The organism is Photobacterium sp. WH24 (genome assembly GCF_019204055.1).
GTDB lineage: Bacteria > Pseudomonadota > Gammaproteobacteria > Enterobacterales > Vibrionaceae > Photobacterium > Photobacterium arenosum.
The window spans coordinates 113021-169779 of sequence record NZ_JAGSOZ010000006.1 but is presented as its reverse complement, the minus strand read 5'-3'; the positions used below and the strand labels follow the sequence as shown (position 1 = coordinate 169779).

Below are 56759 nucleotides of genomic sequence, written 5' to 3'. Positions count from 1 at the left end.
GACTGGCGGCTTTCGTGTCTAGCTCCAGCAGTGTCAGGTGCTCCGCACCACGCGATAAGGCTTCAAGACCAAGGCTGCCGCTGCCGGCAAAGAGATCCAGACATCGTGAGCCGTGGATATCCGGGGCAAGCCAGTTAAAAACGGTTTCTTTGACACGGTCGGTTGTCGGGCGTAACCCGGCAACATCGTGGACCGGCAGTTTACGTCCTCGCCAGCGGCCACTGATGATACGTACAAAGCCTGCCTGGCTGGGCGGGTTAGCTTTGTGTCCGGAATGCGTCTTACGTCTAGTCATACATTTCTTCGACCGTAGAGAAAGTGGTAGTATACATGGGCCTGATTATCTTTGTGTTTGTTCGTTGTTACCCTGACGATTGGTTATGTTCGCCAGGCCTACTAAGCTGGCAAGCCCAAAGATAAACAGGCCCTTTATTTTCAGGCCGTAAATTGTACCAATCAATGTCTAGGATTTGCCAATGGCAGAAAAAAAGAAGCGCGGATTATTTTCATGGCTGGGGTTTGGTGAAGAAGAACAAACCGAGCAAAAAGAACAACATAAACCGCAAGAAGAGACCATAGAGTCGGAACAGACTCAGGAGGCACAAACGCAGCCTGCTTCTGCAGAGGAGTCGGTTCCACCTCATCAGGATATGGCGGATGCGGAAGCCCCGCTGACGCACCGCGACGCTGAGCCTGAATTGCCTGAGCAGAGTGTGCATCTGGATGTCGAGGCAGATACACATATCCGGCCGGCAGAAGAAGATGCACAGCCACCAAGCCTGCAAGCCGCGGCTGAACCGGCCCTTGTTTCTGAGGAGCCGGCGGTGCAGGAAAAACCGCAGCGCGAGGGTTTCTTTGCCCGGCTGATGAAAGGGCTGAAGAAAACCCGCAATAATCTAGGGGCTGGCTTCTTCGGTTTATTCCGGGGCAAGCAGATTGATGATGATCTGTTTGAAGAGCTGGAAGAGCAGCTGCTGGTGGCAGATGTCGGTATGGACACCACGCTCAAGATTATCGAAAACCTGACCGAAAAAGCCGACCGCAAACAGCTCAAAGACGGCGAGGCCCTGTACGGTCTGCTGAAAGACGAGCTGAGTGAGATGCTGGCAAAAGTTGAGCAGCCACTGGTGATTGATACCAGCCGCAAGCCTTATGTGATTTTAATGGTGGGTGTGAATGGCGTAGGTAAAACCACCACTATCGGTAAGCTGGCCAAGCAATTCCAGCAGCAGGGGCTGTCAGTCATGCTGGCCGCTGGGGATACCTTCCGTGCCGCGGCGGTAGAGCAGCTGCAAGTGTGGGGCGATCGTAATAACGTGCCTGTGGTCGCCCAGCATACCGGTGCCGACAGTGCTTCAGTGATCTACGATGCGATTGAGTCAGCCAAAGCACGCAATGTCGATGTGGTGATTGCCGATACTGCCGGCCGTCTGCAGAACAAAGGCAATCTGATGGAAGAGCTGCGTAAGATTGTCCGGGTGATGCAGAAAATTGATCCGCTGGCGCCGCACGAAATTATGCTGACCGTTGATGCCGGTACTGGCCAGAATGCGATCAGTCAGGCCAAACTGTTCAGTGAAGTGGCACCAGTATCTGGTATTACACTGACCAAACTGGATGGCACGGCTAAGGGTGGTGTAATTTTTGCCATCGCAGATCAATTCAATATCCCTATCCGTTACATTGGTATTGGTGAAGGTATTGAAGATTTGCGTCCTTTTGCCGCCCAGGAATTTATTGAGGCTCTGTTCAGCGACGAGGATTAACTGTGATTCGGTTTCAGCAGGTCAGTAAAGCATATCGGGGCGGTCGCCAGGCCCTGCAAAAAGTGGATTTCCATCTGGGAAAAGGTGAGATGGCTTTTCTCACCGGCCATTCCGGTGCCGGTAAAAGCACGCTGTTGAAACTGATCGCCGCGGTTGAACGGCCGAGTGATGGCCGGATTTTCTTCAATGATCATGATATTACCCGGATAGACAGCCATCAGATTCCTTTTCTTCGCCGTCACATCGGGATGATTTTTCAGGATCACAGACTGCTGATGGACCGGACTGTGTTTGACAATGTGGCGCTGCCACTGCAAATCGCCCAGTCTCCGGCCGGTGATGTGAAGCGACGGGTTTCCGCCGCGCTGGATAAAGTCGGCCTGCTGGATAAAGCACAATGCCTGCCGATTCAGCTGTCCGGCGGGGAACAGCAGCGGGTCGGGATTGCCCGGGCCGTGGTCAATAAGCCGCTGGTGGTACTGGCGGATGAACCGACCGGGAATTTGGATGCCGATCTGTCCCAGCAGATGATGGGACTGTTTGCCGAATTTAACCGGGTTGGGGTGAGTGTACTGATGGCCACCCACGACACCTCTTTATTAAGCCGTCACAGTTACAGACGGCTTGATTTACACCAGGGCAGTTTGCGCGAGGTGGCGTATGGCGCGTAAAGCTCAAAGCTGGCTCTCTGTCCAGCGTCAGGTGGGTAAGCAGGCACTCACTGATCTATGGCGCCGTCCGGTGGGCAATGTCCTGACGCTGGCAGTGCTGGCCTTTGCCCTGACCTTACCGGCCTGTTTTTATCTGGCGGCAAAGAATATTGCGATTGTCAGCCAGGCCTGGCAGAACCCGACTCAGCTGACTGTTTATATGGCGCCGGGTGCCGGCGATGCAGACGCCCGCACCCTGAGAGAGAGCCTGGCGGGCTGGACGGAAATCAGTTCGGCGGATTATGTCTCTCCTCAGCAGGGATTGGATGAATTCCGTGAGCACGCAGGCTTTGCCAAGGCCCTGAGCCTGCTGGATGAAAATCCCTTACCGGCGGTGCTGATTATCAAACCGTCGGTGCAATGGCAGTCGGGCAGCCAGGCGGAAATACTGGCCCGCAAGCTCAGTGAGCAGGCTGGTGTGGATGATGTCCGGCTGGACAGCGACTGGCTGCAGCGTCTTGAAGCCATCAAGCAACTCAGTCTCACGCTGACCATGATCATGGCTGGCCTGATGCTGCTGGCCGTGTTCCTGATAGTGGGTAATACGCTGCGTCTTCAGCTGCAAAATCAGAAAGAGGCGGTGCAGGTTATGAAACTGGTTGGGGCGACCAACACGTATATTCTGCGGCCATTTCTGTACACAGGCGCCTGGTATGGCTTATTGGCCTCGGTGGCTGCGTTAGTGCTCACTACGCTGGTAAGCTTTATACTGGAAAGTGCAGTTGATAAGCTGGCCGCTTTGTATGGCAGTGATTTCCACCTAACCGGTCTGGCCTGGGATGAATGCCTGCTACTCATTCTCTTATCGGCTCTGCTGGGCATACTGGCAGCTCGTCTTTCAGCCGGCAGACACTTAAAAGAAATTGAACCAATGTGATGAATCAGACTCTACGTATTGGTTACGCATGCTTGCATTTTGTGCAGCATTGAAGGCATTATTGTCGGTCTGGCAGTGTAATGCTGCTTGATTTAGGTGAAAGTCCAGGGTATTTGGCCCTGGCAAAGCATCCACAGGGGTTACTTGAATGACAAAAGAGATGACTTCATTAGCTTTAGTTTCTGCTGATAGCCTGGAAGGCTATATCCGGTCTGTAAACAGCCATCCGATGCTGACAGCCGAGCAGGAGCGGGAGTTAGCTGAGCGTCTGCATTATGACGGTGATATTGAGGCTGCCCGCAGTCTGGTATTGTCGCACCTGCGCTTTGTAGTCCATGTTGCCCGCGGCTATACAGGTTATGGCCTGCCAATGGCTGATCTGGTTCAGGAAGGCAATATTGGTCTGATGAAGGCGGTAAAACGCTTCAACCCGGAAGTGGGTGTCAGGCTGGTGTCTTTCGCTGTCCATTGGATCAAGGCTGAAATTCATGAGTATGTGCTGCGTAACTGGCGGATCGTGAAAGTCGCGACCACCAAGGCTCAGCGTAAACTGTTCTTCAACCTGCGTAAGGCGAAAAAGCGCCTTGGCTGGTTTAACAATGAAGAAGTCGAAATGGTGGCCGAGCAACTGGGTGTAGAAACCAGTGAAGTGCGTGAGATGGAGTCCCGTCTTGCCGCGCAGGATGCCACCTTTGATATGCCGGCTGATGATGACGAACGTGAAAACAGCTACACAGCACCTGTGTATTTTCTGGAAGACAAATCATCTGACGTGGCGCTCAGCTATGAAGAAAATAACTGGGAAGATCACGCCAACAATCGTCTGTCACTGGCACTGGCGAATCTGGATGACCGCAGTCAGCATATCGTGCGTTCACGCTGGCTGGAGGACGATAAGTCCACATTGCAGGATCTGGCTGATCATTATGGTGTCTCAGCCGAGCGAATCCGCCAGCTGGAGAAAAACGCGATGCGCAAGTTGAAAGATGCCGTCGGTGACGCTCTGTAACGATCCGCATGGTGCAGGATCCTTGGGATGAGGATCCCTGCGGGTCGCTGGATTTTCTATCCACAAACTTATTGAATGAAGAAACCGGCTTTGAGCCGGTTTTTTTGTGCCTGAACACCTATGGAATGGCGGTTTGCTGAGTGGCTGCTGGCATAGCCGACTGAGGCTGAAAATGTTATCCACAGGCTTTGATCGGATCTTTACTATATCTAGTGGATCCTTTTGGGCAGAAACACATTATCAACGCTATTCACAGTTTTTTCCACAGCTGGCGAAACTATGATCAGCAGGCTACTGGCTGGCCCAGCCAGCCAGACTAACTCTCGATCCTGTAAGGATATTCGGCAAAGCCCGCACGCAAAAGGCAGCCAGTTTTTTTTCAAAGCTGTGAGTAACTGAGTATACTGGCTGGCATTGAATGAGTAGGGGATACCGTGCTGAATGCGCCAGGATCCCTTGGGTCCACCATTGCTGGTTTTCGCGTCGATAGCATGTCGCGTAAGATCGTGTGATGAGGGGGATTAGCGCAACCAGATGCTGGCACCCCGGTTGATAATTACAGAATGAGGTCATCATGGAGCAGTTTGAACATATTTCGGTTGAGCAAGCGTACGCATTATTACAACAGTCCGACACTAAGGCGGTACTGGTCGATATTCGCGATCCTCAATCCCACGCTTTATCTCATCCGGCGTCTGCTTTTCACCTGACCAATGACTCTATGGTCAGTTTTATGGATGACGTTGACTTCGAGCAGCCGGTGATCGTGATGTGCTACCATGGGATCAGCTCTCAGGGGGCTGCCCAGTATCTGATTAATCAGGGGTATGAAACCGTGTACAGCATGGACGGCGGCTTTGAAGCGTGGCGCCGTCAGGCTTATCCGTGTGTTGAGCAGTAATTCAGCCAGATGATCATCCTGCGCTTGTCAGCGACGCCTGCGGCGCACAAATTTCAACAGGGAGTCTGAGATGCAGCGCATCGCCGTGCTCAATAACCCCCGAATGGCACAGGCCTTTATAGATTATATGGCCTCCCGTGGTATTGAACTTACCCTGGCCGCTGAACCCGGCGGCCAGTTTGCCATTTGGTTGTCTGACCCAGCGCACCAGGTAGAAACCGAAGCTGAGTGGCAGCAGTTTATCCGCCATCCTGACGATCAGAAATACCAGGCTGCCTCCTGGCAGGTGGCTAACCGCCGTCAGCAACCGTCGTTTCGCTATGACAGTCCCAGTATGATTGACATGGTGAAATCGGGTGCCGGTCCTGTCTGTCTGCTGGTGATGGTGCTGGCGGTCGGCATATACGGCGGCTGGTTGCTGGGCTGGCAGGTGCCGCTTTTTTACTGGCTGCATTTTCCTACCATGCAGGGAGACAGCTGGGAAGTCTGGCGCTATGTGTCTCACAGCCTGATCCATTTCTCCGCACTGCATGTGATATTCAACTGTCTGTGGTGGTGGGTGCTGGGCGGACGGCTTGAGCGGCACAGCGGCAGCGGCAAGTTACTGGAAGTCTTCATCGTTTCCGCGCTGGTCTCCGGCCTTGCACAGTTCTGGTTCCACGGCCCTAACTTCGGCGGGTTATCCGGGGTGGTTTACGCGCTGATGGGCTACCTGTGGTGGCTGGGCTGGCTGGCACCATCGCGGGGCCTCACTATTCCCAATGGCTATGTCGTCTTTATGCTGGTCTGGCTGGTTTTAGGTTTCGTCGGCGTGATGGGATTTGAAGTGGCTAATATGGCGCATCTGTTCGGGCTGATCTCAGGGTGTCTGCTGGCCTTTGTTGATGCGCATCTGCGACAGCCGGCGGATTCGGCACATTAAGGTTTCAGCCAGGAGTGGGATCACTTACCTAGTAACCAGACCGATTGCCCAGTAAGATGAGCACGCCCGGAAAGCGGGCCACTACGGTCATTGGAACTTCGTCAATCAGGAGCAGTAACAGCAGTGAAGCAAAGCAAACGTCATCAGGAGATCATAGATCTCGTGAAAACTCAGGGCTATGTCAGTACCGATGACCTGGTTGCCCGTTTTAACGTCAGCCCGCAAACAATCCGCAGGGATCTCAATGAGCTGGCCGAAGAGAATAAAATCCGGCGCCATCACGGCGGGGCGACTGTGCCGTCCAGCTCGGTCAACACCTCCTACACAACCCGTAAAGTGATGCAACTGGCCGAGAAAGATCGTATCGCGCAGGCGATGGTCAAGCATATCCCCGACGGCGCCACGCTGTTCATTGATATAGGAACCACGCCGGAAGCGGTTGCACGCGCCTTGCTGGACCACTCAGATTTGCGGATCGTGACCAATAACCTGAACGTGGCCGGTATTCTGACCGGGAAAGATGATTTCCGGGTGATTCTGGCCGGTGGTGAAGTGCGTAATCGTGACGGCGGCATAGTGGGCGAAGCGACCCTGGATTTCATCTCTCAGTTCCGTCTGGATTTTGGCATCATAGGGATCAGCGGCATTGATCTCGATGGCTCCCTGCTGGATTTCGATTATCACGAAGTACGGGTAAAACAAGCCATTATAGAAAACAGCCGCTGTGTCATGCTGGGTGTCGATCACACGAAATTCGGCCGCAATGCCATGGTGAATCTGGGTGATATCAGCCAGATTGATATGCTGTTCACCAATAAAACACCACCAGAGCCGCTGGCCAAGCGGATGGCAGAGCTGGATACCCATCTCGAAATCATAATCGACTGACAGATCTGGTTATGAGCGTTTTCGCTCATAACGGTCGCGGCGAGCATTAATCTGCCTGCACATTCTCGGAAAGCTGCCTGATAAGGCAGCTTTTTTTGTGCGTATGATCATATCAGTGTCATTTTTCGAGCATAAAAAGGATGATATTCGCTTTCCAATTGGCTATATTGAGCGATATCGAACATTTATACAAAGTGAACACTTTCGAATGCATGTCCTAATATAAGCAGAGAGGAAATGCATTCGGTAAGAGCGCAGCGCAGTTAAGGCACAGGTGAAAGGCATGACAGCAGCAAATGAGATTCTGGATATTATCGTCGTAGGGGGTGGCATTAACGGCGCGGGTATTGCCGCAGATGCCGCAGGTCGCGGATTGAAAGTGGCATTGTTTGAAGCCGATGATTTTGCATCTGCGACGTCGTCTGCCAGTTCAAAGCTGATCCACGGGGGTCTGCGCTATCTTGAGCATTACGAGTTTCGTCTGGTTGGCGAAGCCCTGGCAGAGCGAGAAGTTCTGCTGCGCAAGATCCCGCATATTGCCCGGCCAATGCGTTTTCGCCTGCCGCACCGGCCGCACCTGCGTCCTGCCTGGATGATTCGGGCTGGCTTGTTTTTGTATGATCACTTAGGAAAACGCACCACGCTGCCAGCCAGTGAAGGATTACGCTTTGGCGCGGATTCCGCCCTGGTGCCTGAAATTACCCGCGGCTTTGAATATTCAGACTGCTGGGTCGATGATGCCCGTCTGGTTATCTTGAATGCGATGGAAACTGCGGCCCGTGGCGGTGAAGTCCGTAACCGCTGTCGTGTTGAAAAGGCCGAGCGTGACGGCGAGCTGTGGCAAGTGACTGTGCTCGATAGTCAGACCGGCGAGCGTTTCATCCGTCGCTCGCATGCACTGGTGAACGCGGCCGGCCCTTGGGTGAAAACCTTTTATGACACCAGCCTGGATACCCCGTCGCCACGCAATATTCGCCTGATCAAAGGTTCGCACATAGTGGTACCGCGCGTGCACGATGAGCCTCAGGCCTACATTCTGCAAAACGAAGATAATCGAATCGTATTTGTGATTCCGTATCTGGACAGATTCTCCATTGTTGGTACCACAGATGTGGAATATCACGGTGACCCGCGTAAGGTGGCGATTGATGACGACGAAATCCGCTACCTGCTCAACGTGTACAACGATCACTTTAAGCACAAGCTGCAGCGTCAGGATGTGGTCTGGACTTACTCCGGTGTCCGTCCGCTGTGTGATGATGAATCAGACTCACCGCAAGCCGTGACCCGTGATTACACCCTGGAACTGGAACAGGAAGGCTCTCAGCCGCCCTTGCTGTCTGTGTTTGGCGGTAAGCTGACCACCTATCGCAAGCTGGCGGAATCGGCACTGCGCAAGCTGGCACCTTTCTTCCCGGACATGGGACCGGCCTGGACGGCGCAAGCCTGCCTGCCCGGCGGCGAGGCGGATTTTGACCGTGAGCGTCTCAGTGCTGATCTACGCCACCGTTTTAGCTGGATGAGCACATTTACCGCAGATCGCATGGCAACGAATTACGGGATAATGAGCTGGCGGATACTGGAAGGTGTCAGCAGCGAAGCGGAAATGGGGCAGCATTTTGGCGAAGGTTTTTACGCCAGAGAACTCGATTACCTGATGAGCCGTGAGTTCGTTGTCAGCGCAGACGATGCTCTGTGGCGGCGCAGCAAACTGGGGCTGTATCTGAGTAGTGAGCAGCAACAGGCGGTGGCAGAGTATATTGCTTCGCAACATGCCAAGGCGCATGCTGCAGCCTGATACACTGTAATGAAATACGGGAAAAAGACCAAAGCGCCCACCGGGCGCTTTTTTTGTAACCTCTAAACCACAGGTTATGGCGGTGTTGAGTGTTTTGCTGGGGTTACTGGTACAGATATTTGGTGAACAGCAGCTCAGTTAATAGCTTTTGGTTGGTCTCTGCTATCAGCAGGTCATTCACTTTGTCCAGGCATTGCTGGCGTATGGCTTCGCGACCGGCCAGAGACTTGATTTTCACTTCCGGCTGTTCGCCAATGATTTGGATAATGGCGTCACGGATAAGCGGCGCATGGTGTTCAACCAGAGGGATATAGTCCGGGTCGGAGACCATGAGATCGATCTGCAGGCGCAGATAACCCAGCTTTTTACTTTGGGTGATATAGTTAGTGGTGATATCCGGCGTCAGGGTGAAATAACTGTATTCAGGGGTCTTTGCCGGCGCAGATTGTGCCAGCGCAGGCTGAGTCAGGGTAATCAGCACCATCGCCAATGTCAGGAGTAGAGATTTCATCTTGCTATCCATCTGTATCAGGGAAAAATCTGTTACCCAAGTGCCTACTTTGGCGAGGAATGATATTCCTGTCCGTGACGGCTTGCTACAATAGGGCATCATTCAGTGTTATCAATTGGCCACATTCTATCACCCTTTCTAGGAATTGAATTGGGAAGATGTCGAAATTCAAGCAGATATATCAGTCCGCTCTGGACAATGCCGACTGGCAACTGACAGAAAACATACACCTCAATCAGCCGCAACTGCAAAGCTGGTTGCAGGAAAATGGCTCGTTGTCACGCCGTTTTGCCCGTTATTGTCATCAGTTCAGTGTGCTTCTGCTGGCGCAGGAGCCGATCAAAGCCAGCAGCTTACAGCCTGATGAGAAGGCGATGCTGGGGCCAGTGGATTGCCTGGAGCGTATCGTACTCTTACATGGCGACGGTGTGCCCTGGGTGTTTGGCCGTACGCTGATCCCTGTGCCGACCATGACGGGTGAAGAGCAGGACATTGCCCGGCTGGGAGAGTCGCCCCTGGGTTACCGGGTGTTTACCGATCAGAGTGCGCGCCGTGACGCCCTGCAGCTGGCCCGCCTTACTGTTAATGACGATGTATTGTGGGCGCGTCGCTCTCGCCTGTGGGTAAAGGAAAAGCCGATGCTGGTGGCTGAGCTGTTTCTGGCACCCGCTCCGGTTTATCAGGATAACAGCGCTATTCAGCGGCACATTACCGGCGGTATCGGGCAGCGAGAAAGCCGCCCATTACGCACAAAAGTAGGAGAGTGAAGGTTTGGAGATGACCAAGGCAAGGGCATTCTGGCAGTTAGCGCGTATGGATCGCCCGATTGGCAGTTTGTTATTGATGTGGCCAACCTTGTGGGCCTTGTTTCTGGCCGCGGATGGCATGCCGGATTTCAAGGTGCTGGCGGTGTTCGTGCTCGGGGTTTTTTCGATGCGGGCGGCGGGCTGTGTCATCAATGATTACGCAGACCGGCATTTTGACGGCCATGTGAAGCGTACCGCGCAGCGTCCTCTGCCTTCCGGTTTGATCAGCGAGCGCGAAGCGCTGGGCTTTTTTGCCTTGTTGGCGTTAGTGTCATTTGCGTTAGTACTGACCATGAATACTCTGACTATCCAGCTGTCTGTAGTTGGTCTGCTGCTGGCGGCGGCTTATCCGTTTATGAAGCGCTATACCCATCTGCCGCAGCTGGTGCTGGGCATGGCCTTCGGCTGGGCCATTCCAATGGCGTATGCCGCGCAGTCTGGCGCTTTACCGCCTGTGGCCTGGATGCTGTTTGTCGCCAATATACTCTGGACCATTGCCTATGATACCCAGTACGCCATGGTCGACAGGGATGATGATTTAAAAATCGGCATCAAATCCACCGCCATTCTGTTTGGCCGCAATGACAAGCGCATTATCGGCCTGCTGCAGCTGGGCACATTAGGGCTACTGATTGTGGTGGGTATGCAGATGGGGTTATCTCAGCTGTACTACTGGAGTCTGCTGGGTGCGGCGGCGCTGTTTGTTTATCAGCAGATGCTGATTCGCGGCAGGGAGCGCGAACCCTGTTTTAAGGCTTTTCTCAACAATAACTATGTGGGGATGCTGGTGTGGCTGGGTATGGCCGCTGGCTTAATGCTCTGAGGTGATGATTCCGCTCCGGTTGTAAAAACGCCCGCATCTAGCGGGCGTTTGCTGTTTTAAGCGGGTGGACTATTTATCCGCTGAATCCGGCCCCGGCTCTTTTTTCTCTTCCCGGTTCATGACTGCCTGAATGGTCAGCTTCACTTCCGGAGAAACCAAATCGGCCAGTAAATCGGCCAGGGTGGCCACCGGACGTGAGACCGCATGGTTGTCCTGATTCAGATAGCCTTCCTGACGCAGGGTTTTGACCATCGCAGAGAAGACGCCCTTATCGAAGAATTCAGGCGCATTAATACCGTGAAGACGGCTTAGGCGCTGTGCCATCATCTGGCTTTGCTGTTCCAGATCGCTCTTCATCAGCTGAGGTTCACTGCGCAGCAGCGTCAGGGCAATGGCGTAGCGCTGCAAGGTTTCGGTAATGGTATTGCCCAGTAACTGAAGCGGGCCGATACGGACACTGTTAAGCGACAACTCATTGCCGTCACTCAGGATCAGCCGCTGCCGGATCAGCTCATCAATCAGGGCATCAAGCGCTTCCGGTAAGTCCGCCCAGTCAAACCGCAGGTACAGCTCGGCCTTCAAAAACGGATACAGCAGGCTGATCTGACGATGCATTTCGGCCCGGCTCAGGCGCTGGTGTGAAACGACTATGTGGGCTATCAGCGAAGGCAGCGCAAACAGGTGGATGATGTTATTGCGGTAATAGGTCATCAGCAGTGACTGCTGCCGATCCAGCGACACTATCTCTCCCAGGCTGTCACGCTCAACCATGAACTTATCCATGCTGATGGCATTCTCAACCAGCTCAGCCGCTGTGTCTGACGGCTGAGTACAGTCCGACGAATACGGCGTGTTATGGAGCAGCTGAAGGTAACAGTCAATCTGTTGCTCCAGCTCTTCACGGCTCAGTGCGCGCTGGCGAGAGGCCAGCAATGCCAGCGCACAGAGAGTCAGGCCGTTGGTTGCTGCTGCATCGTTGATGTGGGTCATCATCTTATCGGCCAGGTTGTTGACCACAGGGTTGAGCCACTGCGGGCGGGCAGGTTCAATCGGGTCGATATGCTGACGCCAGTCTGGCACCTGCTCGTTCAGGTACTGATTCAGCGGGATAGGCTCACCGAAGTTGACGTAACCCTGTCCGAAATTGCGCAATTTACGCAGGGTGCGCAATACCTGACCCAAGCTTTCTTTTTCTTTTCGCTTGCCACGCAGCTCTTTGGCGTAAGTGGCCACTTCCATCACGTGCTCGTAACCAATATACACAGGCACCAGAGTGACCGGGCGGTTGAGGCCGCGCAGCATGGCCTGAATAGTCATCGACAGCATGCCGGTTTTCGGTGCCAGCAAGCGACCGGTACGGGAGCGGCCGCCTTCACTGAAATATTCCACCGAGTAACCTTTGGCAAACAGCTCACCGAGATATTCGCGAAATACTGTTGAATAGAGGCGGTTGCCTTTAAAGCTGCGGCGGATAAAGAACGCGCCGCCGCGGCGGAAAATCGGCCCGGCCGGGAAAAAGTTCAGGTTAATACCTGCCGCAATGTGTGGTGGTACCATGCCTTCCTGATAGAGCACGTAAGACAGCAGCAGGTAATCCATATGACTGCGGTGACAGGGGACATAGACAATTTCATGGCCGTCCTGCGCTAATTGGCGGACCCGCTGGGCATTGCTGACATTGATCCCTTTATAAAGACGGTTCCACAACCAGCTCAGGAAACGGTCACCGTGACGAACCAGGCTGTAGGAAAAATCGGCCGCAATTTCTTCCATCATATCAATGGCTTCTTTGCGCACTTTTTCTAAAGGCACATCGCGGCTTTCCGCTTCCTCGCGGACCACTTTTTCTATCGCTTTGGAGGCCAGCAGGCGGTTAAACAGTGCCTGACGCTGCGGCAGACGAGGGCCGGCAGCCGCCAGCTTCTGGCGGGAGAAATGGATCTTAGCCACCCGGGCCAGCTTATTGGCAATGGCGTTATCTGTCCCGTGCTTGTCGGCCATAAAGCGTAACGACATGGTCGGGCTGAGGCGGACCATACAATCCCGGCCCTGCGCCAGTACGGCGAAGCATTTTTCCGGACCATTTAAGGCTTTCAGTATCGGTTTTTGCTCACCTTCAGTGCCGGGTTTGCGGCCCCACAGTATCGAAGCGGGCAGCAGTTGAACATCCAGTTGTGGATCGGCTTTATGGGCCGCCAGCAAATCGGTAAACAGGGTTAAGGATTTGGCCGGTAGCTGGCCGTCACTGCCGAAAATACTCGGGCTGTTGGCGACGAAGACATAGCGGGGGAACATCTGGCCATTGATGACAACAGGCTCCAGCGGATCGGGCAGCCCGACGGCCTGGGTCGCTGCACTCAGGGTCAGCAGATCGGTCTGCGAGCTGAAAGGCAAGGTGTAGATAATAGGGCGGTCGAGATCCAGTTCCAGTTCAGAAACAGGATCGGACGGGATTGTACGGGTCTTAACCAGTAAAGAAAGCGGCAAATTCAGAAGACTTTGCGAAAATTTCTGCCAACTTGACATGTTTATAACTAGCCTCGAAATCTTAATGCGTGGCAAGGATAGCAGAAAACGCGCCGGGTATTGCTGCGAAAAATACGATACAGGATAGCAAAGAGTAAAATTTTGTTCGCTGGCGTTGTGGCAGGGTCAGCCAAGCCAGCATTTCATTGAATATAGTCTTTTCAAAACAATGAACACTGGATATACTCACAGTGAACTGTATAAAAAGACAGGGTATGTCATGAAGCCGTTAACGCCACGCCAACAAGAAGTCTTTGATTTGATCAAAGCAAAAATTGAAGTCGCCGGCATGCCGCCGACTCGGGCGGAAATTGCCCGTGAACTGGGGTTCCGATCTGCCAACGCGGCAGAGGAACATTTAAAAGCGCTGGCCCGTAAGCAGGTGATTGAAATCGTACCGGGTGCATCACGCGGTATTCGCCTGCTGGTGAATGACGAGGATGCACAGGAACGTGGTCTGCCGCTCATCGGGCGTGTTGCCGCCGGTGAGCCGATTCTGGCTCAGGAACATGTTGAAACCCATTACGATGTTGACCCGTCAATGTTTAAGCCGCAGGCTGATTTCCTGCTGCGTGTCAATGGCATGAGCATGAAAGACATAGGGATTATGGATGGCGATTTGCTGGCGGTGCATAAAACCCAGGATGTCCGTAACGGCCAGGTGGTTGTTGCCCGTGTTGATGATGATGTGACGGTTAAGCGTCTTGAAAAGAAAGGGTCTCAGGTGTATTTGCATGCCGAAAACGAGGCGTTTGCACCGATTGTGGTGGATCTGACCCAGCAGCACCTGACCATTGAAGGCATTGCCGTGGGTGTTATCCGTAACGGCGACTGGGGCTGAGGTCTGATTGCGTGTAAAGAACCGACGATTTCTTTGCAATAGTTAATGATAGTCATTATCATCAAGGTATCACCTTGTAGACGATGACGACAATGACTAAATCTGCCCGCTATCATATTCCGGCTGCACTCTTGCAGCCGCTCTGGCTGCGTAGTCGCGAGAGTCTGGCTGACGGTGGTTTGATTTATGACCCCTTAGCCGCAGCGGCTTGCCGGCAGTGTCATCTGGCCCCCGATTGCCTGGCCGGTAATGTTGATCAACACCAGTTGCTGCACGCGACCTTGACCCTGTTGGTGGATCAGCGGGTACAGCATTTTCTGCGCCGTTTTCCTAATGGCCATGTCATCAATGTCGGAGCAGGGCTGGATACCCGCTTCTACCGGCTGGATAATGGCCGGTGCCGCTGGCTGGAGCTGGACTGCAATGAGAACCTGCTGTGGCGGCAAAAGTTGTTTCACGCCAGTGAGCGGTATCGGATGCGGCCGGGCTCTGTAACGGATCTGAACTGGTTATCTCAGCTGCCAACCGCTTTTTCTTCACCTGTTATGTTGGTTTGTGATCAGGCGTTGTTGCAGATTTCTGCGCAGGAAGTGGCGAAATTTGTCCAGCGGATTGGTTGTCATTTCAATCAACTGGAATTGTGCCTCGTGCTGGCCGGCGATCGCTGTGACAGCGGTCTGGGCCATAAATTAGGGACACAGGATTATGCTCATGGTTTTGAAGATCCTGTCCGCCAGTTGCTGCAATGGCTGCCCTGGGCAGAGCAAGTATCCAGCCACTCGCCACTCACTGTGCCTTGTCCGCGCTGGCGCCCCTGGCAGCGTTGGCTGTCGCACTTACCTTCGTTCGGTCACAGATTGACACCTGTGGTGTCGCACCTTCGTTTTTAAGCCCGACCTTTTCTCATTCTGCCCGCTTATGTCTACCAGCGCCCATTTCTTGTGGGCGTTGACTATTTCTTACTCAAAATTTTGTTCATTCTGGCAAATCTGTCCTAAGTTAAATGTAAACAAGCTGTTATAGCTATTTTGCGCTGATTAGAGGGAATCCTGGCTGAGACAGGTGTTTGCTGTCTCCGGCGCGGGACGTTCGCTGACACTTGACTGTCAGGGTGACTGAGGGAGGGAGCCACGGAATGATGCGGCCATTGTTTTATGGATTGTTGGGCTTGTTGAGTTTGCCTGCATGGGCAGAAACCCAGTCGATGCCGCTGAATATGACCCAGGGGGTTACCGGGGTCAGTCAGCAGGTCTATTCACTGCACATGACGATTTTTTATATCTGTGTCGCGATTGGTATCGTGGTATTCGGCGTGATGTTCTGGGCCATTATTCATCACAGAAAGTCGCGGGGTGCTGTGGCGGCTTCCTTTCATGAAAGTACCCGGGTTGAACTGCTCTGGACCCTGATTCCTTTTGTCATTCTGATCGTAATGGCCATTCCGGCGACCAAAACCCTGCTGGCGATGGAAGATACCTCGCAATCGGATATCACTATTCAGATAACCGGTTCACAGTGGAAGTGGCATTATCGCTATTTCGGCGAAGATGTTGAGTTTTACTCCAACTTAGCCACCTCTCAGGCGCAAATTAACAATGAACGGCAAAAGCGCGATAACTACCTGCTGGAAGTGGATCATCCGCTGGTGGTGCCTGTCGGGCAGAAAATCCGCTTTCTGATGACCTCACAGGATGTGATTCATTCCTGGTGGGTGCCCGCGTTTGCCGTCAAGAAAGACGCCAATCCTGGTTTCATTAACGAAGCCTGGACCAAGATTGATAAGCCGGGTATCTACCGCGGGCAATGTGCTGAGCTGTGCGGCAAGGATCACGGTTTTATGCCGATTGTGGTAATAGCCAAGCCGCAGGCCGATTTTGAGGAATGGCTGCAAGTCACCAAAACCGCCCAGCGGGAGGCGAAAGCTGAAGAGCTGCGTCTGCTGGATATGCAAATGCCCATGGATGAGCTGATGGCGATGGGCGAGACAGTCTATAACACCCGCTGTGCTGTGTGTCACCAGGCCAATGGTCAGGGTTTGCCGGGCGCGTTTCCGGCACTGGCCGGAACAGGGATTTCGGTTGATCCGGCTAAAAAACTGGAACACATCAGCATTGTGGTCCACGGACGTAACGGTACGGCAATGCAGGCGTTCGGCCCGCAACTGAGCCTGAAGGAGCTGGCATCTGTGATTACCTATGAGCGTAATGCCTGGGGTAACAATACCGGCGATATGGTTCAGGCAGCAGAAGTACAGGCAATTCTTAAGGGCGAACAGCTTTAGGGAGTAACAGGGCATGACGGACATGATGCGTGAACAGGCAGTGGAAGAGGCCAGTCATACGGAGCATGATACACATCATCATCAAAGTGGTATCAAGCGCTGGCTGTTTACTACTAACCATAAGGATATCGGGAGCCTGTACCTGATTTTCAGCTTCACTATGTTCCTGGTCGGTGGGGCGATGGCGATGGTGATCCGGGCAGAATTGTTCCAGCCTGGCTTGCAACTGGTGGATCCTAACTTTTTTAATCAGATGACCACAGTGCACGGTCTGATCATGGTCTTTGGTGCCGTGATGCCTGCGTTTACCGGGCTGGCTAACTGGATGGTGCCACTGATGATAGGGGCGCCGGACATGGCGCTGCCGCGGATGAATAACTGGAGCTTCTGGATTCTGCCGTTTGCCTTCGCCATGCTGCTGGGGTCGCTGTTTATGGAAGGCGGCGGCCCGAACTTTGGCTGGACGTTCTATGCGCCGCTCTCGACGACTTACAGTCCGCAGAGTACTGGCCTGTTTGTCTTCTCTATTCATATCATGGGTATCAGTTCCATCATGGGGGCTATCAACGTCATAGTCACTATCATGAACTTGCGTGCGCCTGGCATGACGTACATGAAAATGCCGCTGTTTGTCTGGACCTGGTTGATCACGGCGTTTCTGCTGATTGCTGTGATGCCGGTGCTGGCGGGAGCGGTCACTATGGTACTGACTGACAAATACTTCGGCACCAGTTTCTTTGATGCCGCCGGTGGCGGGGATCCTGTGATGTTCCAGCATATCTTCTGGTTCTTCGGTCACCCGGAAGTGTACATCATGATTTTGCCGAGTTTCGGTATTGTTTCCGCGATTATTCCGGCGTTTTCGCGCAAAAGGCTGTTTGGCTACAGTTCCATGGTATACGCAACGGCGTCTATTGCCGGTTTGAGTTTCCTGGTGTGGGCACACCATATGTTTACCACAGGGATGCCGGTGGCTGCCGAGCTGTTTTTCATGTACTGCACCATGCTGATATCCGTGCCGACCGGGGTAAAAGTGTTTAACTGGGTGGCTACCATGTGGCGAGGTTCACTGACCTTTGAAGTGCCTATGCTGTTTGCCATCGCCTTTATTGTCCTCTTTACCATAGGCGGGTTCTCCGGCCTGATGCTGGCAATCACCCCGGCAGATTTCCAGTATCACGATACCTATTTTGTGGTGGCTCATTTCCACTACGTACTGGTGTCTGGCGCGATCTTCTCCATCATGGCCGCGGCTTATTACTGGCTGCCTAAATGGACGGGGCATATGTTCGATGAACGCCTGGCGAAATGGCATTTCTGGTGCTCAGTGATTTCCGTCAATATTCTGTTCTTCCCTATGCATTTCCTGGGACTGGCAGGCATGCCGCGCCGCATTCCGGATTATGCGCTGCAATTTGCCGATGTGAACGCCATCGTCAGTATTGGCGGCTTTCTGTTTGGTCTGTCGCAGCTGATTTTCCTGGCGGTCGTCGTGAAGTGTGTGCGTGGCGGGGAACCGGCAGGCGCGAAACCCTGGGATGGCGCTGAAGGGCTGGAATGGACAGTACCTTCTCCGGCGCCTCATCATACTTTCTCCACGCCACCTAAGGTGGACTAAGGGGGCGATATGGCTGACACCGATAAGGAAAAAGGTAAGAAGAAGTCGTTACTGAGCCTGATTTTACTGTCACTGGGGATGTTTGGCTTCGCCTTTGCGCTGGTGCCTCTCTATGACGTGTTTTGTGAAGTTACTGGCATCAATGGCAAAACATCCAACCAGGCCGCCATTGCCAGTGAACAGGTAGACGACAAGCGAACCGTTACTGTGGAATTTATGGCCTATATCAATCCCGGCATGGCCTGGCGATTCGAACCGGAAGTGACCAAGCTGGTGGTGCATCCGGGCGAAACCTACAAAGTGCTGTATTCGGCCCAGAACCTGACTCAGACCGCCACAGTGGGCCAGGCGGTACCGTCCGTTTCTCCGGGGCTGGGGGCGCAGTATTTTAACAAGATTGAATGTTTTTGCTTTAACCGTCAGCCACTGGCTGCCGGAGCGTCAGCAGAGCTGCCTTTGCTCTTCTATATTGATCCCAAACTGCCTGAGGATATCAATACACTGACACTGGCTTATACCTTGTTTAACGCTCAGCCGGAACCTGCGGCGCAAACGCAATGAGGTCGACCATGGCGAATCCGTACACAGAACATGAACAGTCCCTGAAGCCTTCCCATGAGCATTATTATGTGCCGGCGGCCAGCGCCTGGCCGATAGTGGGTGCAGTGGCGTTATTTTTGATAGCCATGGGCGCCGGTGCCACCGTCGGTGGACTGTTCGGCGGCAATGGTCCCTGGATTTTGATGAGCGGGGTGGGTTTGCTGCTGATCATGCTGGTGGGCTGGTTCCGCGATGTGATCCGCGAATCAATGACCGGCCTGTACAGCTCACAGATGGACCGCTCCTTTCGTCAGGGCATGAGCTGGTTCATTTTCTCAGAAGTGATGTTTTTTGCCGCCTTTTTCGGGGCGCTGTTTTACGCCCGGATGATAGCCGTGCCCTGGCTGGGTGGGGCGAGTAATAACGCCATGACACACGAAGTGCTGTGGCCGGAGTTTGTCGCACAGTGGCCGTTGATCATGACACCTGGCGGTACGGAAACCCAGGCCATGGGACCGCTTGGTCTGCCGCTCTACAATACCTTAATTCTGCTGACCTCTTCTGTGACGGTACACTTTGCCCATGTGGCGCTGGAAAAAGGCAACCGCCCGCGCCTGACCCTTTATCTGCTGTTAACTGTGCTGCTGGGTAGCTTGTTCGTGTACCTGCAGGGTGTCGAATATATCCATGCCTATCAAGACATGGATCTGACGTTAGATGCCGGGGTCTACGGCAATACCTTCTTTATGCTGACCGGCTTTCACGGCCTGCACGTGACTCTGGGTACTCTTATTCTCTTTATCGTCTGGCTTAGGGTGTTGAAAGGGCACTTTTCACCAGAGCACCATTTTGCCTTTCAGGCCGGAGCCTGGTACTGGCACTTCGTTGACGTGGTGTGGCTGGGGTTGTTTGTCTTTGTCTATATTCTCTGATGCCAGAGGGCATCAGAACGGCCGGGGATGCGGCTCGATAAGACCCGTTGCCAGTGCCAGCAACAACAGGGCAAACAGCAGGACAGAAAACAGCACGCGCCGGCCAAGGTAGTGAGACATAGGTTTGCTTTGCTTGCCTTTCAGCATCACTGGCAAGGCACGGAATAAGTTAAACAAGATAAAGAACAGCAGGCAGACAATCAGGATTTTCAGCAACATGATAGCTCCGTGGTTGGCTGAATCAGGGCGTCAGGGATGAGGCACAGGACGCGATGAGACGGACAGGTTTTATTCTTTTTACTTTGGTGGTCCTGTCGGTGTTGGTCAAGCTGGGAATGTGGCAGATCTCACGGGGACAGGAAAAAGAAACGCTGACAGCAGCGCTGAAGCTCAGGGGAGAGCAGACGTTCTACAGTGTCGCCAGCCTGCCGGATGATCCTTTGTGGTACCGGGTCAGGTTAAGCGGCGAATATGATCACAGCAAAGCGATTTTACTGGATAACCAGCTGGATCGCGGCCGGCCGGGTTATCACCTGTTTTACCCGTTCCGGACGGAAAACGGCGCCTGGGTACTGGTGAATTTAGGCTGGTTGCCTGCACCGCAATACCGGGATGAGCTGCCTGTGTTACCCGAATTTCATGGCCAGGTCATGCTGACGGGCATGATTGCACCCTCAACTCAGCTTCCTGAACTGAGCGAGGCAGGGACAGAAAGTGGCTGGCCAAGGCGGGTGCAAAATATCAAGCCAGCAGAACTGGCAGGTGCAACGGGATTGCCCTTGCCTGACTGGGTCATACAGATAGCGGCGGATGACCCACTGGCGCTCAAGCAGAACTGGCAGGCCGTAGTGATGGGGCCGGAAAAGCATTATGCCTATGCCGTGCAGTGGTTTCTGCTGGCGCTGGCCGTCGCCGGGCTGGCCTGGTGGTGGCTGAAACGCAGTACGCACTGAGAACGCAGTAGGTACTGAGAAACAGGAGTCAGGGATGAGAAAACACATCAATTTAGTGTTGTTGTTACTGTTGTTTGTGCTGCCTGTGGTGGTGGCCAAGCTGGTGCTGGACAACCACTGGTATCAGGGGGGAGCCATCAATCGGGGACAGTTACTGGAGCAGCCTGTGGTGACCGACTGGCTGGGGATGCGTGGCAAATGGCAGTTGGTGTATCTGCTGCCGGCAGAGTGTGATACCCGCTGTCAGGGCGCCTTGTTTAATTTGCGTCAGGTGCCTCAGGCCATGGGCGCCGAACAGGAGCGTATTGCCAGCCTGGTGCTGATCTCAGGTCAGGGGGATACAGGCTTGCCTGCTGCAGAGCATGTGCAGGCCGGCGGCAGTACAGTACTGGCCGCACCGGAGCCTGTCCTTGCTCAGATCCGTGCGTTGGAATTCGGTGCCCAGGCCATTTATATCTCAGATCCGCAGGGCAACGTCATGCTGGCTTATCCTCTGGTGGAAGGGCAGACGCAGGTGCTGGCTCAGGGTAAGGACATGCTGAGGGATCTCAAACGTTTACTCAAGGTTTCCAAAATAGGCTGATGTTGCAAACCGCATGCGCTAAGGAGTGGCGATGTTATCAATGGCTTCTTCCCGTTACCGGCAGGCCGACCGGCGCTTTACCTGGCTGGTTGGACTGACTCTCTTATTATCCGTTGCTGTGATAGCCCTGGGGGCGTATACCCGGCTGACAGAAGCCGGGCTTGGCTGCCCGGACTGGCCCGGCTGCTATGGTTTCATGACAGTTCCCAAAACTGACGATCAGCATGCACTGGCTCAACAGGCTTTTCCGGATCACCCGGTGGAAGTGCATAAAGCCTGGAATGAAATGATCCATCGTTACATGGCCGGTGCGCTCGGGTTGCTGATAGTCGCTTTGAATGTCCTGGCCCGTCGCCGTGGTGACAGACCACGCCGCTTACCTCTGGTGTTGCTGGGGCTGGTGGTGTTTCAGGCGTTGCTGGGTATGTGGACCGTGACCATGTCGCTCAAGCCGGTGATAGTGATGGGTCACCTGCTGGGCGGCTTTACCACAGCCAGCCTGTTACTGGTGCTCTGGTTGCGGATGCTGCTGAGACACAGAAAGCGGCCTGCGACAGCGGTTGCTTCCTCTCCTGCGTTAGTCAGTGTCCGGCGCTTAGCCGTAGCCGGGCTGATAGTGGTGGCAGTGCAGATTGCACTGGGCGGCTGGACGGCAGCCAACTATGCCGCTGTGGTCTGCACTCAGCTGCCTGTTTGCGAAGTGGACTGGGTAAGTAAATTTGATATCAGGGCGTTTGAGCCCTGGCAGCCGGGTTTTCAAACTTATCAGTATGGCGTGCTCAATTTTGACCAGCGGGTGTCTATTCATGCCGCGCACCGTATCGGCGCCATGCTGACCACCCTGGTGATCCTGCTGCTTGCCTGGCGGCTGTGGCATATCGGCTGGCGGCGCTACGCCGCGCTGATACTGGCGCTGCTCTCTGTGCAGATCGCGCTGGGCGTGACGAATGTACTGGCCAGCCTGCCACTGCCAGTGGCTGTGGCGCATAACCTGGGGGGATTAGGTTTACTGCTCAGCGTACTGGCGGCGAACTGGGCGTTGTTTATGGCTCGGGCTGCGGTGAATGTCAGCCGGGCTGCTTCTATACCGCGAGTGAAAACGGTCCGCCATGCACTGATTCAGGTGCAGGCAGGAACACATGGAAGGCAAACGCATTTTGGCCGAATGACACCCAAGTCAGGCTAATTCAGGGAGGTAGGCGACATGGCGAAATCACAGTCACTGGAACAACGCCAGATAGCGTATTCAGGCCGAAGCTGGCAACAGCTGGGGCGCGATTATCTGATGATGACCAAGCCAAAAGTCGTGGCGATGTTACTGCTGACGGCGCTGGTGGGCATGTGTCTGGCAGTCCCGGGGATCCCGCCCGTCAAAGCCGTAGTGCTGGGTTTGCTGGGGATCGGCTTGCAGTCGGCGTCTGCGGCGGCCTTTAATCACGTGCTTGATCGGCAATTAGACGCCAAGATGGCCCGCACTCATCACAGGCCCTTGGCGCGTGGGCGGGTGCCGACTGTCAATGCGGTGATTTTTGCCACTGTGCTGATGATAGTGGGCTTTGCCTTGCTGTGGCAGCTGAATCCGCTGACCGCCTGGCTGACGCTGGCCAGTCTGGTGGGTTACGCACTGGTGTATACCCTGTGGTTAAAGCACGCGACGCCGCAGAATATTGTTATCGGTGGTCTGGCCGGCGCCGCGCCGCCATTGCTTGGCTGGGCGGCAGTAACCGGCCAGTTTGATCCTCATGCGCTGTTGCTGGTGATGCTGGTGTTCGCCTGGACACCACCGCATTTCTGGGCGCTGGCGATACATCGCCGCGATGATTATGCCAAAGCCGATATTCCTATGCTGCCGGTGACGCACGGGATTGCCTTCACCAAGACCATGGTACTGCTCTATACTCTGATTCTGACGCTGATCGGTCTGTTGCCCTGGCTGACAGGCATGAGTGGTGCGCTGTATCTGGCGGGCAGTCTGGTGCTGAATCTGGGCTTTGTCGGGTACGCGGTTAAGCTCAAGTTTGCCGATGAACCTGGCCATGCCTGGGCCACGTTCAAGTTCTCTATCTGGCACCTGCTGGGACTGTTTGTAGTGTTACTGGCTGACCACTGGCTGGGAATACTGCTGGCCTAACACAGGCAGATTTATGCTAACAGCTGGCAGTCATGGATCCTGCTGTTACACTGTGCGGCTTAAGCGTGTGAATCATAAGGTTGGAACTGTGCTGGCCGCATTAAAAGATATCTCCCTCCACCGCCAGGTCTTTGCCCTGGCGCTTCCTATGGTGCTGTCCAACATCACTGTCCCTTTGCTGGGGCTGGTGGATGCGGCTGTGATCGGCCATCTTGAGCATGCCTGGTATCTGGGTGGCGTGGCTGTCGGCGGCACCATGATCAGCGTGACCTTCTGGTTGCTCGGTTTTTTGCGTATGGCAACAACAGGGCTGTGCGCGCAGGCGTACGGCGCAAGTAACAAGTCTTCGCAGGCGACTGTACTACTGCAGGGGATAGCCCTGGCCTGGGGGCTGGCGGCGCTTCTTATCCTCAGCCATGGCCTGATAGCGGATGCGGTATTTTCCGTCAGCGACGCCAGCGATGCTGTAAAAACCTATGCGGATCAGTATTACTCGATTCGTATCTGGGGGGCGCCGGCGGCCCTGGCTAATTTTGTCATCATGGGCTGGCTGCTGGGCAGTCAGAATGCCCGGCTGCCGATGTGGCTGCTGATCATCACCAACAGCATTAATATCCTGCTCGATGTCCTGTTTGTGCTGGGACTGGGCTGGCAGGTGGCCGGTGCGGCCGCCGCCTCTGTGATCGCTGAATACAGCGGCATGGTACTGGGGCTGTATTTTGTTGCCTGTCAGTGGAAAACCCTGAATTTGCCGCCCTGGCGTAGCCAGCTCAATAAAGTCGGACAAGGAATAGTCCGCTTATTACGCCTGAACCGGGATATCTTCCTGCGCAGCTTGTGCCTGCAGCTGGCTTTCAGTTTCATGACGTTTCAGGGGGCCAGCCTGGGGGATAACGTGGTGGCGGCCAATGCGGTGCTGATGAGTTTCCTGATGCTGGTGTCTTACGGTATGGACGGCTTTGCCTATGCCATGGAAGCTATGGTGGGCAAAGCCATAGGCGCCAGAAACCGCGAAGCCCTGAGCAGGACGCTGATCAGCACCACTTTGTGGAGTGTAGTGATTGCTTTGCTGATGACACTGGCCTTCACGCTGTTCGGGGATGCGATTATTGCCCTGATCTCGGATATCCCAGCGGTGCAGCGCGAAGCAAGTCGTTATCTGCCCTGGCTGGCTGCCGTGCCTCTGGTGGCGATGTGGTGCTTTCTGTTGGATGGCATTTTTATCGGCGCGACCCGAGGCAAAGAAATGCGCAACAGCATGTTTATCGCGACCTGTAGTTTCTTCCTGATATGGCAGTTGTTTAGCCAGTTTGGCAATCATGCGTTGTGGGCGGCGATGTTAGGTTTTCTGGCCATGCGAGGGCTGTTGCTAGCGGCTATTTTTGCGTATCAATGGCAAAAAAATATTTTTCTTGAAGAGGCCTGTTCTAACAAATAGTTATCATATTTTATGCTGTTCAATAAACCTACACGGGCCAATAACCCTGTCCTTTCTTATTGATAGTGTTTAAAATATGACCTGTTTTGGAGTTGAGCAGGTTGAAAATGAAACAAAAAATCGGTGTTTTTTTATTGCTTTTTATGGGTTTACTGTGGTGTTTTAATGCTAGTGCAGTGGCTCCGGGAGCCAAAGTTCGAGTGACGGCAACGGCGTATAATTCCGTGCCAGCCCAGACCGACAGCAGCCCGTCAATTGCTGCCTGGGGAGACAGACTAAAGCCGGGAATGAAGGCAATCGCAGTATCTCGAGACCTTTTGAAAATGGGCCTCAAACACGGCTCTAAAGTAAAAATCTCAGGCCTGCCTGGTGAGTATGTGGTGCTGGATAAGATGCATCACCGCTGGTCAAAGAAAATTGATATCTACATGGGCCGTGATGTCCGGGCTGCTAAAAACTGGGGCCGACGCGCTGTGACTATCACCGTTTTAAAAGCCTGATATCGCACAATACCTAGCCGAATAATCGCACGAAAGCCTGATTATCCTGATAGGCATTAAGCACAGACAAGAATGAAAAAAGCCGCGAAAGCGGCTTTTTTTATGTGATTTACCCGGTGCGCGAGAGTAGGGATGAGATCCCGCACGGGCATAAATCAGTAGTAAGAATGATCACCGCGGGCGTGTTCAGTCACGTCGCGAACACCTTTCAGCTCGCCTTCAAACTCGGCCAGCAGCTGCTTTTCAATCCCTTCTTTGAGGGTCACATCCACCATTGAGCAGCCGTTACAGCCGCCGCCGAACTGCAAAATAGCAACGCCATCTTCAGTGATTTCAGACAGGGACACATGGCCGCCGTGACCGGCAAGCTGAGGGTTGACCTGGGTCTGAATCATATAATCCACGCGCTCCATCAGTGGCGCATCGTCTGACACTTTGCGTACTTTGGCATTGGGCGCTTTCAGTGTCAGCTGTGAACCCATTTTGTCGGTGACAAAATCAATCTCAGCGTCGGCCAGAAAGGGCAGGCTCAGCTCATCAACATAAGCCGAGAACATACCGAGCATAATTTCGGTGTCACTGGCTTCTACGGCTTCCGGCGGGCAATAAGACACGCCGCACTCAGCATTTGGGGTACCCGGATTGACCACGAAGACACGGATGTTAGTGCCTTCCGGCTGCTGGGCCAGCAGCTTAACGAAATGCTGCTGTGCATTTTCTGAAATAGTAATCATAGACACGACGTAATACCTGACTTAGTAAGCGTTAAACCTATTCTACTCTTTGGCGGAAGAACTCGCACCCCTGAATCTTGTGTGGTTTTTTTGAACAGTCAAAATGAACCGTCACCGATCAGCGATAATGCGGTGTAAAGGCCAGGCAGTAGACATCGATCCGGGCGACGTGCTGCTTCCTGAGCAGCTGAGACAACACGGAAACGGTACTGCCTGTGGTCACCACATCGTCGACGATAGCCACGTGCTCCGGCCACACTCTTTTGTTAAGTATAAATGCCTGCTTGAGATTCTGCAGGCGGGCTTTTCTCGACAGCTGATGCTGCGGGCGGGCCGATTGGGTCCGGCGCAGTGCCTGGTGATCGGTATCGCCACCTGTGATCTCCGCCAGTGCATCAGCCAGCAGCGCACTTTGATTGAATCCGCGGATCAGCCGGCGCCAGGGATGCAGCGGTACAGGCAGCAGCAGCGGGGCAGGTTCTGTCATCTGCTCGGCTAACAAACCGGCCAGTGGCTGGCTGAGCCAGAATTTACCCTGAAATTTGTATTGCTGAACCAGCCGGTTGAGCGGAAAGCCATATTCTCCGAGGCGCACCAGCCGATCCCAGGGCGGCGGCTGACGCAGGCAGTGGCCGCAATGGCTGACGGGCTCCAGTGTGGTGGCTCCGCAGCGCTGGCAATAAGGCGGCCGAGGCAGGCTGGCCAGGCAATGCTGACACCAGTAGTGATCACCGTCACGCAGCGGTAAACGGCACAAGGCGCATCGCTGGTTTGGCCAACGAAAGATTGATCTTACAGCCACAGGGGATAACATCCTTGCCATCCGGTTTGAAGTGAAGGAAGTGTACATGACGGCATCTGTCTACTGGCAAGCATTTGGTCAGGACCTGGCTCAGGGTTCCGATCTGGTTCTCATTCATGGCTGGGGCATGAATGGCGCTGTCTGGCAGCATCTGGTGCCGCAGCTGGAAGAACAATACCGGGTGCATGTTGTTGACATGCCGGGCTATGGTTACAGTGCCGGTGTCAAGGCGCAGTCTGTTGAAGCGATGGCGGACGCCTTACTGGCTAGCGCGCCGGCACGAGCGGTCTGGCTGGGCTGGTCGCTGGGCGGACTGATCGCCAAGCAGGCGGCGCTGCAGGCGCCTGAGCGGGTCAGCAAGCTGATCACTGTGGCCAGTTCACCGCGTTTTGCCGCGATGGATAGCTGGCGCGGCATCAGGCCTCAGGTACTGAGTGATTTCCAGCAACAGCTCAGTGACGATTTCAGCCTGACGGTTGAGCGCTTCATGGCGCTGCAGGCGATGGGCAGTCCGAGTGCACGGCAGGACATCCGGTTACTCAAGCAGGCCGTGCTGTCGCGTCCCCAGCCGTCACCGGACGCGCTGGCTGCCGGTCTGGACATGCTGGCGGAGGTGGATTTGCGCCAGCAGCTGGGACAGATCCAACAGCCCTGGTTGCGTCTCTATGGCCGGCTTGACGGGCTGGTGCCGGTCAAAGTTGCCAGTGATATGGACAAGCTGGCACCGCAGTCAGAGAAAGTGGTTTTTCCGCAAGCCTCCCATGCGCCCTTTATTTCCCACCCGCAGGACTTTCTGCAGTCATTACAGGTGTTTATTGAAGGTAATGCCTCGGCAGCCCTGGCGACAGAATCCACAGAAATATTAAAGTAAAACCTTGAGTGGCCGATAATCAAAGTGTAGCGGCAGAGGTTTCTGCCATTTTTGCAGTTATTCATGAGGCGCACTACAGCCGTTGCTCGGGTGCGTCAGCGTAGAGCCTGTGGCTCACTGTAGGAGTCGCCTGAAGATGATAGTGTCGCCCCTGAATGCCGGTATACCGACACTGGCGCCATCGGTAAATCCGATGACGGAGCAGGCTGCGCGCGATAACAAGATCCGTGAAAAAGTGCGCCCGGCCAGTGCCAGTCTCCCCTCTGGCAGCGAGCCTTCGCTCAAAGGCGATGACAAACAAATGCGGCGGCCAGGCTGGGATCCCAGTGAACATCCGGATTACGCTTCGCTGGATGCCGCCCAGCAAAAAAGCTACGGCTATCAGCAGGAATTTGAACAACTGGTGCTGGCACTGTCGGCAGACAGTTATATGAAAGATGTCAGCGAGCTGGGTTACAGCATGCACATCCGCTTGCCAAGGGCGCTGCTTGAAGAGCTGGCCCAGATCAGCAAAATGGAACGTATCCGCAGCGTGATCCGCTACAAGTATGCCCAGGCCACAGTGCCGAATCCGCCCACCGAAATGCTGAAAATTGTCTGATTGATTATTTTTATAAGTGAAAGACAAAAAAGGCGGGTCAAACCCACCTTTATTGTTTTATGGCTGAGGATTACTTCTTGGCTTTGGCAAACGCCGCGGCAAAGGCACCGCCCATGGCGTTGTTGTCCGGCTGACTGTCACGCTGCTGACGAGGCGCCCGGCGTGTTTGCTCGCCCTGACGCTGGCCGCCCTGCGGTTTGTGGCTGGCTTCCTGGCCCGGCTCGTCGCTCAGGCGCATCGACAGGGCAATACGTTTGCGCTGCAAGTCCACTTCCATCACTTTGACTTTCACCACATCGCCGGCTTTGACCACTTCGCGCGGATCGGAGATGAATTTGTCCGACAGCGCCGAAATGTGGACCAGACCGTCCTGATGAACACCGATATCGGCAAAGGCGCCGAAGTTGGTCACATTGGTGATCACCCCTTCCAATACCATGCCCGGCACCAGATCTTTCACTTCGTGAATGCCTTCGGCAAAGGTGGCGGTTTTGAACTCAGGGCGCGGGTCGCGGCCTGGCTTGTCCAGCTCGCGAATGATGTCGGTGACGGTCGGCAGGCCGACTTCGTCCGTGGTGTAGTCGGCTGCTTTCAGACCGCGCAGGAACTCACTGTTTCCGATCAGGGCATCGAGCGGCTTGCCGTTTTTCGCTGCGATGGCTTTGACCACATCATAGGATTCCGGGTGGACGGCGGAAGCATCCAGCGGGTTCTTACCGTTCATGATCCGCAGGAAACCGGCGCACTGCTCAAAGGCTTTGGGGCCAAGACGCGACACTTTCTTCAGTGTGGTGCGGGCATCAAAGCGGCCGTGCTCGTCACGGTAAGCCACGATATTGCTGGCAATCGCCGGCGACAGACCGGCCACGCGGGTCAGCAGGGCCGGTGAGGCGGTGTTGACATCGACACCCACGGCGTTAACACAGTCTTCCACCACCGCGTCCAGACGCTTGGCCAGATTGCTCTGGCTGACATCGTGCTGATACTGGCCGACACCGATGGATTTGGGATCGATTTTCACCAGCTCGGCCAGCGGATCCTGCAGGCGACGTCCGATGGAAACCGCGCCGCGCAGCGACACATCCAGGTTCGGGAACTCGTTGGCGGCCAGCTCAGAGGCCGAGTACACCGAGGCCCCGGCTTCGCTGACCATCACGCTCTGAATCTTCAGGTTGTTGTCTTTCAGCAGCTTTGCCACGAAACTGTCGGTTTCACGTGAAGCAGTGCCGTTACCGATCGCAATCAGATCAACGTTATGTTTTTTCAGCAGTGCCAGCACAGTGGCGGCGGACTGGGCCACCTGTTTCTGTGGCTGGTGCGGATAAATGGTAGCGGTATCGACCAGCTTACCTGTGCTGTCGACGACGGCCACTTTACAGCCGGTACGCAGGCCCGGATCGAGCGCCAGTGTCATGCGCGGGCCGGCAGGGGCGGCCATCAGCAGATCGTTCAGATTGTCGGCAAACACCTGCATCGCGCCGTCTTCAGCTTTCTCGCGCAGTGCCGCCATCAGTTCGGTTTCCATGTGCATCAGAATCTTGATGCGCCATGCCCAGCTGATCACCTGTTTACGCCAGCTGTCCGCCGGTTTTGCGCCCAGGTTCACGCCATAGTGATCGGCAATAATGACTTCACAGTAAGAGCCGCGCACGCCTTCTTCCTGATTCGGATCAGCGTTGAGCGCCAGTTGCAGCACCCCTTCGTTACGGCCGCGGAACATCGCCAGCGCACGGTGTGACGGCACCTGGGTCAGTTTCTCGTTGTGCTCGAAGTAGTCTTTGAACTTGGCGCCTTCCTGCTCTTTACCCTCTACCACGCGGGCGGTCAGCTCGGCATTGCCCTGCAGGTGGCGGCGGATTTTATCCAGCAGCGCCGCGTCTTCGGCAAAGCGCTCCATTAAAATAGCGCGGGCACCGTCCAGTGCCGCTTTGCTATCGGCGACACCTTTGTCGGCAGACACATAGCTGGCAGCAGCGATGTCCGGATCGTTGTCCGGTTGTGACCACAGCAGATCGGCCAGCGGCTCCAGACCGGCTTCAATCGCAATCTGGCCCTTGGTGCGGCGCTTGGGTTTATAAGGCAGGTACAGATCTTCGAGCCGGGTTTTGCTGTCGGCTGATAAGATTTCAGCTTTCAGCTCAGGCGTCAACTTGTCCTGCTCGGTAATGGATTTGAGGATCACCTGACGGCGGTCTTCCAGCTCACGCAGGTAGCCCAGGCGGGACTCCAGATTACGCAGCTGGGTATCGTCCAGCCCGTCGGTCACTTCTTTACGGTAACGGGCAATAAAGGGGACGGTGTTACCGTCATCGAGTAGCGCCACGGCTGCGGCAACCTGCTGCGTTTTGACATTCAGTTCAGACGCAATCAGGTGATGGATACTCGTGGTCATAGAATTCCTTTGGATACAGTTTGTCTCAGGCCGACCATCTAACCACAATTCCGCCTGGCCGTCAGCGTTCTTGCACCGGCAAAATGTCAGGAGTTTGCCAGCCGTGCGGACAGGTGTGATCTTGGTGCCGTCCGGAGCATGCGAACAACTCGCCGTCAGGCCTTACAACATCGTATAATCAAGCCATTACCAGTAAGCAGAGACAGACGCAATGAGAACCCCTTTGATCACCCGGGAAGGGTATAACCGGCTCAAGCAGGAGCTGGATTTTCTGTGGCAGGAAGAGCGGCCGGAAGTCACCAGGAAAGTCACCTGGGCGGCCAGTCTGGGCGATCGCTCGGAGAATGCTGATTATCAGTATAATAAAAAGCGTCTGCGTGAAATTGACCGCCGGGTGCGTTACCTGCGCAAAACGTTAGAGAAAGTGAAAATTGTCGATTATTCCCCGGTGCAGGAAGGCAAGGTGTTTTTCGGTGCCTGGGTCGAGGTGGAAAACGAAGCCGGTGACAGCAAAAAATTCCGCATTGTCGGCTATGACGAAATTTTCGGCCGCAGGGATTACATTTCTATCGATTCGCCGATGGCGCGGGCGCTGCTGAAAAAAGAAGTGGATGATGAAGTGGTAGTACGCACGCCAGAGGGTGATAAAGTCTGGTTCATCAATACGATAACTTACGTAACAGACTAAGATCTAAAGGCATGCCGGGGGTGGGGACACACTCGGTAACAATTTCAAGGTGATCATTTGCTCACTGTTTCAGTCACAACAGGCAGCGGTCGCGTAAAATAGCACCTCGGCGACATCCAGAGTTCGAAGCATAAGGTGGAACGATGCAAGACAATTTCAAGATTTTAGTGGTTGATGACGACATGCGCCTGCGTGCCTTGCTGGAGCGTTACCTGTCTGAGCAGGGATTCCAGGTGCGTAGTGTAGCCAATGGCGAGCAAATGGATCGCCTGCTGGCCCGTGAGAATTTCCACCTGATGGTATTGGATCTGATGTTGCCGGGCGAAGATGGCCTGTCTATCTGCCGTCGTCTGCGCAATGCCAACAATATGCTGCCTATCCTGATGTTGACGGCCAAGGGCGACGAAGTCGACCGGATTGTCGGTCTGGAAGTCGGCGCCGATGATTACCTGCCCAAGCCGTTTAATCCGCGCGAATTGCTGGCCCGTATCCGTGCAGTATTGCGTCGTCAGACGGTCGAAGCACCTGGCGCGCCGAGTGTGGAAGGTAAAATCATCACCTTTGGTGAGTTTCGCCTCAATCTGGGTACCCGGGAAATGTTCCGCGGGGAGGAAGCCATGCCGCTGACCTCCGGTGAATTTGCGGTGCTCAAAGCCTTAGTGACCAACGCCCGCGAGCCGATGTCACGCGATAAGCTGATGAACATGGCCCGCGGCCGCGAATACTCGGCGATGGAGCGTTCAATTGACGTACAGATCTCGCGTCTTCGCCGCATGATTGAAGAAGATCCGAGCCGTCCGCGTTATATTCAGACCGTCTGGGGGCTGGGTTACGTGTTTGTCCCAGACGGCAGCGAGGCCTAAACCATGCCGATGCGCCTGTCGCCGCGCTCGACCTTTACCCGCACCCTGATCCTGCTGGCTGGCTTGTTGATAGCCAGCCAGATTTTTTCCTATCTGGCGGTGCTGAATTACGCACTGCTACCGAGTCTGCAGCAGTTCAACCGCATCATGGCTTATGAAGTCAAACTGATGCTCAAAGAAGACGTGGAACTGGCCGATGGCCACAAGTTTCATCTCGATACCCCGCTGCGCCGGCAACTGCTGGAGCAGTTGGGGGTCACGCTTCATGCCGATGACAGTCCGGAATCGGCTGAATTCAGAGAAGCGACCCGCATTGATTACCTCAGTGAGGAAATGACCCGAGAGCTGAACACACCGACGGAAGTGCGCCTGGTGCTGGGGACAGACAGTTATGTGCTGTGGCTCGACTGCGACGCCATGCCGGGTTACCTGATGCGGGTGCCACTGTCCGAATTGCAGGAAGAAGATTTTGCGCCGCTGTTTGGTTACAGCCTGTTTATTGCTGTGATGGTGATCGCCGGGGGCTGGATGTTTATCCGTATCCAGAATCGTCCTCTGGTGGCGCTGGAGCAGGCGGCTTTAGAGGTGGCAAAAGGTGGATCTCCGCCACATCTGGATGTGCAGGGAGCCTCGGAGATCCGGGCGGTCACCAAAGCCTTTAATCGTATGGGCGAGGGGATTAAACAGCTTGAAGACGACAGGGCATTGCTGCTGGCCGGTGTCAGCCATGATTTGCGCACCCCGCTGACCCGTATCCGCCTGGCGACCGAAATGATGTCGCCCGAAGATGCCTATCTGGCTGAAAGCATGATTAAAGACACGGAGGAGTGTAATGCCATCATCAGTCAGTTTATGGAGTACCTGAAATCCACCCAATTGCTGGAGCAGGAACTGCTCGATCTGAATATTCTGCTTGAAGATGTGGCAGAAGCAGAAGGGGGCATTGAGCGCGGGATTGAACAGTCGCTGGGGACCATTAACGGCAAAGTGTATGCCAACGGGGTAGCCATTAAGCGGTTGATCAGCAACCTGCTGGTGAATGCGCTTCGCTACGGCCATGGTTGGGTGCGGGTCACCAGCGGCATGACGGCCGATCGCCAGATGGCCTGGTTCTGTGTTGAGGATGATGGTCCGGGTATTGAGCCGGATCAGGTGGCCAGAATGATGCAGCCGCTGACCCGCGGCGACAGTGCCCGGGGCAGTGACGCGGAAGGCACCGGACTGGGACTGGCTATCGTCAAGCGTATTGTGGATCAGCATCAGGGCGACATTCAGTTCAGTAACCGCAGTGCCGGTGGCTTGAAAGTGCAGATCAGCCTGCCGGTGCGGACAGTCAAACACAATGGCAAGCGGAGTGTGAAGTCTTAAGTTCTTTTCCCAGTAACCCCCTCCTGACCTCCCCCTTGAAAAGGGGGAGGGATAGCATTGTACGAATAGCCGAAAAGAATCAGCCTTTCTTCTCTTCCGGCAGGATCAGGTTCAGCAAAATCGCCGTCAGGCCACCAGCCGCCATGCCGGAGGACAGAATGCTCTTCACAATATCCGGCATGAACTGCAGAATTTCCGGTTTTTGTGCAATGCCCAGCCCCATAGAGAAAGACAGTGCCATGATCAGAATGGCGCGGCGGTCCAGCTCACAGCGGGAGATAATCCGCACCCCAGAAGCGGCAATGGTGCCGAACATCACAATAGTGGCGCCGCCCAGCACAGGTTCCGGGATCAGCTGTACCAGGTTGGCAACGGCCGGGAACAGGCCGAGCAGTACCAGCATACCTGCGACAAAATAGCCGATGTAGCGGCTGGCCACGCCGGTCAGCTGGATAATGCCGTTGTTCTGGCTGAAGGTGGAGTTCGGGAAGCTGTTCAGCACTGCAGCCAGTGCCGAGTTGATGCCGTCAGCCAGCACGCCGCCTTTGATGCGCTTGAGGTAGACAGGCCCACTGACGGGCTGTTCAGAGGTTTCTGAAGTAGCCGTGATATCGCCAATGGCCTCCAGTGAAGTAATGGCGAAGACGATCACCAGCGGGATCAGCAAAGACCAGTCAAATCCGAGGCCGTACTGCATCGGTGCGGGGACTGCAATCAGGCTGGTTTCCGCGAGCTGGCTGCTGTCTATCATGCCCATTCCCCAGGCTGTGAGAGTGCCAGCCGCCATGGCAATCACAATCGACGAGACACGCAGATACGGGTTTTTCATCCGGTTCAGCAGCACGATCAGCCCCAGCACTATGCCGGCCAGCAGGAGCGTGTCCAGGCTGCCAAAGCTACCGTTTTCAATGGCGGCATAGCCGCCGCCGATGGAGGTCAGGCCGATCTGAATCAGCGTCAGACCAATCAGGGTGACTACAATGCCGGACACCAATGGCGTGATGATGCGGCGTGTGTGCTGCAAAATACGCGAAATAGCGACTTCAGTGAGAGAAGCCGCAAGGATAGTACCGAAAATCGCCGCCATCATGGTGGGCACGTCGGCCCCGCCGGCTTTCATCGCCAGCCCGGCCCCTATGATTGGGCCAAGAAAGTTAAAACTGGTGCCCTGAATCGACAGCAGACCGGAGCCGACCGGGCCTATGGTGCGGATTTGAATGAAGGAGGCGACCCCGGAAGCCAGCAGCGACATACTGACTATGGTATTGGTATCGCTGGCGGGCAGGCCCAGCGCCTGACAGATAATCAGCGACGGCGTAATCACGGCCACGAACATCGCCAGCAAATGCTGCACAGCCGCAAACAGGGTTTGTGGCAAAGGCGGTCTGTCATCGAGTCGGTAGATCAAATCGGATGAACGCGGTGGCGTTATTTCTTGGTGCTGGCCAGTCATGATGATTCCTTATGTGCGTCGACAGGCCGGCTTCAGACTGAGAAGGAGACAGACGCTGAAGCCGACCATGACCCTTGGGTCAAAAGTGGCCACTATTCTAATGAGGTTGTTATTTTTAGCAAACGATTGCGTAATTAAATTGACGGCAAAATAGCGGCTAAAAGCAGAAAATGACCGCACTTTTTCGCTATCAGCAAAGAAAAGGCTGGCGATCAGGCGTTAGAGTAATTTTCTTTCTGGCCCAGCCAGCGCTCGATGATGGCTTTGGCGTTGGCCGGATATTGCTCGTGCAGGTAACGCGCCAGCTTTTGCACCTGGGGGATAAGGTGCTGGTCGCGCACCAGATCGGCGACTTTGAAATCGGCAATCCCAGTTTGTTTGGTGCCCAGCAGCTCACCCGGACCGCGAATTTCTAAATCACGCTGGGCAATGACGAAGCCGTCGCTGCTTTCGCGCAGTACCGCCAGCCGCTGCTGGGCGGTTTTGGACAGCGGCGCATGGTAGAGCAGCACGCAGTGGCTGGCCACATTGCCCCGGCCCACCCGGCCGCGCAGCTGGTGGAGCTGGGCCAGCCCCAGTCGCTCCGGGTTTTCGATGATCATCAGGCTGGCGTTGGGCACATCGACACCGACCTCGATCACAGTAGTGGCGACCAGCAGGTGCAGCTCTCCGGTTTTGAAGCGCTGCATGATGTCTTGTTTCTCAGTGGCTTTCATCCGGCCATGTATCAGCCCGATTTTCAGCTCTGGCAGTTGTGCCGTCAGCTCGGTGGCCGTATCAGAAGCCGCCTGGGCTTCCAGTACTTCAGACTCATCAATCAGGGTACAAACCCAGTAAGCCTGGCGGCCTTCATTGAGGCAGGCCGCGCGGATGCGCGCTATGATGTCGGCACGACGTGTGTCTGAAACGGCAACGGTCTGGATTGGGGTTCGTCCGGGCGGCAGCTCGTCAATCACCGAGGTTTCCAGATCGGCATAGGCGGTCATCGCCAGTGTCCTCGGAATCGGCGTGGCCGTCATGATTAACTGGTGCGGGTACCGGCCTTCGTTGGCCCCTTTCTCCCTTAATTCCAGCCGTTGGTGAACACCGAACCTGTGCTGTTCATCGATGATCACCAAAGCAAGGTTGTTGAACACGACCTGCTGCTGAAATAATGCGTGCGTGCCGACCACCATTTTGGCCTCGCCGCTTTCAATGCGGGCCAGCTCGGTGTCCCGTGCTTTGCCTTTGAGTTTGCCGGCCAGCCAGCCCACCTGAATGCCGAGCGGTTCCAGCCACTGGGCAAAGTTGAGGGCATGCTGTTCGGCCAGTAATTCGGTTGGTGCCATCAGTGCGACCTGATAACCGTGGTCAATGGCGCGGACGGCCGCCAAAGCGGCGACCAGTGTTTTACCTGAACCGACATCGCCCTGCACCAGACGCATCATAGGGATGGCTCTGGCCAGGTCTGTTTCGATATCGGCCACTACACGTTGCTGCGCGCCGGTCGGGCTGAAGGGCAGGCCGGCCAGTAACTGCTTTTTGAGTGAGGTACTGGGCGGCAAGGGCCAGGCCTGGTGCTGCTGACTTTTCTGGCGAACCGCCAGCATAGAGAGGTTCTGTGCCAGCAATTCTTCCAGGATCAGTCTTTGCTGCGCCGGGTGCTGACCTTTTTCCAGCTGATCCAGCGACACATTCGGCGTGGGCCTGTGCATCAGGTGCAGGGCATCGGCCAGGGTCATTTGCCTGTCGTACAAGCCTTCGGGCAGTAATTCGCTGACCGCGGCTTTGTCGAGCAGGTTCAGCGCCTGCTCGGTCAGGCTGCGCAAGGTTAACTGGCGCAAGCCGTCTGTGGTGGGGTAGACAGGGGTGAGGGTGTCTTCAACTGCCAGTGTGGTCGGTTCAGAAAACACGCTGTAATCTGGATGGATCACTTCCAGCCCGTGCTGGCCGCGGCGGATCTCGCCGTAGGCTTTGACCTGTTTTCCCTCGGACAGGGCGTTTTTCATCGCGGCGTTGAAATTGAAAAAGCGCAGGGTGACAGAGCCGGTTGTGTCGCTGATCTTGACCGTCAGCATCCGGCGCTTGCCAAAACTGATGGCGTTATGCAGCACTTCGCCTTGCACCGTCAGGTGCTGTCCGGGCTGCACGGCGGCAATCGGCCAGATCCGGGTGCGGTCTTCATAACGCAGCGGCAGGTGAAACAGCAGATCCTGTACGGTGTGAAGGCCGATTTTGCTCAGTTTCTCCGCCATTTTGGCGCCGACGCCTGACAATTCTGTCAGGGCGATGGTGTCTAGCATCTGTCCGCTCATGCCTGCTTACTCTGTGCTCTGTCCGTTCAGGGTTATTTGTTGCGCCGGGGCTTATCCCTGGCTTGTATCGCCTGCCACCAGGCGTCATCTGCCACTATCTGACCGGCGTCATCCAGCGGCGGATAAGGCAGCTGTTTACGTTTGGCGACTTTCGCCAGCACAGGGTGGCCGCGTTCAAACAAGATGCGGTGCACTGTGTCTGCCGGCAGCGGCGTGGTTTCTCTGTCATACATACCGGCTAGCTGGCGCTGGCGCTGTGCTTCATAAAGGATCAGCGCACTGGCTACCGAGACATTGAGTGACTGTACCATACCCACCATAGGAATGATGATATCCTGATCAGCCAGTGACAGCGCTTCGGCAGTGATCCCGTTTTTTTCGCCGCCCAGAATAATAGCCGTGGGTTTGGTGTAATCAATCTCGCGAAAATCTACCGCACGATCAGACAAATGGGTAGCCAGTACCTGCATGCCTTGCTGTTTCAGCTGGCCGATGGCCTCTGGCATGCTGGTGTGGGTTTCCAGCTCGACCCAGTTGCGCGCGCCGGCGGACGTGTGGGCAAGCACCCGCATTTTTTCCGGCCACACCGCGTGGACCTTGTGCACGCCTACGGCGTCGGCGGTACGGATAATGGCGGAGACGTTATTGGGTTTGTGCACTTCTTCCAGGCACAGGGTTAAATCTGGCTGGCGGGTAGCCAGCACTGACTGGATCCTCTGGTAACGTTCTGGCGTCATGATTCTTGTCTTGTTTCAGTTCTGGCTGAACGGCTTATAATTCAGCACTCGGGAAAGCACAAACGCCCGGGACGGGCGTTTGAGTAGTCAGTGCAGCTGAGTGCGGCACCTTAGTTCTTCTGCCGGGCAACCCGGACAACGTTCGGCATCACCCGGATCCGGCGCATGATGTTGGCCAGATGGACACGGCCTTTGGTCGTCAGGCGCACCGTAATGGTATACAGGCGGCCGTCTTTCTCTTCCGTCGACAATCCCTGGATGTTGGACCCGGTATTGGCGATGGTGTTGGTGAGATCGGCCAGTGCCCCCTGGTGGTTCTGCATATCCACTTTGAGGTTGGTGACAAACTCCTGCTCGAAGTCACGGCTCCATTCAACCGGCATGTATTTGTCCGATTCTTTCTGGTAGCCGCGGATATTGGCGCATTCTTCGCGGTGAATGACCAGTCCTTTACCCGGACTGACATAGGCCATGATCGGGTCACCGTGAATAGGATGACAGCAGTTGGCGAAGGTCAGCAAAATGCCGTCAGCACCCCGGATAGGCATGCGGCGTTTGTCATCCGCCTGGGTTTCTTCATCCAGCGTGCCCAGCAGGCGGCGGGCAACCACCACACTCATCAGCTCGCCCAGGCCAATGGCCGCCAGCAGCGAATCGACGTCCTTCAGACGCAGATCTTTGAGCACTTTGTCCAGTGTTACCGGTTCAATCTGATCTATGTTCAGCTCGCCCAGGGCATGATTGAGCAGACGTCGGCCCAGAGTGATCGACTCGGTACGGCGCATGGTTTTCAGTACCTGGCGGATCTTGGTTCTAGCCCGCGAGGTCACCACATAGTTGAGCCAGGCGGCGTTCGGACGGGCACCCGGCGCACTGATGATATCTACCGTCTGGCCGTTTTTCAGCGGCTTGCTCAGCGGATAAGGCTGGCGATCAATTTTGGCGCCGACGCAGGTGTTGCCGACATCGGTATGAACGGCATAGGCGAAGTCGACCGCGGTCGCGCCGACCGGCAGTTCGACAATCCGGCCTTTGGGGGTGAAAACGTAAATCTCATCCGGGAACAGATCGGATTTCACGTTCTCAATAAATTCAAATGAGTTACCGGCGCTTTGCTGCAGCTCGATCAGGCTTTGCATCCAGCGCTGGGCCTTGACCTGTGCTGTTGTGCCTGAGCTTTCACCGTCTTTGTAGGCCCAGTGTGCCGCGACCCCTTTGTCAGCCATCTGATCCATGTCTTCGGTGCGGATCTGCACTTCCACCGGCACACCGTGCGGGCCGACCAGTGAGGTATGCAGCGACTGATAGCCGTTGGCTTTCGGGATGGCGATATAGTCTTTCATCCGGCTCGGACGAGGCTTGTACAGGTTGTGCACCTGACCCAGCACCCGGTAGCAGGTATCCAGGTTATCGACCAGCACCCGGAACGCGTAGATATCCATGATGGAATGAAAACGCTGTTCTTTGTTCTTCATCTTGTTGTAGATGGAGTACAGGTTTTTCTCGCGGCCAAGCACCTGGCCGTTGATCCCCGCATCATGAAGGCGGCCTTCAATCTCGGCGTGGATTCGGTTGATCATTTCTTTACGGTTACCGCGGGCGGCAGCCACCACTTCTTTCAGCACCCGGTAGCGGTTCGGATACAAGGCCTCGAAACCCAGCTCTTCGAGCTCGGTCTTGATGTTGTGAATACCCAGACGGTGGGCCAGGGGCGAGAAGATTTCCAGCGTTTCGCGGGCAATGCGGCGACGTTTGTCAGGACGCAGCGCACCCAGGGTTCGCATGTTGTGGGTCCGGTCGGCCAGTTTGATCAGGATAACCCGGATGTCGTTGGCCATGGCCATGATCATCTTGCGGAAGTTTTCCGCCTGAGCTTCCTTACGGTCGCGGAACTTAAGCTTGTCCAGCTTGGACACGCCGTCCACCAACTCTGCCACGGTCGAGCCGAAACGACTGTCGAGGTCGTCTTTGGTGACATCGGTATCTTCGATAACGTCGTGGAGCAGGGCTGCCATCAGGGTCTCAAAGTCCAGGCGCATTTCGGCCAGGATTCGAGCAACGGCAATCGGGTGGATGATGTAAGGCTCGCCGCTGGAACGCGTCTGGCCTTCGTGGGCGTCTCTTGCTACCAAATAGGCCTGCCTGAGCGCCTCAATCTGAGTCTCAGGCAGGTATTCAATTACAACTTCTTTCAGGCTATCAAAGAGATACAAATTGCCCGCTTCCTTGAATTAGCGCTGGTTACCTGCAATAGCACTGACCGCCGCCAGTTCTGCGGCTTCCTGCTCTTGCATTTCCTGACGCTCACGTGCATCCAGAATGTCTTTCGTGATCAGGCCTTCTTCGATCTCGCGCAGTGCGATCACTGTGTACTTGTCATTCTCTTCAGGAACCAATGGATCCTTACCGCCAGTCTGCATTTGACGTGCACGGCGAGAAGCAATTTGGATCAGGTCGAAACGGTTGCCGATTTTATCAACAGCATCTTGAACAGTTACACGTGCCATCGAGGACTCCAGTGGGTTTAATAAAAAGACGGAAAATTGTACAAAATTACTTACTGTTGCGCCAGTAGCGCAGTCAACATGCTGCTATATTTAGCAGCTTGCTTGTCTTGCTTCAATCGCTCAGCGCGGATGATCGCTTTAAAATCGATTAATGCGACATCAAAATCGTCATTCACGATCACATAGTCGTACTCTGTGAAATGCGAGATTTCTGAGCGTGCTTCATCCATGCGTCTGGCGATAACGGCTTCGCTGTCCTGACCGCGGGCGTTCAGACGACGCTCCAGCTCATCTTTGGACGGCGGCAGTATAAAAATACTTTTGGCAGCTGGCATCAGCAGGCGGATCTGCTGCGCGCCCTGCCAGTCGATGTCGAGAAACACATCGATGCCTTTGTTCAGCTGCTGTTCGATCCACAGTCGTGACGTGCCATAGAAGTTACCGAACACTTCGGCATGTTCCAGAAACGCACCCTGTTCAGCCAGTTCTTTAAATTCTTCCACGCCGATAAAATTGTAATGCACACCATGAACTTCACCCGGACGCATACCGCGTGTGGTGTGGGATACGGAGACTTTCATGTCATAGGTCGGGTTGGTTTCCAGCAGGGCGTTGATCAGGCTGGATTTACCTGCGCCGCTGGGTGCCGAAACTATGTAAAGCGTGCCTTTGCTCATTACCATTGTCACTCAAGTGGAAGAAAGGGCGCGCAGGGTATCACGAACTGCAGCTAAATTGAATCGGCACGTGTAAGTTTCGCTCTCGGGCCAAAAACCGCGTTTGTCACCCTGCTCTTATAAAAAATAGCAGCTTGTTGCCGGGTTAGCGGATCGGGGCAGTGAGGCGGGTGAAATTCTCCAGCATGTTCTGGAAGCTGTAGTGCTGGCGGGCTTTCTGGTAATTGGCATCTCCTATCGCTTGCCAGTGCCTGGGTTCAGACAGTATCCGGCGAAACGCGCTGGCGTAGTGAGCGGGTGGCACCACAAAAGGGGTGTTTTCCGCGGCCACTATGGTTTTTACATCGCCGACATCGGTGGCGACGACCGGCAGGGCGGCGGCCATGGCTTCCAGCACAGATAGCGGCATCTGCTCGGTATCGGACGACAGGCAAAAGATGTCGCCCTGTGCCAGAAATCCCCAGACATCATCAATGCGTCCGGCCAGCCTGACACTGTTCGTCAGATTAAGGCTATCTATGTAAGCCTCAAGTTCAGTCAGCATAGGGCCATCGCCGCCTATCAGTAAGCGACTGTGGGTGGCTTGGCTGGCAAAGGTGTCGATCAGGCGGTGGAGGTTTTTCTCGGCGCGTAAGCTCGCCAGGGTAATCAGTGTGGTGAGCGCGGAAGGCGCCCCTTTGCTGATTGCCTCCGGCATGGCAATACCATTGGGAAAGTAGTGCAGCCGCTGAGCGGGGATCTGCCAGTGCTGGCGGGCAATGGCCATCAGGGTGTGAGATGGCACCACGACCTGAGTCTGACCGCTGAGCGCATGGCGGCGGAACAGATTGCGGCGCCGGTACAGCTGGCTGGCTTCATCCGGGCTGAATCCGTCCTCCCAGTGAATGCCGCGACACAGGCGCAGCAGGCGATTGCAAAACGCCCATTCTATCGCGCCCCAGTTGTAGGTCATCAGAATATCGGACTGATGATGGCTGAGCGTGCGGTGAATGGCGTGTAACCGCTGCGGCAGGCTCATGGCTTTCAGTGTTGGCATCGGCAGGAACTCGGCCTGCACATCGGTTGCCAGCCTGGACATCGCCTGGCTGGCGCCGTCCAGCGAGATAATGGTGTGGCGATATTGGCCGGACAAAGCATTGGCCAGCTGTGCGAAGCGGATCTGCGGGCCGCCAACGGCAAAGGTTGAAAACACATGGAGTATGCGGGTCATTCTGATGCCACCTTGTCAGCTTGCACGGGGAGCGGAACGGGTTTTTCATTACGGGGGGCTTCTGCGGCTGGCATAGTCGCGGGCGGCGTTCTGTGAACCAGAATCGCGTGTTGATAGAAGCAGTCCCAGTCGCTGACTGGCTGCCAGTTCAGCAAACGCTTTTCGACACTGGTATCAAAACGCGCATTCAGGGCGCGGGAGCGCAGATCCCGCAGCGCGGGCAGCAGGGTGTTGCGGCCGGACAGGCGTTTGATGGCCCACTTGCCCAGCTCCTGCAGATACAGCCAGAAGGTGAACTGCGGCACATAGCGGTAGGGACGGCCCAGTCCTTTGCTGATCATGGCCACATATTCACGCGCGCTGGGGCGCACATCACCGACCAGATTCAATGACCTGCCGGCAATGCCCGGCACTGTGAGGGCGGAAACCGTGGCGTTGGCGACATCCTCGGCCAGGACAAAAGGCAGGGGATTGTGGCCTAAGTTCCAGCCGATAAAGTACTGGTTGTTATTAAAAAAGCCGACACCTGTGTGATTGACCGGCCCCCCCTGGCCAACCACAATGCCGGGCCGGAGCACGACCAGATCTTGCCCCTTGCTCTCATGCAGCAGCAGGTGATCCGCCATGGCCTTGGCGCGGGCGTAATGTGCCCGCTGATCAGCGGCGGGATCCGGCGGTGTGTCGCTGTGAATCATAATCCTGTCGCTGCCGAGATAGAGCGAGGCGATGGAGCCAAGATGCACCAGCCGCGTGATCTGGTGTGTCTGGCAGGCCTGGGCAATATCACGGGCCGAATCGACCATGGCGTGCTTGATCGCTTCCCAGTCACCGCTGGCACCGCCGTGGGCCAGGTTGATGACGTAAGTAGCACGCTGCACCGCTTCATCAAGGGCGGCAGGGTCGCACACATCCCCCTGGATCAGCTGAACGGTCGGCTGGTGATATAAAGCGGGTAAGGCCTGAATATTGCGCGCCATGACACCCACTGAATAGTGCTTGGCCAGCAATTGCTCCACCACATGACGGCCAATAAAGCCGGTGCCGCCAATCACCAGCACATCGAAAGGCTGGAAGTCGTCTTCGATTGCGTGATTACCGGGCGGTGTGGTTGCTGTCAGCCGATCTGCGCCCTGGGTTTGGCTGGCCAGATAGTGGCACAGGGCCACCAGATCACGGCCGAATGCCCCATCATGCAGTAAGGGCTGCCCGGTAGAGATAGCCTGATAGAACTGGCTGATACTGGTTTTCATCGACAGCAAAAAAGGGTCCTGAGAAGCTTTGAGACCGGCCGTGGTCAAGGCATAGTTGGTGAACTGCCGTAGCCCTTGCGACAGCAGGCTGCCTGCCTGGGTGCAGGCGGTCACCGCGGTATCGAGCGCAGGCAGAAAACGACTGCGGCTTTGCACTATGGCTTGCTGGCGGACAAAATCCAGCCTCAGACAGCCGTCTTCGCCGGTGATCTGCATTTCCCACACCGGAAAGTCCTGACCCATTGCAAAAGTAAAATGCACCGGGATGTCCAGCTCACCAATGGCATCTAAACGTTGAATAAAAGGCTGGCCATTACTGAGCCGCTGGATCTGGCTTAGCTTACCCAACATCTTATTAGCCATCGACTGTGCTGTCGGGCGTCCGAACAGGCTCATCAGTTGCGACAGCGGATGCACGGCCTGCTCCAGCAGTAAATTGACGGGCTGGCGGAACATCCAGTGACTGAACTGACCGGCCGTCAGCTGGCGTAATGGCATTTCATAGCGCAGGGAAACCGATTTGACCGGGCCAATATCATTATTGGCCAGATGCTGCTTTGCCCGCTCCATCACAGGGTGAAAGATGAAATTCTGGTTAACGGCCAGGGTGACGTCATATTGCTGAGCTAGGCTAATCAGCGCCTCGCACTCCTCTTCGGTTTCAGCCAGCGGTTTCTCGACCAGCACATGTTTGCCGTGACTGAGCAGCTGGCTGGCCAGCGCATAATGCAGATTGGGCGGGGTCAGCACATGGGCGGCGGTAAATTCGGTTTCAGCCAGCGCCTGCTCCACAGTGCTGAAGTACAACGGAATGTGATGACGCTCTGCCAGTGCTTGTGCGGCAGAGAGATTGGGATCGACAACAGCACAGAGCCGGATACCGTCCAGCGACCGGAGCGCCGCAGCGTGAACATCCGATATGTAACCCGCACCTATCAGGATGACTTTATTGTCTGTTTTTGCTGTCATGCTTTTGCCCTTCTGCATTATCCCTTGAAAATCAGTGGCTAGCTGCGGCTGTTAATTGAACTTTTATGCTATATTTTCGCCGCTATTGTTAACTATAGTCAGTGCAGGCAGGTACTGAGCGTCGACGTAGTAAAGTCATGCAAAAGTTGAGGTAAGAAGATGAAAACAGCGGGGAGAAGCGAGGGAAATATCCCTTGCCTGATCGGGTTTGAGTCGGATCTGCTAACCTGATTATCAGGCTTATTTGTGATTTATTGCCGGGCTAGGTGGCCAGCACTCTTCATTACATCGCTACACGGAGTCCAACAAGATGCCGATTCGCTCTCTGTTTTTTTGTCTGCTCTTGCTGTTAACCGGATGCGGCAGCACTGGGGCTGATTCATCGGGTCCAGCCAGCTATCACTACAGCAATGATTGGTGGTACGACGATTACCTCTATTACTGGCACCATTATTATCCGAACTGCTGCCAGGGTGATGGTGAATACAAAGATATGGTGACAGACTGGTGGCAAAGTCTGGATCCGGACAAGCAGCAGGAGATCAAAAACAAGTTTGACAACTGGCAGGGTGATCGTGCTGATATTGCCGACAATCTGCCGGCGGTCAAAGCCCAGCTTGATCAGAAATGGCAGAGTCTGCCGCCGGAGACGCAACAGCGCGTCCGACAGCAATTGCAAACCCGCCGCGAGCAGGGGCCTGTCGACCGCTCTGCCATTCGCGCGAACCGTCCGGCTGTTCAGCGCGGCATGATGAACCGGCCAAACATTGGCGCGGGTCAACTTCGCGGTCTGGGAGGCGGCGGACTGCGGGGCAGAATGTAGATGTGTTCCTAACTCATTGTGTTTTCAATCAGGGTATTAACCTGATCTTTATCGAATTGGCGTGCATTCCAGTCGTCATCCATACCGTACCACATCAGCTGATCCTGCTCGTCTTCACTGAGGTTTTCCTTCTTGGTCAGCGCCAGCAGTAACGCATAGCCCCAAATTCCGCCGCAATCCTCTGGTGGACAGGCACCGTTTCCTGCGGTGACTTTTGGAAGGCTGCAACTTCGTTTATTGATCTTCTCTAAGGAGATGGTGTGCTCCCAGTGGTCACCATAATCGTAGATGTAGTCTATGCGGTCGCCTTCTTCTTGCAGTACTGCCATCAATGGGATGTCATCAGCAGGCAAGTCAGTTTCATCGGTATTATCAATGTGGCCCAATTGAGTATGGAACATATAGAGATGGGCATTCTCCCATCCCATGATGTCTTGCAGAAGTTGATGGAAGGATTCTAAATCCATCGCGCTGGAAACGGTAAAGCGACGCCATATTTTAGGCTTTGAACCCACCAGTTCAACTTTGATCACGTACCCTGTCGGCGAAGCAATATGTTGATCGAGTAAGGCAAGCTTATTCTGGTGATCACGATGCAGCAGGCTCTCTTCGGCTAACCAGTCAAACAGTGGGAAGCTTTTTTGGCCAAGATTGCCTTCTGCAAGCAGATAGGCACTTGCCAGATAAAGTTGTGGACTGGAAATACCCAGTGAAGGCGGTTGCTGATAGTAAAACGACAGCAATCCAGCCAGCGCAAGCGCTTCAACATAAGGCTGTGGGTTGCTCAGGTAATAGTGATCTCTGACCTGTCGTGGTTTCGTAAAACGCGGGGCGATATTCTCGATAATCCAGCTGCGAGTCATTGGTGTGTTGAGCAGAAATTTACTGCTTTTGCGATTTTTTTCTTTCCATGCTGGGTCTTGGCTATCGATCTTACATACCTGAGAAACTCGGTTCAGATCGAAGGGTTGTGGTTCGGTCCATTGCGGAGGGAGCAAAGCCAGTAACTGGAGCATTTCCACATTCATTTTTTCTGGACTGTTTAGCTGCGTCGCCAAAGCCCAGGGAATCACATGGCTCAGTAATAGTGGATCGCACGGTATTGCTTGTAGTTCATTGGAAAAGGCATTTGCAATCTGTCTGTATTGAGCCTGTTCGATGTGGGGGGTAAAGTAGCTATCCACTAAACCATAACCTACACGGAATACGCTACCTATCAGGTGCTGAGCCTTTGTCTCCGGCTCTTTTATCAGACCACAGAAGAGGATGGATTGATTGCCATCCGCGAACGAGGCGTAAAGCTCAACCACTTGGCAAGGTGCGTTTTGTCTGGCGTATTTCATCGCCAGTCGGCTCCACTCAGGAAGGTGGGCCTTGACTGCGTCATCGCCAAAACGCTGCACCAGTGTGAGGTAGTTGCGGTTGGTGAGTTGTTTCCACTTTTTATCGGGTAGCTGGGTGAGAAGTTCTGCCGCGACCTGGCCTAATTCCGGCTCTTGATGCAGGGTGAGTAATAGCAGTGCATCGACTATCCAGTCGTTTGAAACAAAGCTGGGGAGCATTAACCTCACGGCATCCGGCGGCAATATAGCCAGATCATCACTGATAAAATGACAAAATTCAAAGCCGGTTCGAATACCCTGCTGCTGGATTATCTCATTCATTGCTGCTGCCATTTGTTCGGGGGCGAGGGAAGCAGAATAATGATTTTCCGATGTTTGCATCTGCATTTCGGTTAAGCGAGCGAGGATTTGCTGATCAACCGGCAACTGATGCGCTTTGATGATTTTGACCATTTCATAGGTCATCAAGAGGTTCATTGTCTTATGTTGAATCTGTTCAATGATGGTATCGCTGAGCTGCTGTGGTAGCTGTTGATTGGGGGAGCCGCGCAGGTGAATACACAGCTCATTGATCATGTAATCAAAATACTGCAGAAAGGTCTTACCACACTGCTCTGAAACGTCTTCAGGCATATTGATGCCAAAGGGAAGCGAGAGCATCAGTATTTGTGGATCGGATAAAAACGCAATTTCACTTCTGTGCAGTTGAGTGAGAGGTGTGCTTGAGAGGATTAGTTCCCATAGCTTCTTCAGTTGTGATGGATTGTGGGATTTCATCAAAGTGCCTAAAAATAATAAATCGACAGTGTATGAATTTTTCGCCGCCTCAGCCAGAATAAAAGCGGAAGAGGGTGAAGGCGGGCTGGGCATTTGAAATGCGGTAGTCGGCGGCGATGAGATAGTGGCAAAATTCTGTTCACCAGAAGCCTTGAAATGTTGCCAGTTCCTACCATTAAAAAGTTTGAGCTTACAGGGCAAATGTCATTTCGCCAGCTATGGTTGCTGTGGCAGTCGCTTGACCAGTGTTATCATCTGGCTCTTTATGTTGTGGCGGCTTGCAAAGCCATGCCAGCCCGGATCAATTAATTGATGATATCGTCACGGCCTTCCCTGATTTATTGCGCCAGCTTGAGCCAGACGATTACTACTTGCCAGAAAAAAGGCTTGGCGTGTTAATTGAATCGCGCTTTATTGAACGCTTTTTACAGTTTTGGGGATTTGTCACTGTCGATCCTAAACGGTTTGCTGCAGAAGATCGCAAACCGCCAAAAGTGCAGCTTCAGTCGTTGTTAGCGCAAACATTCCAATTCACATTTTAGCACTAATAAAACGTTAAACAGGTTACCGTGAGCGAATATCAATCCTACCGATTTGAGCGTCTGGACGGGGTTTTAGACAGCAAACAACGCCAAGCTCTGAGGCAAATTTCAAGCCGTGCTGAGATCACCGCCACGTCTTTTCAGGTGTATTATCACTACAGCGGTTTAAAGGCTGAGACGGCTGATGTTGTACTCAACTACTCATGACTCCTACCGAATGGGTGGTATTCGTTTTAAGCGATCCGGCTCAGCTGATTTTCTTGACCGTGATTTTTAGACAATAACCAATAAAGGTTGGAAGTTATCACCGGCTTATGACTTAAACCCGATCGTTGGCAAGCATGGGCTTCATCTGAATATTACCGACACAGACAACGCGCTTAACTACCAACTGGTTTTTGACGTGAAAGATTTTTCAGGCTCTCGCAGAACGAGGCAACGCAAATTTATGATGAAGTGCTAAACGCCGTTAAGCAGTGGCAACAAGTTGCGCAGCGATTGGGGATCAGCCGAGCAGAGCAAGCCGTAAAGCAAGTAGCGTTTAATGTTTAAGCCACGGGTCAATGCCGTCTCTTATTTCTTATGAAACAGGCTGAAAACTCTCTGGCGCCGCAAGGGACATTAAATGGAAACTACTCACCATTTTGCCCATCACTTAATCAGCAACTGGCAACGGACAACTGCAAACCGATTTGGACGGGAAAAATAAAAAAGCCCTGTATTTACAATGCTCTTCACAAGGGAATACAGGGCTTCTGAGACGTGCTGGGCTGGGTGAAAAAGTTATTCTATGTTTTGAATTTGCTCGCGCATCTGCTCAATCAGCACTTTGAGCTCGACGGCTGAGGCGGTGATCTCTGTGTTGATGGATTTGGAAGCCAGGGTGTTCGATTCGCGGTTAAATTCCTGCATCATGAAGTCCAGGCGTCGGCCACAGGCGCCGCCTTTTTTCAGGATTTTGTGGGTTTCTTTGACGTGGGAATCCAGGCGATCCAGCTCTTCGGCGACATCGCTTTTTTGCGCCAGCATAATCAGTTCCTGCTCGATGCGGTTGGCATCCAGCTCCACTTTGGCTTCTTCCAGACGGTTGAGAATGCGATCGCGTTGCCATTGCATAACTTCAGGCATCAGGGCGCGCACCTTGCCGGCTTCCTCTGAAATAGCGGCCAGACGCTGGTCAATCAGATCTTTCATATTGGCCCCTTCGCTGGCGCGTGCTGCCAGGAAGTCGTCCACCGCGCCGTCAAATGCCGTCAGCAGCTCTTGGTTGATGGTGTCCATGTCCTGCTCAGGCGTTTCCATCACGCCGGGCCAGTTCAGCACCTGAAACGGACCGATATTGCCTTCACCTGCGGCTTCTTTTACCCAGCTTGCTGCCTTGATCACCTGCTTGGCCAGCTGCTCGTTGATACGCAGTTCGCTGCTGGAAGCCGGATTGGCTTCAAAGCGCAGGCTGCATTCGACTTTGCCCCGGGCCAGACGCTGGCGGAAGCGCTCACGCAGTACAGGTTCCAGGCTGCGGAACTGTTCTGGCAGACGCAGGTAAGTTTCCAGGTATCGTTGGTTTACCGAGCGGATTTCCCAAACGGCACTGCCCCAGTCGCCTTTTACTTCGCGACGGGCATAGGCGGTCATACTGTGAATCATTGGCTGTCGGCCCTTAAGAAATGATGGCTTGATTATACGCGCCGGTACGAATAATGGAAATCTCTCCGGGGCGGGAGCCTGCTGACAAGCGTGCACTGCGGCGCAGATCTGGCTATAATCGCCGGTTAATGTCTGTCGGCCGCACAGCGGCTTTGTTATCAGCACTCAATATCAGCCAAGGTGAAACCCGATGCGTCCAAGTGGAAGAAGTGCCAGTCAAGTTCGTCCTATTACTATCACCCGTCATTTCACCGCCCATGCCGAAGGGTCGGTATTGGTTGAGTTTGGCGATACCAAGGTCATTTGTACTGCCAGCGTTGAAGAAAATGTGCCGCGCTGGCTGAAAGGCAAAGGCCAGGGCTGGGTAACGGCGGAATACGGCATGCTGCCACGCGCGACCCATTCCCGTAACCGTCGCGAAGCGGCTAACGGTAAGCAGGGCGGGCGGACACTGGAAATTCAGCGCCTGATTGCCCGCAGCCTGCGCGCGGCAGTGGATCTGGAAGTGCTGGGTGAGCAGATGATCACGGTCGACTGTGATGTGATTCAGGCCGACGGTGGTACGCGCACCGCATCTATCACAGGGGCCATGGTGGCACTGACAGATGCGATTAATCTGATGCTGGAAAAAGGCCAGCTCAAGAAAAACCCGCTGAAAACCACTATCGCTGCCGTGTCTGTGGGCATCTACCAGGGTACGCCAGTGTGCGATCTGGATTATGCGGAAGACTCGAATGCCGAGACCGATATGAATGTCATTATGAACAGTGATGGCAAGATTATTGAGATTCAGGGGACGGCTGAAGGAGATGCCTTCAGCACTGAAGAATTAATGGAGATGCTGTCGTTAGCCAAAGACGGCATTGCCGAGATCATCACTATCCAGCAGGCTTCGCTGGAAAGTTAATGTTTTTGGAGCGGTTCCTGTCGGAGCCGCTTTTTTTTGCCTGCAGCAAGCTAAGGCTGCGGGGGATTGACCGGCCAGCGCCCGTGTCTGGCTGAAGCATGCGACCAATCGCTCGAGGAGAAACAATGAAAGCATATCAGCGTCAGTTCATCGAATTTGCTTTGGAAAAAGGCGTATTGAAGTTTGGTGAGTTCACCCTGAAGTCTGGCCGTCAGAGCCCGTATTTCTTTAATGCCGGCCTGTTTAATACCGGTCGCGATCTGGCGCGTCTGGGCCGCTTTTATGCCGCGGCACTGGCAGATTCCGGTATTGAGTTTGATGTCTTGTTTGGTCCTGCTTATAAAGGCATTCCGATCGCGACCACGACAGCGGTCGCGCTGGCCGATCACCATGATGTGGACACGCCTTACTGTTTTAACCGCAAAGAAGCCAAAAACCACGGTGAAGGCGGCAATTTGGTGGGCAGCCCGCTGGAAGGCCGTATTATGCTGGTTGATGATGTGATTACGGCTGGCACGGCAATCCGCGAGTCGATGGAAATCATCCAGGCCAACGGGGCGGATCTGGCCGGTGTGCTGGTGGCGATTGACCGTCAGGAAAAAGGCAAAGGCGAACTCTCTGCGATTCAGGAAGTCGAGCGCGACTTCGGTTGTGCAGTGATCTCTATTGTTTCTCTGGGTGATGTGGTGAGCTATCTGGAAGAGCAGGATGGTATGGACGCGCACCTGGAAGCGGTGAAAGCGTATCGCGCTCAGTATGGTATCTGATTGATTCTGCTTGTTGCAGGGCAGAGCGTGCAAAGGAAAAGGGTTGGCAATGTGCCAACCCTTTTTTCTGTGTTCTGAATACGACTGCGTTCTCGATACTGATGTGTGCTGAGCCCGATACAAGAGAGGGGATGAAAAGGTTAGCTCAGCTGACCGGTCAGCAGTTCCCAGTAAGCATCGAAATTGTCATTTGGCTTGTGGCGGAAGCTGGAGCGCACAAAGCGGTTATAGCTGCCTTCTACCTGGCCCAGCAACTGGGCGGATAACAGGTTTTCATCAATGGGGAAACCACGGCCTTCGCGCAGTTTGCGCTCACGCAGGATCTGACGCAGCTGGGTTTCAATGCGCTCGAACAGCTGGTTGATACGCGACTGTAACCTGTCTTGCTCAAACATCAGGGCATGGCCTGTCATGATGCGGGTAAGCCCGGGGTTGCGCTCGGCAAATACCAGCAATAACTGCAGCACCATACGCAGGCGGGTCATGGTGTCTTTTTCGTCATCCAGGATACGGTTAATACGTGTAGTGATCGAGTCTTCAATAAATTCGATCAAGCCTTCAAACATACGGGCTTTACTGGGAAAGTGGCGATACAGTGCCGCTTCGGAAACGCCCACCTGAGCAGCCAGTTTAGCGGTAGTAATGCGCTGACTCCCCTGGTTGGATTCCAGCATTTCAGCCAGCGCTTGTAAGATTTCTTCGCGGCGGTTGTTTTTTTTATTGCCAGCCATGAATAACCGTTCCTTTTCGATATAAGACTGTGTCCGGACAGAAAAAGCCTGATTATCTTAGCCATGCGCACAGGGCATGGAAAGTGTCTGGATCAGGCAGTGTTATCTGTATCGACAGCCAGAGTGTAAGCTTGAGAGCTGGCTGCCAAAAATGAATGAACCGCTTAGTGCTTTTGCCGGTTTCGCTGAGAGTTCAACGAAATCGGCTTAGTCTTGCGCTTTGTAGCGGTTGATGATCTCAGTAATTAATTGTCGCCCCAGTGATGCTTTGTCTGTCAGGGGCAGTGCCTTGTCACCGTTCTTCCAATACAGGTGAAGGGCATTGCTATCACTGTTAAATCCTTGCCCCTGCTGCGCGACATCATTGGCACAAATCAGGTCGAGGTTTTTACGCTGCAGCTTGTCCTGCGCATAGCGCGCGACGTCTTGTGTTTCGGCAGCAAAGCCTACCGTAAACGGACGTTGGTCAGTCAGAGCAGCGACGCTGGCGATAATATCCGGATTTTTCACCAGTTTCAGTGCCAGCTCGTCTTGTCCTTGCTGCTTTTTCATTTTTTGTGACGCTATTTCCGCCGGGCGGAAATCGGCCACTGCCGCGCAGCCAATAAAAATATCATGCGCCTTTGCCTGCTCAGTGGCGGCCTGGTGCATGTCTGCAGCACTTTCCACATTGATACGGTTAACGCCGGCCGGGGTGGCAAGGTTGACCGGGCCACTGATCAGCGTGACGCTGGCACCGCGTTGTGCTGCAGCCTGCGCGATGGCGAAGCCCATTTTGCCTGAGCTGTGGTTGGAGAGGTAGCGTACCGGATCCAGGGCTTCTCTGGTCGGGCCGGCAGTAATGGCGATACGGACACCGGCCAGGTCTTGTGGCTGGCATGCGTTTTCTATCTCACTTACCAGTGCCATAGGTTCCAGCATCCGGCCCGGGCCGACATCGCCACAGGCTTGCTCGCCGCTGGCTGGACCCCAGATTCTATGTCCCCAGCTTGCCAGCACAGACAAGTTATCCTGGGTGGCAGGCTGACGATACATTTGCTGGTTCATGGCGGGCGCGACAGCAATCGGCGCGCTGGTGGCCAGACATAAAGTCGTCAGCAGGTCGTTGCCCATACCGGCACGAAGCCGGGCAATCAGATCGGCGGAGGCGGGTGCCAGCAGCACTAAATCGGCCCATTTTGCCAGTTCAATATGGCCCATGGAGGCTTCGGCGGCGGGGTCGAGCAGGCTGTCGGCCACCGGGTGACCGGAAACGGCCTGCATGGTAAGCGGGGTAATGAATTCCTTGGCGGCCGGGGTCATGACGACGCGAACCTCTGCGCCTCGTTCAATCAGACGCCGTGTCAGCTCTGCACACTTGTATGCTGCGATGCCGCCGCTGATCCCCAGAAGTATTTTCTTTCCTGCCAGAGTTTTCATTCGCTTGCCTGTGTCGTGAAAAAACTGGCAACAAGATATCACCAAAGTGATGAGGTTTCATCGCTTTAGTCGTGAGAAAAATGCCGTCAGGCTGTGATGGAGGGCAGAGACCGAGCTATCGCTCGACACGGCAAGGCCGGAACATTGTAACAAGACACCAGAACTGCGCCTGGCGCCGCATTTTCAAGTACCGGGCTTTGTCTCGGGAGCAACATGTGCGTTTCTTTGGCGCAGACACAGTGAAAGGGTTGAAGCGCCATGGTATTGAAACATTTGCCTGCGGAATCGCGTCCCAGGGAAAAATTGCTGCAGCGTGGGGCCAATGCGCTGTCGGATGCAGAGCTGCTGGCCATTTTTCTACGCACGGGTCTGCCGGGCGTGAATGTGATTGAGCTGGCCGGCCAGCTGCTGGATGAGTTCGGTTCTCTGCGTGCGTTACTGGCGGCTGATTGCAAAACCTTTTGCCAGCACAAAGGGCTGGGGCCGGCTAAATATGTCCAGCTGCAGGCGGTGCTGGAGATGAGCCTGCGTTATTTATCAGAGAAACTGGCGAAAGGTGAGGCTCTCAGCAGTCCTGAATACACGCGGCAATATTTGAGCCGGATGCTGCGTGATCGCCATCGTGAGGCATTTTATGTGTTGTTTCTGGATAACCAGCACAGGGTGATTAGCGGTGAGGTGATGTTTGAAGGAACGATTGATGCCGCCAGTGTTTATCCGAGAGAGGTGGTAAAAAGATCACTGGAACTTAATGCAGCGGCGTTGATTTTAGCGCATAATCACCCCTCAGGCGTGGCGGAGCCAAGTCAGGCCGATCGGCGAATTACTCAGAGGATCAGCGATGCGCTGGCCTTGGTAGATATTCGGATCCTCGATCATTTTGTCGTCGGAGACGGGGAAGTGGTTTCTTTTGCTGAAAGAGGATGGCTGTAACTATCAAGCTGATTATTGCTCAGCTTGATGTCAAACTAGGCCGAAATTGATCAAAAAGACGAGAAAGGATCTGCTCGGGACTTGAGCAACTGGTTTTGACTTAGTATAATGCGCGACCTTTGATAGCTTCGGTTAGGTGGAATGCTTTTTGCGTTCGGTTAATCGCGGTTGATATCGAGCTGAAACGATTTGGAGAAGACAGTAATGTCCCGAGTATGCCAAGTAACTGGTAAACGTCCTGTAACGGGTAACAACCGTTCACACGCACGTAATGCCACCAAGCGTCGTTTTCTGCCGAACCTGCAAACTCATCGTTTCTGGGTAGAAAGCGAAAAACGCTTCGTTAAACTACGTCTTTCTGCGAAAGGCATGCGTATCATTGATAAGAAAGGTATTGATACCGTTCTGTCTGAAATGCGTGTTCGCGGCGAGAACGTTTAAGAGGATTTGAAGAATGGCTAAAGGCATTCGTGAGAAGATCCGTCTGGTATCATCTGCCGGCACAGGACACTTCTACACTACCGACAAAAACAAACGTAACATGCCAGGCAAATTTGAGATCAAGAAATTTGATCCAGTTGTTCGCCAGCACGTTTTGTACAAAGAAGCAAAAATCAAGTAATTGGTTTATTCTGCTTTTTGATAAAAACCCAGCCAAGGCTGGGTTTTTTTATGGCTGTCGGTCAGGAAGCGGATTATGATCACTCATTCATACTTACTGCTGGAGAGACGATGAAACTGTCGCGCAAGGGATGGAACAACATCATCATCATTGGGGTATTGCTGTTTTTAGCTATGATTCAGCTGCCTGAATTGATTCAGCAGCGGCTGATGCAGGCCACCCCGGTCGAGCAAGAGTCCGTCGGATTAGTACGCTTACTCCCTGCTGACAGCAGCATTGAAAAGCTGGTGCTGCCCAGTGTTATTTTCAGCCGTCATCTCCAAGACTGGCAATCTGAGCCCGTCATAGCCGGTGATCCGTCGGCCATAGTGGCAAACTGGCAGGATGTCGCCGGTACTAAAATTGACTCAGAAACCTTTGCCCAGCTGAACGATAAGCTGGCATCGCCGCGTAGCGTGGAAGTGTGGCTGGAAAATCATGAAGAGCCTTACCGCCTGACTGTGTATCAGCTTCCCCAGTTCTGGTTATTGCAAAACTGGCAGGGAGAATGGCTGGCGATTACCGTCGAGGCCAGCTACCTGTTCCCTGAAATCTGATATCCTGCACTCACCAACAGCTAAGATTAACCAGAGAGAAGATGCCTGAATTACCTGAAGTTGAAGTCAGCCGCATGGGGATCACGCCTCATGTGGTGGGCCAGACCGTCATCAGTGTGACGGTTCGCAATGCCAGCCTGCGTTGGCCTATCCCTGCTGAATTACAGTTATTACAGGGGCAGATCATTCGTGGTGTGACGCGCAGAGCCAAATACTTGTTACTGGAAACGGATGCCGGTTTTGCCATTATTCATCTGGGGATGTCAGGCAGCTTACGTATCTTGCCCGCCGAAGTGCCACCGGTTAAACACGATCATGTTGATGTGCTGCTCGCCAGTGGTGAAGTGCTGCGTTATAACGACCCCCGCCGGTTTGGTGCCTGGCTGTGGCAGGAGCGTGACAGCGAACATCCTGTGCTGAGTAAGCTCGGGCCAGAGCCTTTGGCTGAGGACTTCGATGCCGGCTATCTGGCGAAAAAAGCCCAGGGCAAGCGCACCGTCATTAAACAGTTCATCATGGATAACCAGGTAGTAGTGGGTGTCGGTAACATCTATGCTAATGAGTCCCTGTTTGCGGCGCGTATTCATCCGCAGACTCCGGCAGGGCAACTGACGGCTGAGCGACTGGCTGCTCTGGTCGATGAAATCAAGCGGGTGCTGAGTAAGGCGATTGCTCAGGGCGGTACAACACTGAAAGATTTCAAACAAAGTGACGGTAAGCCGGGCTATTTTGCACAAGAGTTGCAAGTCTATGGAAAGGCGGGGAAACCCTGTCCGAACTGTGGACATATCCTGAATGAGGTCAAAATCGGCCAGCGTGCTACAGTCTATTGTAGTGAGTGCCAACGATAATAAGTTTGTCAGAGAGATAGGCCCTCATATC

55 protein-coding genes and 1 pseudogene (1 of these 56 cut by a window edge) are annotated in these 56759 nt (G+C 54.3%); 37 read left to right on the top strand and 19 right to left on the bottom strand.

Annotated features, from left to right (window positions below; genetic code table 11):
• Positions 1-295: the start of a 16S rRNA (guanine(966)-N(2))-methyltransferase RsmD gene (gene rsmD, locus KCG43_RS09615; protein WP_192016037.1), read on the bottom strand. The gene continues 311 nt to the left of window position 1, outside the view; only the first 295 of its 606 coding nucleotides appear in the window; the start codon lies at positions 293-295; its stop codon lies beyond the left edge, outside the window.
• Between the two features lie 181 nt (positions 296-476).
• Between rsmD and ftsY the strand changes: the two genes are divergently transcribed.
• From ftsY to glpD, 8 genes are all read left to right on the top strand, one after another.
• Entirely contained in the window at positions 477-1766 is a 1290-nt protein-coding gene (gene ftsY / locus KCG43_RS09610; RefSeq protein WP_218384516.1) for a signal recognition particle-docking protein FtsY, read from the top strand.
• Positions 1767-1768: 2 nt separating this feature from the next.
• Positions 1769-2437: a cell division ATP-binding protein FtsE gene (ftsE, locus tag KCG43_RS09605; protein ID WP_027250514.1), complete on the top strand. Its 669-nt coding sequence runs from the start codon at positions 1769-1771 to the stop codon at positions 2435-2437.
• Positions 2427-3353: a permease-like cell division protein FtsX gene (gene ftsX / locus KCG43_RS09600; protein ID WP_218384514.1), complete on the top strand. Its 927-nt coding sequence runs from the start codon at positions 2427-2429 to the stop codon at positions 3351-3353. Before ftsE ends, ftsX begins: the two co-directional genes overlap by 11 nt.
• Before the next feature lie 148 nt (positions 3354-3501).
• The gene (rpoH, locus tag KCG43_RS09595) at positions 3502-4362 is read left to right on the top strand and encodes an RNA polymerase sigma factor RpoH (RefSeq protein WP_192016034.1); all 861 of its coding nucleotides are present in this window, start codon (positions 3502-3504) and stop codon (positions 4360-4362) included.
• 574 nt (positions 4363-4936) lie between these two features.
• Positions 4937-5263 (top strand): thiosulfate sulfurtransferase GlpE, encoded by a 327-nt coding sequence (gene glpE, locus KCG43_RS09590; RefSeq protein WP_161458539.1) that lies wholly within the window; start codon positions 4937-4939, stop codon positions 5261-5263.
• A gap of 70 nt (positions 5264-5333) precedes the next feature.
• Positions 5334-6185 (top strand): rhomboid family intramembrane serine protease GlpG, encoded by an 852-nt coding sequence (gene glpG / locus KCG43_RS09585; protein ID WP_218384511.1) that lies wholly within the window; start codon positions 5334-5336, stop codon positions 6183-6185.
• Positions 6186-6308: 123 nt separating this feature from the next.
• Positions 6309-7073, top strand: a complete 765-nt coding sequence (locus KCG43_RS09580) for a DeoR/GlpR family transcriptional regulator (protein ID WP_218384509.1) — start codon at positions 6309-6311, stop codon at positions 7071-7073.
• Between the two features lie 283 nt (positions 7074-7356).
• Positions 7357-8871 (top strand): glycerol-3-phosphate dehydrogenase, encoded by a 1515-nt coding sequence (gene glpD / locus KCG43_RS09575; protein ID WP_218384507.1) that lies wholly within the window; start codon positions 7357-7359, stop codon positions 8869-8871.
• Positions 8872-8974: 103 nt separating this feature from the next.
• Here glpD and KCG43_RS09570 read toward each other — a convergent pair whose 3' ends face one another.
• Positions 8975-9382 (bottom strand): flagellar basal body-associated protein FliL, encoded by a 408-nt coding sequence (locus tag KCG43_RS09570; protein ID WP_218384505.1) that lies wholly within the window; start codon positions 9380-9382, stop codon positions 8975-8977.
• A 158-nt stretch (positions 9383-9540) separates the two neighbouring features.
• On the opposite strand from KCG43_RS09570, the gene KCG43_RS09565 reads away from it, so the two are divergent.
• Both KCG43_RS09565 and ubiA read left to right on the top strand, forming a co-directional pair.
• Positions 9541-10149, top strand: coding sequence for a chorismate lyase (locus KCG43_RS09565; RefSeq protein WP_192016029.1), 609 nt, complete (start codon positions 9541-9543; stop codon positions 10147-10149).
• Positions 10150-10153: 4 nt separating this feature from the next.
• The gene (gene ubiA / locus KCG43_RS09560; RefSeq protein WP_218384503.1) at positions 10154-11011 is read left to right on the top strand and encodes a 4-hydroxybenzoate octaprenyltransferase; all 858 of its coding nucleotides are present in this window, start codon (positions 10154-10156) and stop codon (positions 11009-11011) included.
• A gap of 69 nt (positions 11012-11080) precedes the next feature.
• Here the strand turns inward: ubiA and plsB are convergent, their stop codons facing one another.
• Positions 11081-13537, bottom strand: coding sequence for a glycerol-3-phosphate 1-O-acyltransferase PlsB (gene plsB, locus KCG43_RS09555; protein WP_218384501.1), 2457 nt, complete (start codon positions 13535-13537; stop codon positions 11081-11083).
• Between the two features lie 220 nt (positions 13538-13757).
• Here plsB and lexA point away from each other — a divergent pair, with 220 nt between their 5' ends.
• The 6 genes from lexA to KCG43_RS09525 all read left to right on the top strand — a co-directional run bounded on the left by lexA (position 13758) and on the right by KCG43_RS09525 (position 19749).
• Complete coding sequence (lexA, locus tag KCG43_RS09550) at positions 13758-14378, top strand: transcriptional repressor LexA (RefSeq protein ID WP_192016026.1); 621 nt, start codon at positions 13758-13760, stop codon at positions 14376-14378.
• A 92-nt stretch (positions 14379-14470) separates the two neighbouring features.
• Positions 14471-15268, top strand: a complete 798-nt coding sequence (locus KCG43_RS09545) for a class I SAM-dependent methyltransferase (RefSeq protein WP_192016025.1) — start codon at positions 14471-14473, stop codon at positions 15266-15268.
• 245 nt (positions 15269-15513) lie between these two features.
• Entirely contained in the window at positions 15514-16659 is a 1146-nt protein-coding gene (gene coxB / locus KCG43_RS09540; RefSeq protein WP_218384499.1) for a cytochrome c oxidase subunit II, read from the top strand.
• Between the two features lie 13 nt (positions 16660-16672).
• Positions 16673-18277: a cytochrome c oxidase subunit I gene (gene ctaD, locus KCG43_RS09535; protein WP_192016023.1), complete on the top strand. Its 1605-nt coding sequence runs from the start codon at positions 16673-16675 to the stop codon at positions 18275-18277.
• 9 nt (positions 18278-18286) lie between these two features.
• Positions 18287-18838: a cytochrome c oxidase assembly protein gene (locus tag KCG43_RS09530; RefSeq protein WP_192016022.1), complete on the top strand. Its 552-nt coding sequence runs from the start codon at positions 18287-18289 to the stop codon at positions 18836-18838.
• Between the two features lie 8 nt (positions 18839-18846).
• Positions 18847-19749, top strand: a complete 903-nt coding sequence (locus tag KCG43_RS09525; protein WP_192016021.1) for a cytochrome c oxidase subunit 3 — start codon at positions 18847-18849, stop codon at positions 19747-19749.
• Positions 19750-19761: 12 nt separating this feature from the next.
• Here KCG43_RS09525 and KCG43_RS09520 read toward each other — a convergent pair whose 3' ends face one another.
• A complete protein-coding gene (locus KCG43_RS09520) occupies positions 19762-19968 on the bottom strand; it encodes a DUF2909 family protein (RefSeq protein ID WP_027250530.1) in 207 nt (68 codons plus the stop codon).
• Between the two features lie 53 nt (positions 19969-20021).
• Here KCG43_RS09520 and KCG43_RS09515 point away from each other — a divergent pair, with 53 nt between their 5' ends.
• The 6 genes from KCG43_RS09515 (at position 20022) to KCG43_RS09490 (ending at position 25354) form a co-directional block, all read left to right on the top strand.
• Positions 20022-20702 (top strand): SURF1 family protein, encoded by a 681-nt coding sequence (locus KCG43_RS09515; protein ID WP_192016020.1) that lies wholly within the window; start codon positions 20022-20024, stop codon positions 20700-20702.
• A gap of 34 nt (positions 20703-20736) precedes the next feature.
• Positions 20737-21285: a cytochrome oxidase gene (locus KCG43_RS09510; RefSeq protein WP_218384496.1), complete on the top strand. Its 549-nt coding sequence runs from the start codon at positions 20737-20739 to the stop codon at positions 21283-21285.
• Positions 21286-21316: 31 nt separating this feature from the next.
• Complete coding sequence (locus tag KCG43_RS09505; RefSeq protein ID WP_255557912.1) at positions 21317-22471, top strand: heme A synthase; 1155 nt, start codon at positions 21317-21319, stop codon at positions 22469-22471.
• 18 nt (positions 22472-22489) lie between these two features.
• A complete protein-coding gene (gene cyoE, locus KCG43_RS09500; protein WP_192016018.1) occupies positions 22490-23416 on the top strand; it encodes a heme o synthase in 927 nt (308 codons plus the stop codon).
• An 88-nt stretch (positions 23417-23504) separates the two neighbouring features.
• Complete coding sequence (dinF, locus tag KCG43_RS09495; protein ID WP_218384612.1) at positions 23505-24854, top strand: MATE family efflux transporter DinF; 1350 nt, start codon at positions 23505-23507, stop codon at positions 24852-24854.
• Positions 24855-24961: 107 nt separating this feature from the next.
• Entirely contained in the window at positions 24962-25354 is a 393-nt protein-coding gene (locus KCG43_RS09490; RefSeq protein WP_192016017.1) for a 3D domain-containing protein, read from the top strand.
• Positions 25355-25509: 155 nt separating this feature from the next.
• Here the strand turns inward: KCG43_RS09490 and nfuA are convergent, their stop codons facing one another.
• A complete protein-coding gene (gene nfuA / locus KCG43_RS09485; protein ID WP_218384611.1) occupies positions 25510-26088 on the bottom strand; it encodes a Fe-S biogenesis protein NfuA in 579 nt (192 codons plus the stop codon).
• 118 nt (positions 26089-26206) lie between these two features.
• Positions 26207-26890, bottom strand: a complete 684-nt coding sequence (locus KCG43_RS09480) for a ComF family protein (protein ID WP_336510272.1) — start codon at positions 26888-26890, stop codon at positions 26207-26209.
• 46 nt (positions 26891-26936) lie between these two features.
• Between KCG43_RS09480 and bioH the strand changes: the two genes are divergently transcribed.
• Together bioH and KCG43_RS09470 are read left to right on the top strand one after the other, a co-directional pair.
• Entirely contained in the window at positions 26937-27761 is an 825-nt protein-coding gene (bioH, locus tag KCG43_RS09475) for a pimeloyl-ACP methyl ester esterase BioH (RefSeq protein ID WP_192016015.1), read from the top strand.
• Between the two features lie 136 nt (positions 27762-27897).
• The gene (locus KCG43_RS09470) at positions 27898-28362 is read left to right on the top strand and encodes a hypothetical protein (RefSeq protein WP_027250538.1); all 465 of its coding nucleotides are present in this window, start codon (positions 27898-27900) and stop codon (positions 28360-28362) included.
• 70 nt (positions 28363-28432) lie between these two features.
• On the opposite strand, the gene KCG43_RS09465 is transcribed toward KCG43_RS09470, so the two are convergent.
• Positions 28433-30754, bottom strand: coding sequence for a Tex family protein (locus KCG43_RS09465; RefSeq protein ID WP_218384494.1), 2322 nt, complete (start codon positions 30752-30754; stop codon positions 28433-28435).
• 211 nt (positions 30755-30965) lie between these two features.
• Here KCG43_RS09465 and greB point away from each other — a divergent pair, with 211 nt between their 5' ends.
• From greB to envZ, 3 genes are all read left to right on the top strand, one after another.
• Positions 30966-31442: a transcription elongation factor GreB gene (gene greB, locus KCG43_RS09460; RefSeq protein WP_027250540.1), complete on the top strand. Its 477-nt coding sequence runs from the start codon at positions 30966-30968 to the stop codon at positions 31440-31442.
• A gap of 143 nt (positions 31443-31585) precedes the next feature.
• Entirely contained in the window at positions 31586-32305 is a 720-nt protein-coding gene (gene ompR, locus KCG43_RS09455) for a two-component system response regulator OmpR (RefSeq protein ID WP_027250541.1), read from the top strand.
• A gap of 9 nt (positions 32306-32314) precedes the next feature.
• Entirely contained in the window at positions 32315-33673 is a 1359-nt protein-coding gene (gene envZ, locus KCG43_RS09450; protein ID WP_218384610.1) for a two-component system sensor histidine kinase EnvZ, read from the top strand.
• A 79-nt stretch (positions 33674-33752) separates the two neighbouring features.
• On the opposite strand, the gene KCG43_RS09445 is transcribed toward envZ, so the two are convergent.
• The 8 genes from KCG43_RS09445 to KCG43_RS09410 form a co-directional block, all read right to left on the bottom strand.
• Positions 33753-35126 (bottom strand): uracil-xanthine permease family protein, encoded by a 1374-nt coding sequence (locus tag KCG43_RS09445; protein WP_218384492.1) that lies wholly within the window; start codon positions 35124-35126, stop codon positions 33753-33755.
• Positions 35127-35338: 212 nt separating this feature from the next.
• Positions 35339-37420 (bottom strand): ATP-dependent DNA helicase RecG, encoded by a 2082-nt coding sequence (recG, locus tag KCG43_RS09440; RefSeq protein ID WP_192016012.1) that lies wholly within the window; start codon positions 37418-37420, stop codon positions 35339-35341.
• Positions 37421-37452: 32 nt separating this feature from the next.
• A complete protein-coding gene (gene trmH / locus KCG43_RS09435) occupies positions 37453-38157 on the bottom strand; it encodes a tRNA (guanosine(18)-2'-O)-methyltransferase TrmH (protein ID WP_192016011.1) in 705 nt (234 codons plus the stop codon).
• A 110-nt stretch (positions 38158-38267) separates the two neighbouring features.
• Complete coding sequence (gene spoT / locus KCG43_RS09430; protein WP_192016010.1) at positions 38268-40370, bottom strand: bifunctional GTP diphosphokinase/guanosine-3',5'-bis pyrophosphate 3'-pyrophosphohydrolase; 2103 nt, start codon at positions 40368-40370, stop codon at positions 38268-38270.
• An 18-nt stretch (positions 40371-40388) separates the two neighbouring features.
• Entirely contained in the window at positions 40389-40664 is a 276-nt protein-coding gene (gene rpoZ, locus KCG43_RS09425; RefSeq protein ID WP_027250547.1) for a DNA-directed RNA polymerase subunit omega, read from the bottom strand.
• 50 nt (positions 40665-40714) lie between these two features.
• On the bottom strand, positions 40715-41341 hold the full coding sequence (gene gmk / locus KCG43_RS09420; protein WP_192016009.1) for a guanylate kinase: 627 nt from the start codon (positions 41339-41341) through the stop codon (positions 40715-40717).
• Positions 41342-41486: 145 nt separating this feature from the next.
• On the bottom strand, positions 41487-42551 hold the full coding sequence (locus KCG43_RS09415) for a glycosyltransferase family 4 protein (RefSeq protein ID WP_218384490.1): 1065 nt from the start codon (positions 42549-42551) through the stop codon (positions 41487-41489).
• Positions 42548-44770 (bottom strand): Gfo/Idh/MocA family oxidoreductase, encoded by a 2223-nt coding sequence (locus tag KCG43_RS09410; RefSeq protein ID WP_218384488.1) that lies wholly within the window; start codon positions 44768-44770, stop codon positions 42548-42550. Before KCG43_RS09410 ends, KCG43_RS09415 begins: the two co-directional genes overlap by 4 nt.
• A 310-nt stretch (positions 44771-45080) precedes the next feature.
• Here KCG43_RS09410 and KCG43_RS09405 point away from each other — a divergent pair, with 310 nt between their 5' ends.
• Positions 45081-45593 (top strand): hypothetical protein, encoded by a 513-nt coding sequence (locus KCG43_RS09405; protein ID WP_218384485.1) that lies wholly within the window; start codon positions 45081-45083, stop codon positions 45591-45593.
• Between the two features lie 8 nt (positions 45594-45601).
• Here the strand turns inward: KCG43_RS09405 and KCG43_RS21395 are convergent, their stop codons facing one another.
• Positions 45602-46456, bottom strand: coding sequence for a plasmid pRiA4b ORF-3 family protein (locus KCG43_RS21395; protein WP_255557945.1), 855 nt, complete (start codon positions 46454-46456; stop codon positions 45602-45604).
• A gap of 1416 nt (positions 46457-47872) precedes the next feature.
• Between KCG43_RS21395 and KCG43_RS21390 the strand changes: the two are divergent.
• A pseudogene (locus KCG43_RS21390) lies at positions 47873-47956 on the top strand (XRE family transcriptional regulator); the annotation flags it as partial.
• A gap of 2 nt (positions 47957-47958) precedes the next feature.
• A complete protein-coding gene (locus tag KCG43_RS09395) occupies positions 47959-48255 on the top strand; it encodes a hypothetical protein (RefSeq protein WP_218384481.1) in 297 nt (98 codons plus the stop codon).
• Between the two features lie 783 nt (positions 48256-49038).
• Here KCG43_RS09395 and KCG43_RS09390 read toward each other — a convergent pair.
• Entirely contained in the window at positions 49039-49902 is an 864-nt protein-coding gene (locus KCG43_RS09390; protein WP_192016003.1) for a YicC/YloC family endoribonuclease, read from the bottom strand.
• Between the two features lie 190 nt (positions 49903-50092).
• On the opposite strand from KCG43_RS09390, the gene rph reads away from it, so the two are divergent.
• Together rph and pyrE are read left to right on the top strand one after the other, a co-directional pair.
• Entirely contained in the window at positions 50093-50809 is a 717-nt protein-coding gene (gene rph / locus KCG43_RS09385; protein WP_192016002.1) for a ribonuclease PH, read from the top strand.
• Between the two features lie 125 nt (positions 50810-50934).
• Positions 50935-51576 carry an orotate phosphoribosyltransferase gene (pyrE, locus tag KCG43_RS09380; protein ID WP_192016001.1) on the top strand — a complete coding sequence of 214 codons (642 nt, stop codon included), beginning with the start codon at positions 50935-50937 and terminating at the stop codon, positions 51574-51576.
• A gap of 140 nt (positions 51577-51716) precedes the next feature.
• On the opposite strand, the gene slmA is transcribed toward pyrE, so the two are convergent.
• The gene (gene slmA / locus KCG43_RS09375) at positions 51717-52307 is read right to left on the bottom strand and encodes a nucleoid occlusion factor SlmA (protein WP_027250562.1); all 591 of its coding nucleotides are present in this window, start codon (positions 52305-52307) and stop codon (positions 51717-51719) included.
• Between the two features lie 207 nt (positions 52308-52514).
• A complete protein-coding gene (gene coaBC / locus KCG43_RS09370) occupies positions 52515-53726 on the bottom strand; it encodes a bifunctional phosphopantothenoylcysteine decarboxylase/phosphopantothenate--cysteine ligase CoaBC (protein WP_192016000.1) in 1212 nt (403 codons plus the stop codon).
• A gap of 258 nt (positions 53727-53984) precedes the next feature.
• Here coaBC and radC point away from each other — a divergent pair, with 258 nt between their 5' ends.
• The 5 genes from radC to mutM all read left to right on the top strand — a co-directional run bounded on the left by radC (position 53985) and on the right by mutM (position 56728).
• The gene (gene radC / locus KCG43_RS09365) at positions 53985-54659 is read left to right on the top strand and encodes a DNA repair protein RadC (protein WP_192015999.1); all 675 of its coding nucleotides are present in this window, start codon (positions 53985-53987) and stop codon (positions 54657-54659) included.
• 204 nt (positions 54660-54863) lie between these two features.
• The gene (gene rpmB, locus KCG43_RS09360) at positions 54864-55100 is read left to right on the top strand and encodes a 50S ribosomal protein L28 (protein ID WP_192015998.1); all 237 of its coding nucleotides are present in this window, start codon (positions 54864-54866) and stop codon (positions 55098-55100) included.
• Between the two features lie 13 nt (positions 55101-55113).
• Positions 55114-55281: a 50S ribosomal protein L33 gene (gene rpmG / locus KCG43_RS09355; protein WP_005371942.1), complete on the top strand. Its 168-nt coding sequence runs from the start codon at positions 55114-55116 to the stop codon at positions 55279-55281.
• Between the two features lie 110 nt (positions 55282-55391).
• Entirely contained in the window at positions 55392-55877 is a 486-nt protein-coding gene (locus KCG43_RS09350; protein ID WP_192015997.1) for a hypothetical protein, read from the top strand.
• 41 nt (positions 55878-55918) lie between these two features.
• Complete coding sequence (gene mutM, locus KCG43_RS09345) at positions 55919-56728, top strand: bifunctional DNA-formamidopyrimidine glycosylase/DNA-(apurinic or apyrimidinic site) lyase (RefSeq protein ID WP_192015996.1); 810 nt, start codon at positions 55919-55921, stop codon at positions 56726-56728.
• Positions 56729-56759 lie beyond the last annotated feature (31 nt).

Bases quoted from the DNA above. Each gene is read 5' to 3' on its own strand.
- ftsY (WP_218384516.1), top strand. From the start codon at position 477: ATGGCAGAAAAAAAGAAGCGCGGATTATTTTCATGGCTGGGGTTTGGT.
- ftsX (WP_218384514.1), top strand. From the start codon at position 2,427: ATGGCGCGTAAAGCTCAAAGCTGGCTCTCTGTCCAGCGTCAGGTGGGT.
- rpoH (WP_192016034.1), top strand. From the start codon at position 3,502: ATGACAAAAGAGATGACTTCATTAGCTTTAGTTTCTGCTGATAGCCTG.
- glpE (WP_161458539.1), top strand. From the start codon at position 4,937: ATGGAGCAGTTTGAACATATTTCGGTTGAGCAAGCGTACGCATTATTA.
- glpG (WP_218384511.1), top strand. From the start codon at position 5,334: ATGCAGCGCATCGCCGTGCTCAATAACCCCCGAATGGCACAGGCCTTT.
- glpD (WP_218384507.1), top strand. From the start codon at position 7,357: ATGACAGCAGCAAATGAGATTCTGGATATTATCGTCGTAGGGGGTGGC.
- KCG43_RS09570 (WP_218384505.1), bottom strand. From the start codon at position 9,382: ATGAAATCTCTACTCCTGACATTGGCGATGGTGCTGATTACCCTGACT.
- KCG43_RS09565 (WP_192016029.1), top strand. From the start codon at position 9,541: ATGTCGAAATTCAAGCAGATATATCAGTCCGCTCTGGACAATGCCGAC.
- plsB (WP_218384501.1), bottom strand. From the start codon at position 13,537: ATGTCAAGTTGGCAGAAATTTTCGCAAAGTCTTCTGAATTTGCCGCTT.
- lexA (WP_192016026.1), top strand. From the start codon at position 13,758: ATGAAGCCGTTAACGCCACGCCAACAAGAAGTCTTTGATTTGATCAAA.
- KCG43_RS09545 (WP_192016025.1), top strand. From the start codon at position 14,471: ATGACTAAATCTGCCCGCTATCATATTCCGGCTGCACTCTTGCAGCCG.
- coxB (WP_218384499.1), top strand. From the start codon at position 15,514: ATGATGCGGCCATTGTTTTATGGATTGTTGGGCTTGTTGAGTTTGCCT.
- ctaD (WP_192016023.1), top strand. From the start codon at position 16,673: ATGACGGACATGATGCGTGAACAGGCAGTGGAAGAGGCCAGTCATACG.
- KCG43_RS09530 (WP_192016022.1), top strand. From the start codon at position 18,287: ATGGCTGACACCGATAAGGAAAAAGGTAAGAAGAAGTCGTTACTGAGC.
- KCG43_RS09525 (WP_192016021.1), top strand. From the start codon at position 18,847: ATGGCGAATCCGTACACAGAACATGAACAGTCCCTGAAGCCTTCCCAT.
- KCG43_RS09520 (WP_027250530.1), bottom strand. From the start codon at position 19,968: ATGTTGCTGAAAATCCTGATTGTCTGCCTGCTGTTCTTTATCTTGTTT.
- KCG43_RS09515 (WP_192016020.1), top strand. From the start codon at position 20,022: ATGAGACGGACAGGTTTTATTCTTTTTACTTTGGTGGTCCTGTCGGTG.
- KCG43_RS09510 (WP_218384496.1), top strand. From the start codon at position 20,737: ATGAGAAAACACATCAATTTAGTGTTGTTGTTACTGTTGTTTGTGCTG.
- KCG43_RS09505 (WP_255557912.1), top strand. From the start codon at position 21,317: ATGTTATCAATGGCTTCTTCCCGTTACCGGCAGGCCGACCGGCGCTTT.
- cyoE (WP_192016018.1), top strand. From the start codon at position 22,490: ATGGCGAAATCACAGTCACTGGAACAACGCCAGATAGCGTATTCAGGC.
- KCG43_RS09490 (WP_192016017.1), top strand. From the start codon at position 24,962: ATGAAACAAAAAATCGGTGTTTTTTTATTGCTTTTTATGGGTTTACTG.
- nfuA (WP_218384611.1), bottom strand. From the start codon at position 26,088: ATGATTACTATTTCAGAAAATGCACAGCAGCATTTCGTTAAGCTGCTG.
- bioH (WP_192016015.1), top strand. From the start codon at position 26,937: ATGACGGCATCTGTCTACTGGCAAGCATTTGGTCAGGACCTGGCTCAG.
- KCG43_RS09470 (WP_027250538.1), top strand. From the start codon at position 27,898: ATGATAGTGTCGCCCCTGAATGCCGGTATACCGACACTGGCGCCATCG.
- KCG43_RS09465 (WP_218384494.1), bottom strand. From the start codon at position 30,754: ATGACCACGAGTATCCATCACCTGATTGCGTCTGAACTGAATGTCAAA.
- greB (WP_027250540.1), top strand. From the start codon at position 30,966: ATGAGAACCCCTTTGATCACCCGGGAAGGGTATAACCGGCTCAAGCAG.
- ompR (WP_027250541.1), top strand. From the start codon at position 31,586: ATGCAAGACAATTTCAAGATTTTAGTGGTTGATGACGACATGCGCCTG.
- envZ (WP_218384610.1), top strand. From the start codon at position 32,315: ATGCGCCTGTCGCCGCGCTCGACCTTTACCCGCACCCTGATCCTGCTG.
- KCG43_RS09445 (WP_218384492.1), bottom strand. From the start codon at position 35,126: ATGACTGGCCAGCACCAAGAAATAACGCCACCGCGTTCATCCGATTTG.
- recG (WP_192016012.1), bottom strand. From the start codon at position 37,420: ATGAGCGGACAGATGCTAGACACCATCGCCCTGACAGAATTGTCAGGC.
- trmH (WP_192016011.1), bottom strand. From the start codon at position 38,157: ATGACGCCAGAACGTTACCAGAGGATCCAGTCAGTGCTGGCTACCCGC.
- rpoZ (WP_027250547.1), bottom strand. From the start codon at position 40,664: ATGGCACGTGTAACTGTTCAAGATGCTGTTGATAAAATCGGCAACCGT.
- gmk (WP_192016009.1), bottom strand. From the start codon at position 41,341: ATGAGCAAAGGCACGCTTTACATAGTTTCGGCACCCAGCGGCGCAGGT.
- KCG43_RS09415 (WP_218384490.1), bottom strand. From the start codon at position 42,551: ATGACCCGCATACTCCATGTGTTTTCAACCTTTGCCGTTGGCGGCCCG.
- KCG43_RS09410 (WP_218384488.1), bottom strand. From the start codon at position 44,770: ATGACAGCAAAAACAGACAATAAAGTCATCCTGATAGGTGCGGGTTAC.
- KCG43_RS09405 (WP_218384485.1), top strand. From the start codon at position 45,081: ATGCCGATTCGCTCTCTGTTTTTTTGTCTGCTCTTGCTGTTAACCGGA.
- KCG43_RS21395 (WP_255557945.1), bottom strand. From the start codon at position 46,456: ATGACTCGCAGCTGGATTATCGAGAATATCGCCCCGCGTTTTACGAAA.
- KCG43_RS09390 (WP_192016003.1), bottom strand. From the start codon at position 49,902: ATGATTCACAGTATGACCGCCTATGCCCGTCGCGAAGTAAAAGGCGAC.
- rph (WP_192016002.1), top strand. From the start codon at position 50,093: ATGCGTCCAAGTGGAAGAAGTGCCAGTCAAGTTCGTCCTATTACTATC.
- pyrE (WP_192016001.1), top strand. From the start codon at position 50,935: ATGAAAGCATATCAGCGTCAGTTCATCGAATTTGCTTTGGAAAAAGGC.
- slmA (WP_027250562.1), bottom strand. From the start codon at position 52,307: ATGGCTGGCAATAAAAAAAACAACCGCCGCGAAGAAATCTTACAAGCG.
- coaBC (WP_192016000.1), bottom strand. From the start codon at position 53,726: ATGAAAACTCTGGCAGGAAAGAAAATACTTCTGGGGATCAGCGGCGGC.
- radC (WP_192015999.1), top strand. From the start codon at position 53,985: ATGGTATTGAAACATTTGCCTGCGGAATCGCGTCCCAGGGAAAAATTG.
- rpmB (WP_192015998.1), top strand. From the start codon at position 54,864: ATGTCCCGAGTATGCCAAGTAACTGGTAAACGTCCTGTAACGGGTAAC.
- rpmG (WP_005371942.1), top strand. From the start codon at position 55,114: ATGGCTAAAGGCATTCGTGAGAAGATCCGTCTGGTATCATCTGCCGGC.
- KCG43_RS09350 (WP_192015997.1), top strand. From the start codon at position 55,392: ATGAAACTGTCGCGCAAGGGATGGAACAACATCATCATCATTGGGGTA.
- mutM (WP_192015996.1), top strand. From the start codon at position 55,919: ATGCCTGAATTACCTGAAGTTGAAGTCAGCCGCATGGGGATCACGCCT.